Raw genomic sequence first — 57,671 nt, forward strand, 5'->3', positions numbered from 1 at the left:
AATAAATTCGGCCGCATCGACTTCATCGAAATTAACTGGAATAGCGCCGTATGTTGCCGCTGCATAATTCAATCGATAGTCATTGTGATCGACCATAAATATCTTTTCAGCACCCAGCATCTTGGCACAAGCGGCACTTAACAATCCGACTGGCCCTGCACCATAAATTGCAACGGTTGAGCCACGTTTCACTTGGGCATTGGTCACTGCTTGCCAAGCAGTAGGTAAAATATCAGTCAAGAAAAGTACTTTTTCATCTGACAGTGAAGTTGGCACTTTAAAAGGGCCTTTATTGGCTTTTGGCACACGCACATATTCCGCTTGCCCGCCCGGTACACCGCCGTAAAGATGACTATAACCAAACAAAGCCGCACCTGGTGGAATCTGCTTTTTATTAATAATTGCGCCGCGCCCTGTATTAGTTGTTTCGCAGGCAGCGGTCAGGTCTAGTTGGCAAAAGAAACATTCGCCACAGGCAATCACAAAAGGAACAATTACTCGATCACCCTTTTTCACTGCGGTGACAGCTGGACCGACCTCTTCAACCACGCCCATAAATTCGTGCCCAAAGATATCGCCTTGTTCGGTTCTAGGGATTTTGCCTCGATATAAATGTAAATCAGAGCCACATATCGCTGTGGCAGTCACTCGTAAAATAATGTCATCCGGTTCTTGAATAATAGGGTCTGCTACTGTTTCTACTCGAACATCTTCTGCACCGTGGTAAGTAAGAGCGCGCATTTTATATTCCTCTATTTTCTATGATGTCCTTTGATTATGAGGAGGCTTTCTTTACGGTTTGCAACGATTCTTACTCTTCACGTAAGGCATATAGTTCAAATGAAACGCGATAGGAATTTCAGTAACATTTAATGAATATAGGATTGTTTCAGCTAGGCATGTTTTTGTTATTTGACCCATTAAAAAGCCAATCATCCCTGCAAGAAAATGACTGGCTTTGTCTTAAAAATTTGACTTAGTCTAATTTGAGTTGCTGTCTGAGCTTTAAGATATCGACCAGACCTTTATCTCTGGTTTCATATAAATCGATATCCTTATATTGGGTTAAAAGCTGATTGGTTTCTGCTTCCAACAACTCTGTTGTCTCATCTGAATGCTGAAATGCGTGCATATCGTTCCACCATTCTGTCATTGGTGGGCCTAAATGATGAATTGCCTCTTTAAAACCCTTTTGGTTGGCAAGCTGCATATTAATGTAAGGACCAAAGAGCGCCCATCTTAAACCTGGGCCACTAGTAATCGCGACATCAACATCTTCGGCAGAGCACACGCCTTGTTCAACCAATGAAAAAGCTTCTCGCCATAGCGCAGCCTGCAAACGGTTTGCGACATGCCCTTTTACTTCTTTATTTAAAACAATTGGATTTTTGCCCAACTGTTTGTAGAACTCAGAAGCCTGTTTTAAAATTTGGGGATCTGTCAAATTACCGCCAACGATCTCGACTAAAGGTAAAAGATGTGGCGGATTAAAAGGATGACCTAATAAAATACGATCAGGATGTTGCGCCTCTTTTTGAAAATCAGACACTTTTAAGCCCGATGAACTTGAAGCAATAAGAGTATGTTGAGGGCAATATGCTGTGATTTCTTGATATAGCTGTTGTTTGACATCGAGACGTTCGGGGGCATTTTCTTGAATAAAATCTACGTCTGAAACTGCATCTTTTAAATTATTAAAAATTTCCAGATGAAGCAGCACATCTGGTTGAGCATGGGTGTGTTCAGCCTTCTGATCTAAAGCCAATAAATCATTTAAATTTGCAGATATTCTATTTTTAAAGACCACTTCATCTATAGGATACGGGTCGTAAACCTTAACTTTAAATCCTTTATATAAAAATAAGGTCGTCCAACTCGCACCTATTACACCAGCTCCAACAACACCAACTGTTTTAATGACTTCCATATTTTCCTCGTAAGAATGTTGTTTTATTCGAAATTTCTTTACTCAATTGAATGCTAAATGAACATAGCAGATTCAACCAATCAATAAATTTAATTGTTTATATTTTATATAATTTGTCCTATATTCCTTAGCTTGAAAATTGAATCCTTTCATTAGTACAACTTAATCTTTTACCATTTTTTAACCGTTATTTACTGAATTTTATGTCAAAAAATCTAGCAACATTGATTGGTTTAAGCGCCATTCTCATGTGGGCATCTCTGGTCGGTCTGATGAAGCAAGTCAGCGCCGCCCTTGGACCTGAGCTAGGTGTTACGCTTATTTATTCTTTAAGTGCGCTACTGTTGCTTGCCATTTTCAAAGGCCCAGACTTTAAACAGATCTCTAAAAAATACTTAATATTTGGCACAATTCTATTTGTCGCTTATGAGCTATGTTTTTCATTTGCAATTGCTTACTCTCAGACGGCAAGACAAGCCATTGAAATTAGTATTGTTAACTATTTGTGGCCGAGTTTAACGGTTTTGGCTTTCGTGATTTTTAAGGAATTAAAGTTTAATTTTCTTATTATTCTCGGCTTACTTATTTCAATTTCTGGCATTATTTTTATTCAAACTGGAAGCGGTGATTTTAGTCTAAATAGTATTGTCGATAATTTTCATAGCAACCCACTGAGCTATATTTTGGCATTTACAGGTGCCATCATCTGGGCTTTTTACTGTGTAATCACCAAAAAAATGAGTAATGGGCAAAATCCAATTTCCATTTTCTTTGTTGGTGTCGCGCTCACTCTCTGGCTCAAGCTGCTTGTCTCGGGGCAATTCGCTATTCCATCAATGGATATTCCAACTTTAATCACTCTTTTAGTTGCATCCGCCGCCATTGGTTTTGGTTATGCTGCATGGAACATTGGCATCATTCATGGAAACATTACCATGCTTGTGGTGGCCTCTTATTTCACCCCTATTATTTCATCTATTTTGGCAATGTTTGTTTTACAAACTCAATTATCCTTGAGCTTTTGGCAAGGAACAGCAATGGTTACAGCTGGTTCATTTATTTGCTGGATTTCAACAAACTGGTCTGTTATTCAGCCTTTCTTTAAAAAAATAATAAAACGGCAGGAAATCTCATAAAGTTACCGCAATGAATTTTTTCGGGCTTCCGAGAACTCCGACGAACTAGAATTCCCCCATTGCCAAAAGCGTGCTAACATCCAAATTCTGACAATCATCCATGTCAAAATTATTTCTAGAGGGAATAAGATGTTAAAAACTCAAAAAATCAACATCGTACAAGAATTTGATGCACCCATAGACAAGGTCTTTGCAATCTTGAGCGAACATGAAAACCTAAGCAAGCTTTTCGCTCCAGCTAAAGTAACTCGGATTAGCAACGGAAAAGACGCTCGAAATGGTGTTGGCTCTGCGCGCAAGATGTCTATTCCATTTACCCCTTCATTTGTAGAAACAAATTTAGTCTACAAAGAAAATGAACTCATCGAATATGCAATTACCAGCGGCATTAGCCCAATTAAGGCTCACCGTGGTGTAATGAAATTTAGCGACTTGGGAAACAACCGTACTCGCTTGGATTACACCATTAGCTTTAAAGGTCGCGTTCCTTTTATTGGCCCGATCATTAAAGCAGCCTTACAAAATGGTGTAAGCCGAGGGCTTAAAAAACTTAAGTTTTAATTGAGATATATCAAATAAAAGCCCTTTATCGGGCTTTTATTTTTAAGTAGATTTATTGAAGAGTTGGTATATCAATTTCTAAAAATAGTAAATTCGAAAACTTAATGACAAAAACAAAAGCCGACTCGTTAAAGTCAGCTTAATTCTACAGTTTGAGAGAATTGCTTAAATAATTCTTGTTCGTGGCAATCTTCTATCTATTTTCTTTTTCTAAAATTAATTTACACTTTAGTTATGACTGTTTGATTAAAAGAAAACAGAAAGATGAGATAAAAAGCAAATTAACTCACGCTTAACAAAAATAATGCATAGCAATTAACATTTTCTAGAGATGATGTATATCAATTAAATCTTTAGAAATTTTCTAAAGTTCAGTATGCTGAAATGACCTACTATTAGAAAATAATCCATACAATGGAACATCAGTGCTTGTTAAAGGAATTAAATTCACTTATTGAATATTATTCCAAAAGAACAGATTGTCCACCGACCAGAATTCGTATAGGTTACAGAGCCTATGCAAAACTCATGCAGAATCCAAAATTTGCTGATGAAGTCTCAAACTCTGCCTTAGATCCAAATAAACGTAAATATAAAAAGATGAAAATCAAAGTTACCAAAGATGATGATCAACTAGAACTAGATTGATTAAAATAAAAGCCCAGCCACGGGCTTTTATTTTTAAGAAGTGTTTGGGTTTATCGTTAAGACAACATTATTAAAAAATAATCTAGTAACTTGTCTCGTTCATCTACACTGTTTTTACTTAAAAGCTGAACCATTGCCCCATCAATCACAAACAAAAACATGTAAGCATCTTTCATTGAAGCGGTGGTTTTGATGGTTAAAAGCAGTTTATAAATTTCGTTGATTAGCCAAGTTCTATATTCAATCACCACGCTATAGACTTTTGGGTAGAGCTTTTCAATTTCCAAAATTGCTTTAAACGGTAAATGATAAAAGCCATTTAAATCGGCATGTAGAAGGTAAATTTGTTTGAGTTTATCAAGCACCATTTGTTCACGGTAAGAATTAAGAATTGAAAATACTTTTACTTTGAGCGCATCTTTTTGAAAAGTGAGACACATCTCGATCAGTCGTGCTTTTGAGTGAAAGTCGTTATAGAAAGTCGCTTTGGGAATTTTAGCTTCCGCAATAATTCGGTCAACACCAACCTTATGAAAGCCATCTTGATTAAATAAATCTTTTGCTGCATGAAGCACGCGCAGCGCTCTAAATGAAGATTCTAAATTTTTCATGTATACCGCTTAAAATAATTTTTTGTTGTATCTAAAAGAGATAGAAATGCCGTCACTCTTAAAATGAGTGCTAAAAAACAGGCATACGAAAGCTGCACAAAAATGGTGTGCTGACCTATCTCGGGTTTATTGTTGCTATGATTTTTGAGTCGTAACGATTCTTAAGGTGTAGAAAACCTAGAGTCGGTTAAACCGTTTTAAAGACCAGTTAGGCGGTATGGATAGAGAGAGTTTGGCAAAGGCCAATAAATGGGAAGAATTAGTACGCATAGCGGACTCCTTTGGCTATAAAAGAAGTTTCACCGCATTACTGCTAAATAATGGTGGTGAAACGAAAGAGGGTTAGCAGACTGGAGCCAAAGAATCCAGCACACCCGAGGGTGTCCCCCTTCCGTTCCACCGTAAAGGGGGCACACAGGGATTTCCACAAAAAAGTTAGACTTTTTCGTGTACTTTGGCTGATGGTCTGCTAAAACCAACTGGCAATGTAGGCCAGCACGCAAAGGATAGTATTCGCACTTGTTGGCGTCAAGCGTGTGAAATGACAATCGTATCAAAGTAGAGCGGTTGGGGAAATAAAAAAGCCATTACGGTTTAGTAATGACTTAGTATTGGATAAATTGATTTTAAAAGTTTAATTACATGTCGTATCTTCTGGACTTACTACTTTAGCAATTAAAATATAAGAATTTTTCAAGTTTCATTAACTATATTTAGATTAAATCTGAAAATTTTATAATTTTCTGAGAATTTTAATGCTATTTGATAGTTAAATACTAAGTCGCCAACAAGGTCATCTTGATTCTTTTGTTCAAAAATCACATCAAAAAATTGTGAATTTTCATATTGATATAGGCTCAAAGATTCAAAAATACTTTTACTGGTTAAAAGAATATAATCTATATCGTCAAAGAAAAGATCATATACCTCAGATTTATCAATATGACAAATATATCCATCATTGCTGATATTTTTAAAATGTATAGGCACAGTTTCATTTCTATCCCAATTATAGCGACGAAGTAAATTCTTTAACTTTTGATTACCAACTAAAAGAACAGGTTCTTCAATTTCAGTAAGTTGCATAGTAATTATTTGAAGAAGATCTTCTAGAGATGTACTTGAATAGGTGTAAGAAATCGGAAGCTTTAATATTCTAGATATAATAGAATTTCTTAAATGCCTTGAAATACCTCCCTCAATCCACTTATTATCATCGATTACAACTTCACTAGAAACTATATCAGCAATATATTTTTTCCCATAGTTTTCAAAAGTAAAACTTCCTCTTTGAAAATTATTAGATTTATTTTCAACAAAATTAAATAAACTAAAAGGATAAGATGTTTTTTTATCTTGAATTATACTCGATGCAATTTTAGATAATGCAACGATTTTCTCTGGATCAACAGGAGCATCAATAATAATTTTATTATTTTGATTTCTCAATTTTTCAACAATATTTCTGATTGATTTTATAAAATTTTCTTTAAGACTAGGAAATTCATCAACTCCAAATAATATATATTCATAATTTCTTTCTTGCCATGTATTTAAAATAAAAATCCATGATTCCAAATCTGAAATAATACAATTAATATCAGCTATGGTATAAAAGCTAGATGAAAGGGCCTGATACCACTTCAAAGGTAAATTCCATTGATTTTGAGAAAGTGATAGTGCAATTTCTATGTAATTATCATTCAGACTATTTATGTCTTCAAATGAGCCCATATATGTTCGCCCAGTTATAAGCTGACCTTTAAATAAATTACTATAACTTTCTAGAACTTGGCTAAGCAGTGATTGATATGAATTATCTTTATCTTGAGAATAGTTCTTGTGCCTGATGTAAGTTCCTACTAATTTTCCAGCATTTGAAATCGATTTAGAGTTTTCAGATATAGAAGTTGGATGTATTCTCTGCCCCTTTAATAATGCACCTATCATTTGCTTTACAACATCTAAAGATAAGTTATTATTCTTTTTTAATAGATAACAAGCTGTTATAACTCTTAAGTCAAGATGATAATTTTGAAAAGCAAGTTCATAAGCTGTTTCTCTAGAATATTTTTCTGAATTATTAATTAAAGTCCAAATATGATCAGTCTCTGGTATATTAAGCATAAAAATATTTAATATAGTAGAATTCCACATATAAGTGTCATGGGAAGTGGATCCATTGGTAAACTTCTCCAACCAATGATTTAGCATATCAATACTCCAACCAACTGCTCTGGAATTTTTGAAAGATAATGCTGCTACTACAGTCTTTGCTGTAAATTGAAGATGGATTTTAAAAGCTAATAAATTCTGCTCATTCCTATAATCTCTTTTCGAATGTGGTTCAATATAATATTGAATCCAACTTTCCCAAGATCCTACAAATTTATTTAGAATTTTTTCATAATTTTTATCAGTTCTAGGATTGCTATTAATCTCAAATGAATACCATTCTAGAAGTATTTCCCATAAGTTATAATTTTGTTCAATGTAAGTTTTTACTTCCTCATCTGTGAGGTTAGAGCTACATCTATATAATTGTTTATAAAAATATAAAATCTCATTATAAAATTCTGTATTATCAGCTATTTTAAATACTGATGCTTTTGATATAAAAAAATATTCAGTTAAAAGATGATTAAAATAGCTTCTACCAAAAATTGTACCATCTGTTAATAACAACCAATTATCATTTATTTTATTATCATTTATAAAGGCTAACGCAGAAGAAACATTCACATGATAGTTGATCAAATTCCCTATAGCTTCCTTAAATGCACGAATATCATTATCCCTTAAAGAAAGATGGATAGGATCTATAAAGTTTTTAAAAAGTTTAAGTAATTCTTCATCATTTTCAATAGCTATCTTCTTATTAAAGGAAAATGAATATTTATAGAGAAATTTAAGACATGGAAAGAAACTAAATCCTACAGTTTTTCCTACTAAATAATCTTTATCACTAATTTTTCCAATATCTAATATGAGTTTTGAATCTTGTTTTTTTCTATACTTAAGATAATTTGTCTGTAAATAAATAACCCAATTGATTAGATAAAACCTAATATCACTTAATTCATATTCCATCCTGATTCTTATTTTTATAGGAGAAATTTTTGAATCATCCCAAGAAAAATTCGTAATCTTTAAATTATTTTCATCAACTTCCTTTATCAACCCATAATTACATGAATTTTTAATAAAATTATTTTTCAGCCTATTACTTATATCGATTCGACAAGCTTCCTGAATTGAAAATCGAAGAATGATTTCTTCTCTAGAATGATCATTCATTATTAGAAAAGTTTTACTAAAAAACCATGCAGTTAGAAAAATATTAAATATTAGCCATATTGCGGATGTAATACAAAATACTAAATATATAGAATCAACTAAAAAAGAGCGAATGAAAAAACTTAAAAGAATAAAGATTGATAAAGCTAAGCCACTTAGGCCTGCAAACATAAAACCTGAATATTTTTTATAAATTGGAAATATAACGCTATTCGAAGTTTTTTGATTAGAAAAAATACTGATAAAACTGATGACTAATGGATACACTACACAAACAATTGTCAACTGAGCACCCAAAAATGTACCTTGCCATTGGATCAACTCTTCCCAAGAAGAAAAAAAATCTGAATAATTTTTTGTTAGTTCAAGCTTGATTAACAAATATATAAGCCAACTAATCAGAACAAAGTAGATACTGATAAGAATTGTATATTTCTTATAATTGGTAGACCAAAGAATGATATTTCTCTCTAAAATGTTCCACCTTGTCTTTTGGTAAATTCTATTTTTATAAAGTGATTCTTTTAGCTCTTTTTTAATTATCTTCTTAAGTGTTTGCATGAGGTCTTATGTAATACTTTGTCTTTTTAAATTATAAACTTAAATTAATATATTGGCAAAAATAGACTACACCCAAGATTAAAAAATTCAATTTCTTCCATAAGAATGATGTCCATTTATTGAAAATCTACAGCCCTAAATAATGACAGGCTAAAATAAGCCTATTTTTTAATTACTTAACAGTAATTTAAATCTTTTGCAGTAGCTTTTTTCCTCTGTATCCTAATTTTCTAATATTCAATGTAATATTTAGACAAAGCTTCTTTAGTTTTACTTCAAAAAGATTCAGGAGCCTTTTAGTTAAAGATTTTCTTAATAAGCAAAATTTATCAATCCATCAACTTCTTACGTCGATACAACCCACAATCCCCAGAAAATAACGCTGCCAATAAACAAGTAATGATGGCATAAGTCGCAATATTCATTCCAAATAGCTCAATGGCTAAAATAATAGACGTTAACGGCGCTTTACTCGCTCCTGAAAATAGACTCACCAAGCCTAAGCCTGCAAGCAATGAAATTGGCAAGTTTAAAACGGCCCCTAAAGCATTACCTAATGTCGCCCCCACATAAAACAGTGGTGTAATTTCACCACCTTTAAAACCTGAGCCTAAAGTAATCGCGGTAAAAACAGTCTTGTTAAAAAAGTCGTAAAACTCAATGGGCACATAAAAAGATGAAATGATTTTATCTGTACCTAAACCATTGTATTGCTGATGTGCGGTGAACAAAGTAAGTAGCATAATGACAATACCACCCACCATCGTTCTTAAAGGCAAATAACGAATGTATTTATAAAAGATATCACTGGCAAAATGAATGGACGCAATAAAGAAACGTGCAACCAGACCAAAGATCAGACCTGCCACAATTAAGTTCATGAGCGTACCAAAATGAATGGCAGGAAACTCACTAATCACATAAAAAATATGCGGGTGGACAATATCGAATAGCTCAGGGATGGTCGAAGCAATTAAGGCCGACACAAAACATGGGAAAATGGCTGAATATCTTAAATTACCTAAAGCTGTGATTTCTAAACCATAGATTGCACCCGCCAGAGGCAAGCCAAATACCCCTGCAAAGCCCGCACCAATACTGGCGATTAAACAAATTTTTCGGTTATCTTCCGAGACTTTTAATATATGGCTCAAGTGGTCAATTAAGGCACCTGAAAGCTGAACAGCTGGCGCCTCACGCCCTGCCGAACCACCAAATAACTGCGTTAAAATTGAAGTGATAAAAATGATAGGACTCATTCGTTTCGGAATGAACGATTTGGGTTGATGAATTTCATCAATCAGTAAATGTGTTCCCCTTTCAATAGGTGATCCATATTTTTTAATGAGATAACCAATCCCAAACCCTATAAAGGGTAAGAAATAAATGAGCCAGTGATGCAGGCTTCTTACTTTATTAGAGATATCAAAAGCCACAAAAATTAAAGTCGAGGCCAGCCCCGCTACGACTCCGATCACAATCGAGATGACGAGCCAATAGACACTGTATTTTAGAATTTGATCATATTCAGATGAAGGTAGAATTTTCATTCGCGTTCTTCAATTAGCCTTTAAAATGGATGATAAATTCTCAATTTTTTTTATGCAGCCAGCTCATTAAGTGAGAAATGCTTAAACTGGGCTAAAAATTAAAGCTCGCATAGGCGAGCTTTCAATACAGTGATTAATTTTGATATCACCAAACTGTGCGAAATATCTCATAACGCTTTCTGGCTTTCAAGTTGAAAATGGTTAACGAGACTGTGAAAATAGCGGACTGAGTTAATAAATAAGCATTTGATTTGACCCGATCAAACTAAAACCAAAATCAGGCCAAATCATTTATTCAAAACTTAGTTAATACTACCAATCACAGTTTCTGCATGGCAGGTCGCTCCTTTCTCTGCACTAATCTGAATAACACCACTGCGGTGCGCCAGTACCTGCACTTCCATTTTCATGGCTTCCATAATGGCAACCACTTGGCCTTCGGTGACTTGCTTACCATTTTCGACTTTCCAAGCGCTAACCACACCATTAATTGGGGCAAGTAAATGCTCGGCACTTACTTCTGGCTCGGCTGTTTGTGCTTGAACTGCGGTTGCTGGACCTTGCGCAAACATCCCCGCAGGTAAACCTAAACGGTGTAACTTGCCATCAATTTCAATGTAGCTCAGTAACATCGGTTGTTGATGGTTTGGAATGCCGCGTTTAGTCGGTTTCAACTCTTGTTTAAAGTCGTTTTCGATCCAACGCGTGTGTACATTAAAGTCATCTGTAAAGTCAGGTTCATTGAGTACCGCGCGGTGAAAATCTAGAACTGAAGCCACGCCTTCAATTTTAAATTGCTTCAAAGCACGTTTAGCGCGGGCAATTGCAACTTCACGGGTTGGACCAGTCACAATTAGTTTTGCCATGAGTGAGTCGAAATGACTAGATACCAATGATCCAGTCCGAACACCTGTGTCGACCCGTACACCGTTACCAAACGGGGCTTCAAATAAACTCAACACACCAAAGGCTGGAATAAAACCACGTGCTGGATCTTCGGCATTAATACGAAACTCAATGGCATGACCTTGTGCCTTTGGTGTTTCTTTAATAGAAAGCACTTCACCTTGAGCCACGCGAATTTGCTCAACCACCAAATCGACTTTTGAGGTTTCTTCGGTCACTGGGTGCTCGACTTGCAAACGCGTGTTTACTTCTAAAAAGGAAAGCTTGCCGTCACGGCTCAGTAAATATTCAACGGTTCCCGCACCTACATAGTTTGCAGCCTGACAAATATTTTTTGCCGAGGTTAAAATTTGCTGGTAAATCTCATCGCTAATAAATGGCGCTGGTGCTTCTTCGACTAACTTTTGATTACGACGTTGCAATGAACAATCACGTGTACCAAGTACCACAATATTGCCATGTTGGTCTGCAATGACTTGCGCTTCTACATGGCGCGGTTTATCGAGATATTGCTCGACAAAACATTCACCACGGCCAAAGGCAGCTTTTGCCTCTCGTACTGCCGACTCATAAAGCTCTTGAACCTCTTCAAGTTTCCACGCAACTTTTAAGCCGCGGCCACCGCCACCAAACGCAGCTTTAATGGCAATCGGTAAACCAAATTGCTTAGCAAATTCTAAAGCTTCATCTGCATTGTTAAGTGTGTCTTGCGTACCCTGAACCAACGGCGCACCGACTGAAGCAGAAATTTTACGCGCTTCGATCTTATCACCTAGCTTTTCAATGGCACTTGGAGATGGCCCGACCCATTTTAAACCTGCATCAATCACAGCTTGAGCAAATTCGGCGCGCTCAGATAAAAAGCCATAACCCGGATGAACCATAGTCGCTTTCGATTTCTTTGCAACTTCGATAATGGCAGGAATATTTAAATAGGTTTCACTCGCCTTCGCACCAGCTAAGCCCCACGCTTCATCTGCAAGTTCGACATGCATGCTGCCAATATCGTCATCCGCATATAACGCGACCGAAGAAATTCCCATGTCACGGCAAGCATGGATAATACGAACGGCAATTTCACCACGGTTAGCAATCAATAATTTTTCTGTATTCATCATTCATTCTCAAAATCTGTAAATTCGGCAATTTTTTTAAATTTGATGCGGCACCCTGCTGGAATCTGTGCCACCAAATCCCAATGGTGTTTAGCAACAGAGCCAATGACCGGATATCCGCCCGTTAAAGGATGATCATTCATAAACAAAACGGGCTGACCACTCGGTGGAATCTGCAAAGCACCAATGCATGTGCCTTCACTTTCCAGTTCATGGGTAATTTTGCGAGTCAAAGACTCTGCACCTGAGAGTCGTAGCCCGACGCGGTTGCTTTCATTGGTTACCAGCCATTCTTGTTGATAGAGCAGTTCAATACTGTCTTGTTCAAACCAGTCAGTGCGCGGCCCCATCACAATATCTAGCTCAACGACTTCACCAGCTTGTGGCAAATCGCTTTTGCCCACTTCATTTAGGCTAATGTTGGCAGCCTTCACCTGTCCTTGATAAATGGTATCTCCAAGCTTTAAAGGCTCTGGGCCTAACACTGCCAAGCTGTCAAACGAAGTACTATTGAGTACTGGCTCAACGTCTATACCACCGCGAACTGCCAAATAGTTTCTTAAGCCTGCTGTGGGTGGCTGAATTTGAAACTCATCGCCTTCATCTAAATCAATCGGCTGATAACTTACAAAGTCAGCGGTTTGACCATCAGCAAATTTCACACGAATGTTTGAAATGGCACCTGCTACTGCAATAACACCTGCATGCTGCATTTTGGCTTTTAAGCCACCATTTAAAACCTCAATGACGGGTGTATCGGTTGGGTTACCGACAATACGGTTAGCGCTATGCATGGCAGACAAATCCATTGCACCTGCAATACCAACCCCAATATTGGTCTGGTTTAAGCGCCCTTCGTCTTGAATGAGCATCTGTAAACTTGGTGCAGTGATCGTAAACAGGGGTACAGATTTTTGAGGCTCAACCTTACGGGTGATTTGCTCTGGTACAGCCACAATAGTTGGACGATGCGTGACATCTTCAAAATGTACAGTCATGCCCGGTAACAGCAATGCAGGATTTTTACGCTCTAAATCCCACATTTTTTCTGATGTTGTACCAATCAGTTGCCAGCCACCCGGACTGTCTTTTGGGTAAATACCAGAGTATTTTCCAGCCAAGCCCAACGAGCCTGACGGTATTTTTTTACGCGGAACCGTTAAACGTGGAATATCAGTAAAAGGTTTATCGGGGCTGCTCATATAAGCAAAGCCCGGCGCAAAACCAATAAAAGCCACATTCCACACACTTTCGTGATGTTTTCTAATCACATCGGCAACAGACAACCCTTGTAACTCGGCAACTTGAGCAAGGTCTTCGCCATCGTAACGAATCGGCACAATCACTTCTTGGTTGCTACGCTCAAATCCAGAATCAACTTTAAGGCTCTGAATTGAAGCGACCAGCGTTTTAAAGTTGGTTTCGATCTCGTTAAAAAAAACCAAAATTGTTTTTGCAGCAGGGACTAAGTCTTTAATTCCATTCAATTGCGTATTTTGCAATTTATTGTACAACGCCAAAGTTTCTTCTAGGCTCGCAAGCTCAATCAGAAAACAATCGGCGTTTACCGATAAAAAACGCATTTGCTTATCCTTTTAATTCTTCTTTAGTGCAATTAGCCAATCCAAGCGCGGTCAGGAATGTCGGTAATAAACATATGACCTGGTGCATGACTAATCGCAAAAGGAATTTTCGAGTTCATAACAGCTGCTTGCGGTGTTACCCCACATGCCCAAAACACTGGAATTTCGCCTGCTTCAATACGAGAAGCATCACCAAAGTCAGGCTTATTTACATCCAAAATTCCTAAGCTTTCAGGATGACCAATATGTACAGGTGCGCCATGCACACTTGGCATACGCGATGTAATTTTTACTGCTTCACTAATTTGATGCGATGGAATTGGCCGCATAGAAACCACCATGTTTCCTGAAATACGCCCTGCTGGTTGGCACTGAATATTGCTCAGATACATCGGCACATTGGTATCGTCATGAATATGGCGAACTTCAATACCCGCTTCTTGCAAAGCGGTTTCAAACGAAAAACTACAACCAATCAAGAAAGTCACCAAATCAGGATGGGCATTATAAATATCACTCGCATCGGTCACTTCTTCAACCATTTCGCCATCTTTCCAAATGCGATAACGCGGAAAGTCAGTTCGAATGTCAGAATCTGCCGCAAGCTTAGTTGCATAGATGCCTTCTTCGAGCACATCAACTACTGGGCAACTTTGCGGATTACGATGCGCATAGAGTAAAAAGTCATATGCCCACTCTTTTGGCACCGAAATCATGTTGACCTGCGTCATGCCCGCGGCCATGCCTGCCGTCGGTTTATCAAAACCTGTACGGATTTTTAAACGCGCATCTAAAGCGGCTTCAAGCTGAGCTGGGTCGACTTTAATATCCTTATACATTGTGCTCATCCTTATGCTTTGTTTACAAATGGGCGGATTTCAATATTGTTTTTTACAAGCTCGGCTTTAATAGCTGCCGACATCTCAAGTGCACCATCAGTGTCGCCATGTAAGCAAATGGTGTCGGCTTGAATTGGGGTAAATACACCGTCAATTGACTCTACTCCACCATTTTTAAGCATTGAAACCACACGGCTCGCAACAAATGCCGAGTCGTGTAAAACCGCACCTTCTAGACGACGAGAAACCAGTGAACCATCACTGTTATAAGCTCGGTCTGCAAATGCTTCAGACACAACTTTTAAGCCAGCCGCACGTGCCTGCTCGACTAAGTTCGACCCAGCCAAAGCCACCAAAACCAGTTCAGGGTTATACATTTTAATGGCGTCAATCACTGCGGCTGCTTGAGCTTGGTCATGGGCAATGGTGTTATAAAGCGCGCCATGCGGTTTAACGTATTGCACTTTTGAACCTGCCACTTTAGCCAAGCCATCGAGTGCAGAAATTTGGTAAAGCACATCTGCAATAAGCTCGTCACGCGACAAATCCATATTACGGCGGCCAAAACCAACAAGGTCTGGATAAGACACGTGAGCACCAACAGTCACACCAAGTTCAACTGCTTTACGAACCGTTTTTAAAATACCGAGCGGGTCGCCAGCATGGAAGCCACAAGCAATATTTGCACTGGTCACAACAGGTAAAATCTGATCATCATTACCCATTTTCCATGAGCCAAAGCTTTCACCTAAATCACTATTTAAATCTACAAACATGGCATTATTCCTTTATCACTTAACAAAGTCTGGCTTAAAGCTTGGTCAAATAGTTAAACACTGTCGTAAACGACATATAGCCCATCCACCACGTCAACAGACATGTTAATCCACCCAAAATAAGCAACCATTTTGGATAGTTGTAATTACCCATTAAATCTTTACGGCATGCAGCCACATACACAAAAATTGTAAGACCAATTGGCAACACCAATCCGTTAAAACCACCTACAAAAATGAGTAGACCTGCTGGAGTTGCACCCAATAACACATAGAGTAATAAAGCCAATGCAATAAAGGTAATGGTGGTATAGTTGTTTTGCTTTGGTGTTAAGTTCTTTTTAAACACGTTAAAGAACGACACTGAAGTATATGCTGCACCAATCGTGCTACTAATGCCGGCTGCCCAGAAAATTAAACCGAATAATTTAAAACCAAATGTGCCCGCTGCATATTGAAATGCTTGACCTGCTGGATTGGCGTCATGGCTGGCTAAATCAATATTTGCACCGCTTACCACCACACCTAAAAACGCTAAAAACAAAACGTAGCGCATGATGCCGACAACAATAATGCCCTTGGTTGCAGCTTTAGCAACTTCATCAATATTTTCAGGGCCAACAGCGCCTTTATCGAGTAAACGATGCGCACCTGCATAGCAGATATAACCACCAACAGTACCGCCGACAATGGTCGTAATAATGGCAAAGTCAATCTGATCTGGAGCAAAAGTTTGATGTACAGCTTGCCCAACAGGAGGCATTACAATGACGGCAACAATAATAATCAGGAGGATTTTAAGCAATCCCAACACGATCATGCTTTTATCCATGGCAAGCGTTGCTTTTCTTGATGCAAAAATCAAAATGGCTAACGCACCACTTAAAATACCGCCCCACTTTGTATCTAAGCCAAAAAGTGCATTTAGACCTAAAGCTGCACCTGCAATGTTACCAATACTAAAGAAAAAACCACCTAGAATGACCAGAAAAGCCAGTAAGTAACCACTGCCGGGAATTGCTTTATTGGCAATATCCGATGCACGCATTTGAGTGAGTGTGACCACTCGCCAGATATTTTGTTGAACCACATAATCAATCAGAATAGAAACTAAAATTGCAAAGCCAAATGCTGCACCTAACTTGACTGTAAATACAGCAGTTTGGGTTAAAAATCCTGGCCCCATTGCAGAGGTCGCCATCATAAAGATTGAGGCAACAATGGCCCATTGGCGATCTGATAAAAAAGAAGATTTCAGTAAAGACATATTAATGCGTTCCTCATCCATTTGAGCTTAACAACGCTATTTGCAAGTTGAACCAAGAACACCATTTCTTTCCTAAACGATATTCTTTAATCCTTTAAAATGACAAAGATTCCCTGTTCCCCAATTAATACAATCGGCGATCAAATCTTGTATCTACGATAAAAACATAGCTAATCCCTACGGACAATAAGACTTTTTACAGAAAATTAAAAATACAAATATTTGATTTTAAATGATTTAATATTTATTGAAAAATCAGGATAAGTTTTACTTATCAAACTTCATAAGCTGCTTTTATGGATTTCCAGTGAAGCAGCCTATATAAAATAAGAATAAATATTTTATAAGAAATAAAAATAGAGCTTATTTTTGGATTTTTTCATTAAGGCTTTTCATGGCAATCGCCGATACTTTAACAGCCACCTCAGTCAGTTTTTCTTTCAAGGCAACATCATTTCCTTGAATGTAAATCGAGGTGAAATGAAACGTCTTTAATTGAATGGGCGTATTTAATATTTCTAGTCGACCATCAGTAATTTCTTTTAAAGCGGTTAAGGTCGGCACGACAGCAATGCCTAAGCCCTGTTCGGCTAAACGCAATAACGTTGCCAATGAATAACTGGTAATTGAAAGGGGTTCATCAATACCGTGTTCTTTCATTCTGGCTTTCAATTCTTTATAGGGATAGGTAATTTTGGGGTAAGTTAAAATGGTATGAGACATGAGAGTTTTAAAAGACATTTGAGCTACACACCCTTTGAATGACGGCGAAGCCAGAAAGCTCAGCTCAAAATCACACAATGCCTGCTCAATACATTCAAAAGCCAACGTTGGCCCAAGCAAAAAAGCCATATCTAAGTCGCCTGTTCGAACGCCCTCTTGTAGGTTAGGTGTCAGATCTACCACAATTTCTACTGAAACTTTTGGGAACTCTTGTTGAACCTTTTCGATATATTCGACTAACCATGTATAGACAATAGTTTCTGAAACTCCCAAACGAATGGTGCCCGTTAGGTGCTGATTTTCAGTTAGTTCTGCGACTAAATCTGTTTCTAGACGCATAAACTTTTCAGCATATTTAAATAACGTCATGCCTTTGTGCGTCAGTTTAAATTTTCGCAAACTTCGGTCTAAAACTTTAAAACCTAATTCATTTTCAAGAGATGTGATTTTTTGAGATACCGCAGGCTGGGTTGTTTGCAATTTAGTTGCAGCTTTATTGAAGCTATTTAAAGTCACAACCCAATAAAAAGCTTCCAGATTCTTTAAATTCACGTTTCATCCCACATTAGAAATCCCTCTACTTTTATAGTATGGAATTTCTTAGCGTGATTAGGCTAGCCATTTATTCATTTTTATTTGAGTGTGGCTTATTTCACTCTCACAAAAATAATGTCTAAGTCTCGTTTTGGTACAAACTTGGTTTTGGTCATTTGAAATTGAGTTGGGCTAATCTTTTTGACTTGCCCATCCCAACAAAATGAAACTAGCTCACCTTTATCACGTTCAATGGTTAACTTAAAATTTTCAATTGGTTTTGCCCAATTTGCACCCGTCGTCAAAATATAGCCCAAAGCACTAAACGGCGAATTTTCCGCCTTGGCTTTTTTTAAGCCCTGCTTAAATTGGTTATCCATACAAAATTGCTGGCTATCTTCATCTGGATAGAGAGCAACAGAGCCACCCACCAAAGGTTTATATTCATGCTGAATTTTAGTCAAACTATTGGCTTTAAAGGTTTGCTTCCAACTGTAGATCACTTGAGATGACCACGGAATTACATCATCTTTTTTAAAGTTAGCTAAAATTTTCTGTATTTGTGGCTTATTACACTTCTTTAACTTATCTACATAATACTCATAATCATAGTTATTACGTAGCCACGGATTAAGCATGTCTTTTTCACTAAAACCGCACTGCTTAAACTCATCCGTTGCATCAATCAGAGGTGATTTCTCATCTTTTTGAATAAACGTTCTGACGTGCATTTCTGGTTTAATATTTTTACCATCTACCACAATCTTAAAACTTTTTAAAAGCTCTTCGGTGTGAGCAAAGTCAGACTCAAAGAAATTATCAATGCGGGGTAACGGAAATAAAATCGTTTCAGTGACATCTTTAATGCTTAGGTTTTTATAGAGATAGTCGACTTTAATTCGTTTTTTACTAATAAATAGATCTTCGCTTTGCATGGCGATCTGCGAATTTTTGAGATATTGAATCCCACCTGTACCAACGTAACCCGTAGAATCATTGGCTAAGCCATAGGTCGATAGTTGAAGCAAAACAGCAAAGGTTATTGCAAGCTTTTTCATTTTAAAGTGCTCTATGTCATTTTCTAATTATGAAATGTCGATCTGGAATAAAGTATAAGCCAGACCCAATCTAAATCTTTTTTAAATTAAGCGCCTTTAGAAGCCACTCCAGACATCATAAGTTCAATCGCTGCTTTACTGTATTGTTTAAGAAATTTTGAGTCTTGATTCGCCAATAAAAATTGTAATGCACCCGCAATAATCATTCCTACAACTGCGTGTCCTGTCATTTGTGTATCTAAGTCAGATTTTAAATAACCTCGATCTATTCCATTTTGTAGATAGTTGGCAGTAAACAGTCCCCCTACTTGTAGAAGGTTACTAATTTGAGCATTCATCTCTTTATCGATAGAAGTAGCTTCCAACAAAATTAAACGGAGTGTATTCGGATTGTCTAGCGCAAACTCTTGAAACTTTGAAGAAATCCTTTCGCATTGAGCAATATAGTCATCAAGTGTAGATACTGCATTAGGTGCATTTTCATCAGCTAATAAAGCAGTAATTTTTAACATGGTATCGCTAATTACATTATCAAGAATATCTCTTTTATTCTCAAAATGACGATAAAAAGTCCCATGCCCTATCCCTAACCTTTTTGCAATGTCAGAAATCGCAGTTTGATGATAACCGCGTTCAGAAAATTCAAGAAAGGCAGCTTCAATAATTTCTGCTTGTAATTGAAGGCGTTGGCGTTCAGCACGCGAGAGAGTTGTTTGATTATTCATATCAAAAATTTTATCAGAACTTTATAAAAAAAACGATAGAACATTAAAATCAAAAATTGACACTAAATTCCGTTAGTGACATTATGTTCCGAACTGGTGTTTTTTTGACTAAGAAAAGGAACAAAAATGAGCAAGAAACCAGATTTTTCGAACAAGGTTGTTTTGATTACAGGTGGCGGACGTGGCATAGGATTAGCCACAGCATTCGCTTTTAGGAAATTGGGTGCAAAGGTTGCTATAGGAGATATTGATTTAGAGCTGGCAACACAAGCAGCTTTTAAAGTTCAAGGTTATGGAGGTTACCTTGATGTACGCTTACAAAAATCGTTTCATGAATTTGTAGAGCAAGTAGAAAAAGAATTAGGTCCTATAGATATTCTTATCAATAATGCCGGCATCATGCCTATGGGTTCAATGATTGAAGAAACTCAAGCCATTACAGATGCACAAATCGATATTAATTTACGTGGTGTAATTCATGGCATGAAAGCAGTTTTACCTAAAATGCTTGAGCGTCAAACTGGTCATATTGTGAATGTTGCATCTTTAGCTGGTAAATACCCTATTCCCGGAGCAAGCATTTATTGTGCGACCAAATTTGCTGTAGTGGGTTTAACCTCGGCGATGCAACAAGAATTAAGAGATACACCTATTGGTGTTTCCGCAGTTTTACCTTCAAAAGTAACAACAGAATTATCATCGGGCACAGGAGATGGATTACCCATTCCTACGGTTGAACCGCAAGAAGTGGCTGATGCAATTATTAAAGCGGTTGAACATAAAATTTCTGAAATTGCTGTCCCTAATTACCTGACTCACACACCTAAAGCATATGGCCTCATTCCATTTTGGCTTAATACTGGTTTCCGCAAATTAATTGGTGATGACCGTATTTTGAAAGGATTAGACCAAAACAACAGAAAATCTTATATCCAACGCCTAAATCAGCTGGCTCAATCAAAATAAGGATAAATATGATGACTAACACAGAAAAATTCCAAGTCGTTATTATTGGGGCTGGTTTTGCAGGACTTGGGGCTGCTATCAAATTACAAGAAGCTGGCTTTACTGATTTTGTCGTATTAGAAAAAGCACATGAAATTGGCGGTGTATGGAGAGCAAACACCTATCCTGGCTGCGCATGTGATGTGCCTTCCGCGTTATATTCCTATTCATTTGTACCTAATCCTAAATGGAGCCGTGTATTTGCACCTCAACAAGAAATTAAAGAATACATTCAAGATGTAGCTAAAAAATTTGATGTCGAAAAATATGTCCGCTTCGGTTATGAAATGCTTGAAAGTGCTTGGGACTCTCAAGCTAAACATTGGGTTATAAATACAAATAACGGTCCTATTCACGCTCAATTTGTGATTATGGCTGGTGGTCCAATGCATGAGCCAGTACTTCCAAAAATTGAGGGTATTAAAACGTTTGAGGGCGTGAGCTTTCACTCTGCTGAATGGAACCATAATTTTGATTTAACTGGAAAAAAGGTAGCAGTGATTGGTGCAGGTGCTTCAGCAATTCAATTTGTGCCAGAAATACAATCTAAAGTTGAAAAGCTAGTTTTGTTTCAACGTACACCTCAATGGGTTCTTCCAAAGATGGACCAGACCTTACCCAAATTTGCGCATACACTATTTAAATTTATTCCAATTACCCAAAAGCTTACACGCTATGGAGTGTACGGAATTTTTGAATCGCTAAATTCGAGTATGCATCATCCTAAACTTGTTGAGCAAATTGAAAGATTAGCAAAATTGAATATTAAATTAGGAGTTAAAGATCCTGTATTACGGGAGAAACTACTCCCCGATTTTACAATTGGCTGTAAGCGAATTTTACAGTCAAATCGTTGGTATCCGGCATTATCTCAACCGAATGTAAATGTCTTGCGTAGTGGAGTTAAAGAAGTACAAGGCAATATTTTAATCGCTAGTGATGGAACAAAACATGAAGTAGACGCCATTATCTTTGGTACAGGATTTGAAGTCAGTAATCCTCCAATTGCAAAACAAATCCGAAATAAAGACGGCAAAAGAATGGATGAAGTATGGCAAGGAAGTGCTAAAGGCTATTTGGGAACGGTTGTTGAAGGTTGTCCAAATGCTTTTGTCATGTTTGGACCCAATATTGCCGTTAGCTCATCTGCTCTCATTATCATTGAGGCTCAGCTGGCCTATATCATCGACACACTTAAAAAAGTCCGTAAAGACGAGATTGCTACCATCGAAATTCGTAAAGAAGTTTTAGATAAATATAACGATGAAGTACAAGCTGCATTGAAAAATACGGTTTGGAATACGGGTGGGTGTAGCAGTTATTTTATTGATCAAAATGGGTGCAATAGTACTTTGTGGCCATGGACCACATTTGAAATGAGAGCGCGTTTGGCTAAATGTAATCTTGGGGATTATACAATCTCATTCAAAAGAAATTCTCAATTTACTAAAGCTCAAAAAGCAAGTTAAAGCTGGAAAAGGAAATTTCCATGAAACAAAATATAGTTGATCAAATATCCGAATCTGTTGTAAAAGCTGGTTTACGCTTAAGCTTCAAACTAGCAAGCGGCTTACCTTTACCGTTCCCTATTTTACGTGGAGCAATGGAGTTTGGTTCATCCATTTTCAAACCTAGAACAGATGTAAAAATTAATAAAATCGAAATTAAAGCCCCCCTCAGCTTTAATAAAATTAAGGCTGAAACTGCATTGCCCAACGCACAAGTTCAAGGTGTTTTATTGCATTGCCATGGAGGTGCTTTTTTTGCTGGCTCGTCAAGAACACATCGAGCTTTGTCTTCTGAGTTTGCAGCAAGGGCCAACGTAAAAGTTTATATGCTTGATTATCGACGTGCCCCTGAACATCCCTATCCTGCCGCGTTAAATGATGTGAAATCTTTCTATCAATATTTAATAAAAGAAGGCTGGGAACCTAAACAAATTTTTCTAGGAGGAGACTCTGGTGGATGTGCTTTAGCATTAGCTTTGGCCATTGAGCTGAGAGATACTCAACAGGAATTACCCGCAGGAATAATCATGATATCTCCTTATGTAGATATTACTTTGAGGTCACCTTCGGTACGCAACAATATCAAACGAGACCCAATGATAAAAAGCTATGCTTTAAAACGCGGAGGTGACGGTTATCGGGGTGAATTTAGAGCGGATGACCCACTGATCTCCCCACTTTTTGCTAATCTTAAAAATCTTCCACCTTTATTAATTCAAGCTGGTAGTGAAGAAATTTTAGTTGATGATGCAATTAAGCTGGCTAAGCGTGCGCAAGATTTCGATGTCACCACAGAACTCTCTATCTATGAAAATATGTGGCACAACTTCCAAATGTTTAATCGCTTTATTAAAAAATCAGATCTAGCTTTAGATGAGATCGCTCATTTTATGGGTAAAGTATTAGCTCAAACCAAAAATCATTAAGATAAACTTTTTAAATTTTAAAACGGTTCATACATTTAAAAAGAAGCATAAGAAAATCAAAATCTAAATTATGTATATTTAATCTCATCAAAAATAATTTTTAAATATGAGTTATTTCATGCTTCTAAAATCTTGCTTTTATACCCGCCGTATCCACAACAATAGAAATTGAATTTATTTTAAGACTAAATTAGTGATAACTCAGTTTTTGCCTCATCATCTTTTTAGGCACACTAATTTTTCCAATAAAGTTAGTTAACCATAAAATACACTCATCGCGGTGTTCAAAGTGAGGAATCAAACTCAGATCAATTTTTATATCTCTATCTGCCAAAGGTAGGCTCAAACAATATTCAAAGTCGATCGATTTATATTTCAACCTCAGGTCTTTTTCTTCGGCCTGCTTTTTAATTTCCGCCATAATCCGGTTAAGGTTAACAATCAAATCATTTGAAACTTGGTTATTTTCATAGACATGTTCATAGACATTCTCGGCAACGTCTATATATTTTATAAGCTCGGCATTTTCATTCATATCATTCATCTCTCTTTTTTTAAAGATTATGAACAGCTAAATGTTTAATTGCGTTACTAGACACGTTGTTTATGTGAAAAACGTATATTTTTCTTTATTAAAGAATACAGCTAAAATATTGTTATATATAAAAATTAGTTAATCCCGAGTATATTTATATACATTTAATATTCTCGTAAATACGCCTTTGCACAAAAATAAAAGTTAACTCAGTCTCTATTTTTAATTAAAAAAAACCGCCCCAGAAGGCGGTCGCTGAACTTTAAAACCAGCAGTATATAGAAGCAAGGTGGACGTTCACTTCTATATTCTTTTATGAAGGAGTTTTATTAGTTTTAATAAAATCCTCAGATTTGAAATAATTGATAATCATGTCTGCATGCTCTTCTTTTACAGGAGCAACAGTCACAGGAAACGCATCTTTCGACATCTTAAAACCTGGTGGTAAAAAGTGCGAAATTGGCGGTAATTTAGGTTTTCCCCCTTCAGTGATTCGCTCGATAAAACCAGCTAACCAAAGAAGATACTCACCTTCATTTGCGAACTTCGGCATAACACTCAAATCAATCTGGACCTTGCACTCACTTAACGGTTTAGTTAAGTTTTCTTCAAAGTCTATATAATTGTATTTGAGCTTAAACTCTGTTCCTTTGATGGCTTTTCGAATCTGACTAATTAAACAGTTAAGGTTCTGAGTAATGTCATCAGTGAATAAGCTATCTTTTTTAATATTTTTATAAACCTTTTCGGCTACAGCTAGATACTTTGGCATTAACCTCTCTCTCCGTACTATTGTTATAAAGTGCTGATCTATGAATGTTTTCTGCCTTTGATTATGCTTAAAGTAGTGTAATTAAAGGTATCCTTATTAGAGTTGTTTGTAAGTAGTTGGCTACTTGTGTAATTTACACCAAATAAACACCGAAAAAAATTATGGTTTTGATAACTCATCCGCAAAATGAATGGTTGAATAGAGATAATTAGAAATATTTACTTTCATATTATTTTTTATCATTTGGTAAAATTAATATGTTTTCATTTGCTTATCTCGTCGAACTAAACCAAGAACAGCTCGGCGCACTCGTATCTCTTCTTCAGAAAAAGGTAACTGTTCGATGAGTTCCTGAATTGAAAGAAAGTTATTTTCGATCAAGAAGCAGTCTTGCTCTGTGGTCCAAGTGGAAGTGGTTAATTGAGTTGGTTTTAAATAACGTTTCATATTTCCTAGCAGATTTGCTTGCACATATAAAAAGCCTGCCTTTAGAGCAAGCTTATAGATTAGATTTTTTGGTGATCATTATTATAGCAGTCTGTAGACAATATGTTCAGTTGATCTTTTCGCTTATCTTCATGGCTTCATAAAAAAGCCCACAGATTGTGGGCTTCCTATAGGTTATTTTGCGGCATTTACCCCAACAATAAACTGACTACAATTAGAACCTTCAGATGCGTTACCTAACTGCTTTTCAGAGAACTTGAATTTAGATGCAACTGACTCATAATCTTTTTTAAGGCTTTGGCCTGTTAACTCACCTAGCTCTTTTACCTGTTCAGGTTTCAAGATGCCATGTTCAACGGCTTGGTTTACCATGACACAGGCTGTAGTCATCGCGTCATAACGTGCAGCAGTTTTAGAGTAACCTAGAGCGCCTATTACACCGCCAACAATTAAGCCAATAATTACCGCTAAAGTTACGTGCATTTTATTCATTTTTTAAATACCTAAAAATCTAACTAAAAGAGGAACACTTTAAGATGTTGTGTTCAAGCCCAATCAAGATAGCGGTATTTACACAATATAAAAAGTTAGATTCTGTCACATTTTTTGATAGATTAAGTGAAATTTGCTGCATTCATTAAAAGAGAAATATCATATCTTTCTACTTCGCTTTTGTTTTTTGTTTGGCACTTTTATTGGAATAGCGACCTTACCCGTACCGAACCCGCGAAAAAAATAATTAATGATATATAGAAATAAAAGACCAAAATAAAAAATAGGAAATATACTAAATGCAGTTATGATGATTTCCCATATCATCACTCCCGCTCTGTAATTATACCCAAGTACTATAAGCCCACCTCTACGTCTGGGCCTTTGCTGAGTAATATCATCCTCAATAAAGTGAAAAATTCCGATAATAAAACATAGGGCAAATAAACTTGAGACTAATGTCTTTTTGATCAAAGGTTTCTCTAACCAAGGGTATTTTTTTGAAGATTCAAATTCAGCTTTAAAAAATATTTTATAAATTTCCTCTTGATAATATTTATTAACCCCATATTTTTTAACAAAAAAATAGCAGATAACACAACCAACAAAGAACATGACTAGGGTTATGTAAAGGCTATAAAGAATCGTAAAAAACGGTAATGGGCCTTTCGTACCAACAGTCACATGCATAGTTTGTGTGATGTATTGATATAGCTCGTACTGCCATTCATTTTTAGGATAAGTAGGAAATACAAATAAAGGAATAATAAAAAGAATAGAACATATAGCTATATTTCCTTTGTTCTCCTTACTTTTCCGTGCAAGCATAGAAAGAAAATTTTTAGAAGCCATATCTATATTTTACAATTTGGAATCATGTTTTTAGCTTTATAAAAGTCGTCAAAAGCTTTCATGTCACCTAACCATGGAGATATAATTTCCAGATAACGTTGATTGATATTTTTTAAAGCCAACAGCCTTGGTGAAGAATAATTTTTCTGCTTAATTTTTTGATTATATTGTTGTACAAACATAAGCTTTAAACATAATCCTCGAATAGCATCTTTATCAAAAGATGGGTAGTCTGAATATTTATTCAGTATATATTTCATTTCTGTATGCCTATTATTCCAACTATAAAATAAATTCAAAACCTTTAAATCTTTAATATATATCTCATCATTAAGGGGGTTTAATTCTAGTCCTTGTTTTAAAATAAGACTATGAATTTCACTATCCTCAGCTAGATCTAACCAAAAGAAGGACGATAAGATTTCTTCGCCAACTTGAATTCTATTTCTTTCTGTATGCTTAGGATATACAATAAAAAAATAGTACAATCCCAGAAAAATTATAAAGAATAATATAATAGAAAGTAATCTCCAGAAATTAGTACCTTTTATAATATTCATAATAATCTATGCATTTTATTTAATATCTTGTGAGGCACACTTTACTTCTTGTTTTAGATTAAATCAAAAAATTGTAATTCAGCCTCCTTCCCTTCACCCAAACCCCAACAAAAAATACTCAAGCAACCGCTTTCTTTCATCTGGTTTATTGGGGTCTAAAAGCTGAACCATTGCTCCATCAATCACAAACAAAAACATGTGTGCATCTTGTTTTGAAGCATTTTCATTCGTTGTTAAAAGCAGTTTATAGATTTCATTAATAAACCAATTTCGATAGTCAACTACGGTCTGATAGGCCTTTGGATGTGTTTTCGCAATTTCAAAAATAGCTTTAAAAGGTAAATGGTAAAGTCCCTCTAAATCGGCGTGTAAAAAGTAAAGCTTGCGTAGTTTTTCAACTAAGGTTAATTCTTTTTGAACATTAATAATCGACATGACCTCATGTTTAAGTCCATCTGTTTGAAAGGTTAAGCTCATTTGAATTAGCCTTTCTTTTGAGTGAAAGTAGTTATAAAAAGTCGCTTTTGGGATTTTTGCTGACTCAACAATTCGGTCTACCCCGACATTGTGAAAGCCGTGTTTATTAAAAAGATAGCGGGAAGTGTGCAGTACGCTTAAAGCACGAAATGAAAGATCTATATGTGGCATAGTTTTACCGTTATAAAAAATTATTGTTGTATATAAATGAGATATAAAAACCGATGCCGTTTTGGGAGAAAAAAAGGCATAGCAAAGCCTATAAAGACTGTGCTTGGCACATCTCAAGTTTTATTGTTGATTAAGTTTTTAGGCGCAGTGAATTAAAGTCTGAAAAGCCGAATAGCCATCAAACTGCTCTAAAATTTTAAGTTGTGTCGTTATAGCTTTTGGCAAAAGCTGCCAAGAAATAATGAATGTGCAAAGCCAACTCCTTTTTATTGGGAGTTCTGCCAGACATTAAAATTATGGTGGCAGAACGAAAGGGGGTTCGCGGACTGGCCTTAAGACTCCAGCACACCCAAAGGTGTCCCCCTCCCGTTCCACCGCAGAGGGGGCACGAGTAACTAAACACTAAAAGTATAAACCTTTAATGCTCCTAAGGGACGGTCCGCGACGACCGACTGGCAATGTAGGCCAGCAGACAAATGGTAATCTTCAATATTTGAGGTGTCAATGTGAAATTGTCTAGAAAATATTTAAATAATTATTGTTTTTCATTAAATTACATATTTAAGTAAAAGCTTAATTAAATATAGTTAATAAAAATTAAATGACCCGTTACCCTCTGGATTTTATAGTGAAATATATCGTTTTAGCGGAACCCATATTGCTTTGCCCGCCAAACGACAATAAATGTAAAAGCTAACAATATTAAAATAACGAAAGGAAAAGTATGCACTCCAAAATTACTCAGTAAAAAGCCACCGATAATTCCCCCGCCAGCAATCGCGATATTCCAAACCGTGACTAACATGGATTGAGCAATATCAGCCATCTCATTTGTCGTTTTCGCCAAGGCCGTTTGAAACAATGTTGCAGCACCACCAAACGCGACGCCCCAAATTGAAATTGCCACATAAACAGGAACCGCTTGATTACCCAAAACTGCTAGTAAAAGGGCCGAAACGCCAAATAATATAATGCTATAGAGCGTTAAGAGGCGTGAATATTTGTCAATCAACACACCTGTAATAAAGATGCTGAATAATGATAAACAGCCGAATATCAGTAAAATAATGTCCGTATTTTTAGCTAAATCAGCAAGTGTTAAAAACGGAGCGATGTAGGTATATAGAAGATTATGAGCAAGCACAAAGCTTAAAACCGTAAATAATATGGGTCTGACACCGGGTAAGATGAATACCTGTTTTAAAGAGATGTGTTTATCTTTAGCCTGCCCCTCAAAGTCAGGTAGTGTGAGGCTCCCCCACACTACTAAAATAATCGCAAAAATACTCATAACACCAAAAGCCATTCGCCAACCGAACAATTGACCAAGGTAAGTCCCTGCTGGCACACCGAGCGATAAAGCCAATGGTGTTCCTAACATTGCTATCGCGATCGCACGCCCTTTTAAGTGTGCTGGCGCCATTCGCGTTGCATATCCAGCGAGCAAAGCCCAAAGTAATCCTGCTGAAACACCTGCCAAAAATCGAGCAACCATTGTTAAAAGATAACTGGTTGATAGCGTTGTAATTAGATTTGTAAGAGCAAAACCCGCTAGAGCAATGAGTAATAAGGGTTTACGTCGAACAGTTTGGGTAGCATTCGTTAATGGAATGGCTGTTAATAAAGACCCAATTGCATATATGGTGATGGTTTGTCCCGCTAAGGATTCAGAGATATTTAAACCCAAAGCTAATTGAGGTAATAACCCCGCAGGTAAAGCTTCTGTCAAGATCGTAACAAACGCTCCCATAGCGAGGATGAGTAAGGGAACGATTGGCAACCGATCATTTGAATGTGAGCTGCTCATTCGACAACTCCTATCACTTTATAAACTGCATCACGCAGATCTGTGACAAATTTTCCAGACATGCCTTCATAAAGTGTGTTTGTAAATGCAATCACAGTCAGATTATGTTTTTTATCGACAAACCATGAATGACCGTAGGCTCCTCCCCAACGCCATGTTCCCTCTGACTCTGGTGATAGTGCTTGCTGAGCGTTTCTGAGTACTGAAAAACCGAGACCAAAACCAAAGCCCGGTGCATTTGGTAACTCATAACCACCCGTTTGATCTCTTGTCATTTCATCAATTAATTCAGGAGGTAAAAATAATGAGTCTTCCTGACGAAGAGCTTCTAATAAGCTAAAAAAATCCTCAACGGTTCCAGCCATGCCCGCACCACCAGAGAAAAATGATTGAGAATTAAAAATACGGCGAGGACTAAAATTAATTCCGACACATCCTTCAAATGGTGAAACTACCTCTCCTTCTAATAAAACATGAGGTTCAGGACGATCACTCACATAAGCAGTTGCTACATGTTGGTTGTCTGGTACAGCGAAACTAGTCTTGTTCATTTTCAATCGATCAGTGACTAATTCTTTAACTGCTTGATCTAAAGGCTTGCCATACGCTTTTTCAATTAATGCACCTAATACATCGGTTGCCAAAGAATATCTCCATCCTTTCCCTGGTTCATAGAGTAAAGGTACGGTAGCGATTCGACGTACGTTTTCTTCTAAACTAATATTGGATGAATCCATGCCATCAGATACATTTGCCTGTGAATATGCGGCATCGCTATCTGGTTCAAGAAACCGATAGCCCAAGCCTGCCGTATGACTAAGAAGATGGCGTAGAGTAATTGGAACAAACTTTCCATTTTCTAATTTAGGCTGAAAATATGGCAATTGGTGGTGAATGGATTCATCTAAACTCAGTTTGTTTTGAGCAACTAAAACTAAAGCAGCCGTTGAAACAATAACCTTGCTCACTGACGCTAAGCGAAAGACAGTGTCCATGGTCATGGATATTAATTGTTCTCGGTCAGATAGTCCTAATGCTTCACTGTGTATAACCTTTCCATGTTGAGCCACAATAACCGCAGCCCCTACTAACTGGTTATTGTCTATAGCTTTTTGAACAACATTTTGAACTAGGCTTAAAGAGGTCGATGGAACTGTAGTACTTGATTCAAATGCTTTGGAATTCATATTAAAAACTTCTTTTCATATTCGAGATTTATATACTAGGAAGACTCCTATTAAAGAAAAAGTCGGTTATAGTTCCTTGTTATACGGAAGTTTTGTTCCGTAATAAGGAGAAAAGAATGGATAGCCTGAATGGATTTACCGTATTCGTTAAAATCGCTGAGACTGGAAGCATTGTGGCAGCGGGACGCTCATTAGGAATCTCAGCTTCTGCTGTTGGTAAAAGCTTGATTCGCCTTGAAGAAAAGATTGGTGTACGACTTTTTCATCGTAATACACGTAGTATTAATCTAACTGCTGAAGGAATATTATTTTTAGAACGTAGTCGACGCATACTGGCTGAAATTGAAGCAGCGGAAATGGAATTATCGCAAGCGATCAAGTCTCCTAAAGGACGGTTACGTGTAAGTTTGCCCTTGGTTAGCTCACTGGTATTACCTGTACTGGGTGACTTTATGCAGGAATATCCAGAAATAGAATTAGATCTTGATTTTACAGACCGCTTGGTCGATGTGATTGAAGAAGGATTTGATGCTGTTGTTCGGACAGGCATTCCAACAGATTCACGCTTAAAAGCTTTGAAACTGGGGACTTTTAGACAATTACTGGTTGCCTCTCCAGCCTATTTAACTCAATGCGGAACTCCAATAGTACCTGCTGATTTATTAGAACACTCTTGTTTACATTATCGATTTTCTCATAGCGGCAAGCTTGAGAAATGGCCCTTAAAAACCACTGAAAACGAACCTGACTTGCAACTTCCGATATCGATGATCTGTAATAATATTGAGACACGCCTTTGTTTTGCGCTGAAAGGTCGAGGAATTGCTTGCCTGCCTGACTTTTCTATCAAGGAATTGTTGAGTACCAATCAATTAGTTCAAGTATTACCCGAGTTTATCGATAGAACTGGCGTATTTAATGTACTCTGGCCTGCAAGTAAACATCCCTCTCCGAAAGTTCGGGCATTTGTTAATTTCTTGTCTGAACGTATGTTTGAAAAATAAAGAATGTGATGTGCTAGAAAGATTGTTCTAGACACAATCTTCGTTTTAATTTCAAAAATAATAAACTTTATGTTTTAAGCATTATATGACGATTTCATTAATTAAAAAATCCGAATCAATTAAATGCTTACAACATATTGATCTAGATTTTTTAATGCAAAATGAATCACCTGAGAAAGCTCTTCTTGCGAATATCCATCTCTTGCTTGAACAGATAATCCATGAAGAACGAGCGCGTAATATTGCCCTAAAGTTTTAGGGTCTGCATCTGCGACCAATTGACCGTCCGATTTTGCTTGAACAAATCGTTCGACCAGACTTTGGCCCCGAGCAATACGCTGTGCTTTCATCCATTCCAAAACAGCTTGGTTTTCTTCACCTAGTACACTCGCTGCTGACACCACCATGCACCCATAAGAATGGTTGGTTTGCGTGTAAAGCGATAGTGCATCTTGAAATAATTGATTTATTGCATCCTTAATATTTTTTTGCTTTAAAGCATTTAGCGCGAAATTCCCTTCATTTTTTTCATAGTGATTTACAGCCTCTCTAAACAAGGCCTCTTTTGAGCCAAACGCTTTATAAATTCGAGCTGAGGCAATCCCCAAAACTTCAACTAAATCTGACATTGATGTGCCTTCATAGCCGTGAAGCCAGAAGAAATCTCGCGCTTTTACGAGGGCTTCTTCTCGATCAAACTCTCTTGGTCTGCCAGCCATAATGACCCTTTATCCAATTTAGTACCTCTTTTTATTATTATTCGAAAAAAATATTTTCACAAATAAATCAATGAGATTTATTCAAAATACTTTCGTTTTGTTTTGATTTTCAAATAAAAAGTTGTTTTTATCCAAAATTAAGCCTATTGTTTGTCGATCGACAACTAATTAGGTTTTATTATGAAAACCATCAAAGGTCCAAGTATTCATCTTGCTCAATTTAGTGATGATGTTTTCCCTTTTAACCGTATAGAAGATATTGCTGCTTGGGTAGCAAACCAAGGCTTTGAAGCAGTACAACTTCCTGCTTGGGATAAGCGTTTATTTGATGTCAATTTAGCAGCAGAAAGCCAAGGTTATTGCGATGAAATCTTAGGTACTTTAAACAATCATGGCTTAAAAATTAGTGAGTTAACGACTCATATTTTTGGGCAATTAATGGCTGTGCACCCTGCTTATGACTCGATGTGCGATAACTTTGCCCCATCTCATTTACATGGTAATTCAGCAGCTAGAACCGAGTGGGCCAAACAACAAATGCTCGCTTCAATTCAAGCATCTGCCCGCCTAGGGCTTAAAGATATGGGAACATTTTCAGGCTCGCTGGCATGGCCTTATGTATTTCCATTTCCTCAAAGACCGTCAGGACTCATCGAAACGGCGTTTGATGAATTAGCGCGTCGCTGGCTTCCGATTTTGAATGCTTGTGATGAACAAGACGTCAACCTTTGCTACGAAATTCACCCCGGTGAAGATTTGCATGACGGCATTACATTTGAAATGTTTTTAGAGCGGACTCACAACCACCCACGTTGCCATATTCTTTTTGACCCGAGCCATTTTGTTTTGCAGCAACTGAACTATGTGGAATATCTCGATATCTATAAAGATTTCATTCGCATGTTTCATGTTAAAGACGCCGAATTTAATCCAACAGGCCGTCAAGGAATGTATAGCGGCTATCAAAACTGGGGAAATCGAGCGGGTCGATTCCGTTCTACGGGTGATGGTCAAGTTGACTTTAAAGCGATTTTTTCAAAGTTAGCGCATTACGACTACGAAGGCTGGGCCACATTAGAGTGGGAATGTTGCCTCAAAAATAAGGACGATGGCGCACGCGAAGGTGCCGAGTTCATTAAGCAAAATATTATTCATGTCACCGATAAAGTGTTTGATGACTTTGCGGCTGCCCCTGTGAATCAGACTCAAATTAATCAGTTATTAGGGATTTAAGGAACCGCAAGAGAACTCAACATGAAAACTCAGCTATTCAATGAAAACTCACATAACGAATTCCAACATCATTACATTCACATCGAGAGCAAAAAATTACACTACGTCACCTTAGGGGAAGGTCCAGCAGTATTACTGATTCCGGGTTGGCCACAAACATGGTACGCGTGGCACAAAGTCATGATTGAACTGGCAAACCAAGGTTATCAAGCCATCGCTATTGATTTACCTGGAACCGGAAATTCAGCTCCACTGGATGGAAGTTACGATACGGGGCGCATTGCTAAAATTTTATCAATGCTCATGACTCAACTTGAATATCCAACTTATTCGGTTATTGGTCACGACATTGGCATGTGGGTTGCCTATGCACTTGCATCAGACTTTCCTAAGTCAGTGACTCGTCTTGCAGTAACAGAAGCAGTGATTCCCGGTTTAGCCCCCGCACCACCTATTTTTGTTGAACCGAGTGAAAATATTTTTCTTTGGCATTTCATGTTTAACCAAACCCGAGACTTACCCGAAGCCTTAATCGCGGGCCGCGAAGATACTTATTTAAATTATATGTTTGATAAATGGTCATGGCACAAAGATAAAGTGGCGACTGAAACTTATATTGAAGCCTATAAAATTCCGGGTCGTTTAACAGCAGGTTTTAATTATTACCGCTCTATTCCAGAGACCATCCGTCAAAATAAAATCAGAGAAACTAAAAGTTTAGACATGCCAGTTTTAGCCATAGGCGCTGAACATGCCACGGATAATGCGCCTTATGAAACCATGAAAAAAGTTTCACCGCATTTAACCAGTGCAATTGTAAAAGACTGCGGACATTTCATTATGGAAGAACAGTCAGAAATATTCAGTTCGCTCATTTTAGATTTTTTGCAGCGGGAAAAAAGCGATGCCTCTACTTGCTGAAATTGAAAGCTGGCTTAAATCCAGACCTACCACGCAGGCTGTAAACTCGTTACAAGAACTTAGGGAGCAAGTAAACAAAGACATTATTGATCAGCAAGGCATTCAGCATGATGCAAGCTATCAACAAAGTTTTTATGTTGCTGTGTCAGATGATGCCGAAATTGAAGTTCGTGTTTATGTTCCCTGTTCTCTAGAAAACGCTGAGCAACGGCCTGCTTTAGTTTTTGCACATGGTGGAGGTTGGTGTCTGGGAAGTTTAGACGCATGGGACCGCTCGTGTCGGTTGTTAGCAGAAACCATTCAACAAGTTGTATTTTCTGTGGACTATCGATTGGCTCCAGAGTTTAAGTTCCCAACACCTTTAAATGATTTTTTTACGGCATTTCGCTATATCTATGAGAATGCTTCACTATTTGGAATTGATCAAAACCGCGTGGCTGTAGGTGGAGATAGTGCGGGTGCAAATATAGCTGCCGCCGCATGTCTAATGATAAAACTACACCCAGAAATTAAGGTAAGCCATCAACTTCTTTTCTACCCTGCCTTAGATGCCACGATGAGTAGCAATTCTTATAACCAATACGCCGAAGGTTATGGTTTGGAATCACCCACAATGGTTTATTGCTGGGATCAATATGTGCAAGATGAAAGTGAAAAACAGAATGAACTTATCAGCCCGTTACTCGCGCAGTCTTTAGATGGACTGCCAGATGCGACTATTTTTGTGTGTGAATATGACCCTGTTCGGGATGATGGTGAAAGATATGCTCAAAAATTGAGAGATGCAGGTATTCAAGTAAACTTTCATTTGTTAGAAGGAATGATTCACGGCGCAATTCACATGCTGGCAATTAGCCCCGAAAAGGTAAAATCGATCTATGGTAAAGTTCAGATATAGATAGATTTATTTCCATCATTTAAACATTTGGGTTAGTCGGGCCACTCTTCAAAATTATTTAATTAAACATTTGGAGTGGCCTAGCTTACTTTTAAGTATGGATATTGGTTATCCAAGTTCCGCTTATGACACCGTAAACTTAACGCTATTATTTTGATAGATTGGCGTAATATCCTTGCCATTGAGTGTCACTTTTTTATAGGTACCTTGAACTTTTTTAGCCGACAACACCGTATAAGTTCCTGCCGCTAAATTGTCTTTTGAAACGAGCTGCAATGTTCCATTTAAGGTAAGTGTATTTGCCACCTGAGCTGCTGGAAGTGCATTCGATTTGAAAGTGATGTTGAATATTGTTCCTGCAAGCTGAGTTAGATTACCCACAATGGTAACTGTTTTAGCTGAGTTGGTTGTTAATAGGCTATTTTCATGCATATAAATATCGCCTTGACCTGCACCATGCTCAGACAATATTTCTAAACCACCTTGTTTTAAATCAATACCGCCAGCAAACGAGTTATTTCCTGTCAGTGCTAAAGTTCCTGTACCTAATTTAGTCAGTTTACCCGCACCAGTAATATCATTACTCCATTGGTCATATTGGTTAAAGCCACCTAAACTCGCATCCATGGTCAGATTAACATCACCATCGAAACTGCCATAACCTGCGCCAGCTTTAAACAAGTTTAAGCGACCATAACCTTCAACGTCATCCATGACTGGATAACCCGAAGCAAGTGCAGTTGATTTCAAAACCACACGGCGCTGATCAGCAGTTAAATAAGGAAGTCGAGTTTCCAATAAAACCTCTGCGCCTTTTGGCACTGTTGCTATTTTTGTTTTATCGCCAATTTGGTTAAAACCATAGGTCATCCAGTGATTAACCTGCTGTTTTAATTTTTCAAGATCGGCAAAACGGTCATTAGCATCATAAGGTGTTTTCGCCAAACTATAAAATGATTCAAACGTTGAGCTATTGGTCTCTTTCATGAGCTGTGTTTGAGCTTGTAAATAAGCTTCTTTTCGTTGCTCTACAGTCATGGCATTTAAGTTTGCAACATCTGCGGCAATCGACTGAAGTCGTCCGCCAATCACGTCCATTGCTGAATGCATGCCCGCAATAATACGTGAATCACCAAGGTCCATACCGCGAGCAATAATTTCCTGATAACGCTGAGGCACTAAATACGCCATCGCAATGGCATTTCGACCAGCTTCGGCGGTGTGCCCACTTGGAAAACCACCGTCAGTTGCTGGTGTACTACTTTTTGCAGATTCTAAACTAGGCACAACAATGACTTCAGAACTCCAGCGCCACGGACGAGCATATTTATAAAAACGCTTTGCTGATTCCGTCGAGGAGTTATTCCCCATTACTTGAACAAATTCAACGACTTTTCCAAAGTTAGCATTTCCATCGGCTGTGGTTAGTCCACTATTATTGCCTTTGTCATCGTATTTTACTTGTGCAGCATCGGCTGGCACCGAGTTGATTGTGGTGGTCTGCCCAGTGAGCTTTCTCCACGGATCGGTTAATGCTCCCATCCCTGTCGTTACGCTATAACTTTTTCCACGTCTGTCATCTAAATAGGCACGTATAGCTTCTTCGTCTGTACGTTTATGCGTGGTTTGAATTGAATAGTTAATGTTGTAGTTCAATACATCTGCATTCTTTTTTGTACCGTCTGTACTGTCGCCCGGTAAACCTGTCCAGTTTGATGCGACTACCGCTGAAAAACCATCTCTTGCCTCAGCAGATTGGCCTGCATCTACAAATAAACTTGAAGGCGTCCATACATCTAAAAAGCCGCTCAGCACACGTACGCCAGCATTTGTTTCAACCGTGGCATATCGTGCATCACCACGTTGATTGGTCGTCCACGAATCTACAATGGTGGTGATATTCGATGGAACTGGAGCAGTATCTTCAAAGCCTACACCCTTGGGCGCTGTGGGTATTTCTTGGTTTGCTGCCGAATTATCATCTGAACTATTGCTGTCATTACACCCCGTAAAAAAGACCGAACAAGAGATAAGAGAAAGTAAAAGTGTATTTATTTTAAAGCTTGACATGATGTGACCCGTTTAATAAATATCCGTATCTTTCATCATTAATGTTTAGTTGTTATTACATATCACCAGTTAATCTAAATTTATTCTAAATAATATATTTGCAGTTTTATAGGTCGGAACTGCTCATAAGCAAACAAATAAGGAAGTTCTTTAAAGACAAGGATATTAGGTGCAGAGGATGCAATTGTGAAACATTCTAGGTGATACTATACTCATACTCAGGAACACCATGTTTGGTATGGGCTGATTCGGCTATCGATATAGAATTATAAGAGTACAACCACTCTAATTAGAACTATCAAAAACTATTAAAGGTGCTCTCTATCACACTATCAACAATATACATATAAGGTGTATTTCACATGAATAACTTACAATATTTTGAGCTAAAAAGTGCCAGATCAATTTTATTATTACTTGCACGTGTACTGCTAGTTGCTCTTTTTCTCATCTCAGGTATACCAAAATTGATTGGGTTTGAGGGAACGGTGGGTTACATGCAATCATTACATACCCCTCTCCCTGTTCTTGCAGCCGCTATTGCTGTAGCAATGGAAGTAGGTGGTTCTCTTCTTATTGTGCTTGGCTTCTTTACCCGTCCAGTTGCTTTAATTTTTGCTTTATACACACTAGGAACTGCAATCATCGGCCATGCTTATTGGAATATGACAGGTGATGCCGTTCATCCTAATATGATTAATTTTTACAAAAATATAAGCATTATTGGGGGATTCATTTTATTAGCGTTCACTGGTCCTGGAACTATCTCTTTGGATAAAAAGTAATATCCTTGAGTTTCCAGTTAATTTAAAAAGCCTTGGGCTATACGCAATAAACAAACATAACGAAGTTAATAAAAAAGAGAGCTTTAGCTCTCTTTTTTACTTTAAAAACTCATAAAAAATAAGAAAAACATCCAATGAAATCAGAAACTAATCCGAACTATTCAGATGTGGTACTTGTTTAAGAAAATCTTCGGGCAAAGGTATAGCCCTATCAAGATTAAAAGAGCTGCCACTAAAAAATATAAAGCACCCAATCGACAATAGAATTAAAACGATTTGTAAAAAGCTTGGATTTCTACGGTAATTTAAATACCCCAATATCGCCCCAGCATGTAAAAAAAATTGAGCTACCTGCGGACGGTCATTTGTAGCAACATCAAAAAATAAGCAAAAAATAATGCAAATAAAGATATTTGCTTTAGCAGCAATTGTAAGTTGTTGGCCCTTTATGGCACGGTAGTTTTTCTGACGTTTTTTAAAGTAAGACTAAGCAATCATAAAATCAACCGTAAAATATTTCTTCATAGCCCCCCATCTTGATCATTGGTACCCCACTTCAATATTCACCAATAAAACTTCATGTTTTATTCCCTTGTTATTTATACGACTCATCTTGAGACTGTTGTTGTTTTATCGTGATGGTATAGTTTGGTTATTTAATTGAACGATGTTGCTTATCAGACACCTTATAATTTTAAAGGATCCTCCCCTAACAATACATGTGTCTGCGACTAAGGTACAGGCCCTAAATAGCGAAAAATTAGAGCATCAAATTTTTTAAATATATAGTTTTTCAATATTGATATTAATAATAATTATCATTACTATTTAAGAATAATTTAAATCTGTGTTTAATTGAGCTACTCATTGCCAATTTTGTGGACTCCGCTGCTATGAACTTAAATGTAGATAAACAAGTATGGTTTAGCCAAATCTACCGTTCTCAGCAAACTACACTTTTATCGTGGTTTAAGCACAAACTTCAGCACCATCATCAATCTGAAGACCTGAGTCAGGAAGTGTTTTATCGTGCTTTAAAAAGTGAATATTGTTTTCAAAAAATTAAGGAACCACAGGCATGGCTTATGGGAATCGCCAAGCATGTAATGATTGACTATTGGCGCCGTCAGCATATTGAAAACCTATATCTAGACGCCCTACAGAACCTTCCAGAAGAATATTATCCCTCTGCTGAACATGAAGTTTATATTCAAGAAACCTTATATCAGGTTCATTTAATATTAGAAAAACTACCTACCCGCACGGCTCAGGTCTTTTTGATGTCTCAACTAGACGGCATGACTTATCGAGAAATTAGTGAAAAAATGAATATTTCTGAAGCCACTGTGAAAAGAGATGTGAAACACACTTTTTTGGCTTGTATAGACCTCTATAATTAATCCCTTTCAACGCGCTCAAATTTCTACTGTATGTCAGCTATTAATAAAATTCCTCCTCATGTTTTAGATGCAGCCGCAGACTGGTTGGTACTCCTACATTCGGGTGAAATGACAGCATTAGAGCAACAACAATTTGATCAGTGGAAAGCCGAAAAAAAAGAACACCAGCTGGCACTCCAGCAAATGGAAAAATTTAGCCATGGTTTATCAAACCTTGCAGGTAACTTTCCTTCCGAAGCTTTAGTTCAGTCTAATCAAAAATTTAATCTTGCTGCAAAACGCAATATGCTGTTAAGCCTTTCAGGTTTAATGATCGTTGGCTTGTCTGCCTATTTCGTACCTTTGGAAAAATGGCAGTCGGACTACCACACCAAAGTGGGTGAAATTAAAAAAGTATCGTTAAAGGATGGTTCTCAACTGATTATGGCAAGTGATTGCTATGTCGATGTAAATTTCACGCAAGAGAAACGTCAGATAAAGCTGATTGATGGAGAAATTTATATTGAAACGGCAAAGGATGCTCAACATCGGCCATTTATTGTCGAAACCAAGAATGGTTCAGTAGAGGCCTTAGGTACTCAATTTACCGTTCGCCAAGAAAATAGCGAACAAACCAAAGTTAAAGTCTATAAACATGCGGTAGCCATTGAGCCAGAGAACGCTGCTAAACGCCAAATCTTAAGACAAGGTCAGCGTGCTTTTTTTGATGAAAAATATATATCAAAAGCTCTTCTTCTCGATAACGATCAACCGTTTTGGACCCAACAACTTTTGGTTGTAGATCAATGGCCACTTCAAAAAGTGCTTGATGAACTATTTCGTTATAAAAAAGGAACCTACCATCTTGCCCCTGAATTAAAAAATATAAAAATTTCTGGCGTATTTTCTCTAAAGAACCCTGAGCAAAGCTTAGAAACTTTAGCCTATAGCCATCAACTTGAACTGAACTATTACAGTCCCTATTTGTTAAATATTAAAAAAAGATAAAAAAATATGACCCTTTTTTTGATCTGGTTCGACTTATAGAGAAATACACTCCCTGTCGAGAAGACCACATGAAGGATTATCAAGCAAAAAGTAAATTGGCTTTGGCTATACGTGCAGTGCTATGGAGTGCGCCATTGGTGGTCACGGCGCTTACCTCAACGTCTATTTACGCTGCGCAAACTTATAGTATTTCAATTCGCCAGAGCACGCTTGATCAGGCCATTAAACAACTGGCAATTCAAACAGGCACAATCATTAGCTACGATAATGCCAGTCTTTCAAAAACAAAAAGCAAAGCACTTCAAGGCAATTACGCTGTTGAAGATGCTTTAGGTCTATTATTACAAAGTCATCCATTTGAAGCCGTTAAAGTAAACAATGGTGGTTACAGCATCCGAGTGAAGGCTCCACCCGCTGCTCCAATTGAACCCAAAGTTTTCCAGTTAGAAGCCATTAAAACAAAAGCAAATAACAATAACGAATTTGATACGGCAGACACTGAAACAGGTACGGCTCATTTAGCCACAATTCATATTAATGCTGATCATGGTGAAAATCTAACAACCGAAGGTTCTGGTTTATATACGGCGAAAGCGACCACCGCCTCTACTGGCTTAGCGTTAAGTTTGAAAGAAACACCTCAGTTGGTCAGTGTCATCACCAATCAACAAATGAAAGATCAGAACCTCACCCAATTAACCGATGTTGTCAGTCAAGCAGCAGGTCTTTCTATTAAACAAGGCGGCAATATTGGTAGTGATAACTCACCGATTTACGCTCGCGGCAAAGAAGTTGATAGCTATTTACTCGATGGCGTGAAGCTCATGAGTTCATATGCAAGTATTTTCCAGAGTCAGGACATGGCTTTATTTGATCGTGTCGAAGTCGTGCGAGGTGCAAATGGGTTAATGACAGGTGCTGGCAGTGCAAGCGCAAGTATTAATCTGGTCCGAAAAAAACCATTACAGGACTTTAAGGCTTCGGTGAGTGCGGATATTGGTTCATGGAATTCTTACCGTACCGATATTGATGTTTCTACGCCTCTTAATGAGTCAGGAAGTATTCGTGGTCGTACTCTTTTTGCCTACCAAAAGTCAGACTCTTATATTGACCGCTACAACGAAGAACGTAAAGTGGCATATGCCGTAGTAGAAGCTGATTTAACGGAACAAACCAAAGCAAGTTTAGGTGCAAGTTACCAACAAATCGATTTGACTGGTATCGCTAGAGGTGGTTTACCAAGCTTTTATACAGATGGCACACCGATTAACTGGTCACGCTCAGATTCAGCGGCAGCGAGTTGGACGGGTTCAGACCGCTCAACGACATCTTACTTTGCCGATATTGAGCACCAATTTAATGGCCGCTGGAAATTAAAAGGTGTGGTGTCTAGAACCATTACAGATTCAGATGAAATTGTAGGCTATACCTACTCAAGTGAAGGGATCGATAAAGCTACTGGTAGTGGAGCGATGTTGTATGCAACCCGTTGGGATTATCGCCCTACTCAAGACTTGTTCAATTTAACCTTAAACGGTTCATTTGATTTGTTTAATCAAACTCATGACGTAGTGTTAGGCACGACTTACACAAAAAGTAAAAATAAACGTCCTACCTATTCGGGCTGGAATAACACAGTTGACGATAAAATGACATGGGATGGAACTCTAAAAAATATTTTTGCTTGGGATGGCAGTACACCTAACCGCCCCGAAACAAAAATAGACGGTTGGTACAGTGGAGATGATCGTAGCCAATCTATTTTTGGTGCTGTTCGTCTTAAAGCAACCGACAATCTTGCAGTCATTTTAGGCACTCGAATTGAAGACTGGGAACGCGTAACAGGCAACCATTCAAATGCTGATAATAAGACCACCTACACAACACAAGAAGAAAGTGGCAAGGTGATTCCATATGTAGGTATTACCTATGATTTCACTGACAACTGGACTGCTTACGCAAGCTACACCAATATTTTTTCACCACAAGATAAGAAAGCTGTTACAGGCGAATACATAGACCCATTAATAGGTAATAGTACCGAGCTGGGTATTAAGGGTGAGTTTTTTGATAATCAATTAAATGTTGGCGCTGCTATTTATGAAACTAAAGAGGACAATACAGCGATTGCATTAGCAGATGTATTTGCCCCAGATGGTTCGCAAGCATATCGAACAGAATCTGGCACCAAAAGCCGCGGCTTTGAAATTGAGGCGACAGGTAAGTTGGCTGATTTATGGCAAGTTTCCACAAGCTTTAGCCGTAACTTATCAAAAGATAGCCAAGACAACCGATTAAATACCGGTGTGCCAAATAATACAGCCAAACTGTTTACTACCTACACCCTGCCTTATCTTGATGAAGCTCTTACCATTGGTGGCGGTATTCGTTGGCAAAGCGAAATTTATGAAAAAAATGCGGTCTCTGCAACAGGTCGGTTTACTCAAGAAAGTTACGCGTTGGTCGACTTAATGGCACGCTATAAGGTCAACAATAATCTAATGCTCAACTTTAATGTTAATAACTTATTTAATGAGAAATACCATTTAGGCACCACAAATAGCTATTACGGCGCTCCGACCAATTTCCGAGTGGGTGTTAAATATGAGTGGTAAATAAATTACTCGACTTTTAAAGACCTTACTTCAGAGGCAAATAATATTCTTCTGAAGTAAGACTAAACTGGCTTAATAAATTGGAATGGAATATTTTTGGCTAAGCTCAGGCTATAATATTAGACATGCTCTATTATTTTATTTAATTCTCCTATGAAGAATGCGTTTTCTGACAGCAAACAAATTAGACCAGTGTCTAGTTTCTCTGAACTTGTAAATACAAGGTTCCAAGGAGAGACAAATGCGATTTGCTGGCACAGAAATTTGGTTGGCGACTTTAAAGAGATTGTGAATACGCTTCAGTTAAAAGAGAATATTACAGAAGTTTCTGTTGAAGACCTTTTAGCACTACAACTTTCTGAAAAAGGTAATCTGGCAAGGAAAACTATTTTAGAAGATATCGAACAGTTAACTGATTTCGGCGCATCGCCAGTACTTAATTTGCTTAAGCATTATGAGCGTGATGAAGAGCTAGACTTCATTTCAACCGATGTATATTCATTTCATGTTGATCGCTCTCCAATTGAAACCGATACATTCTTATGTACCTATCACGGCGCTGCCAGTGATATTGTGCCCAATGATCAGGTTGAACAAAAAGTTTTAATTCCAGAAATTAGAGAAAAGCTCAAAGAATTACATGACGGCCCAGATGCTGAATTTGAAGCTTTCTTGGCAGAGTATTTTTTTGATTTGCATTATCAGCCCAAACCCAATGCTCAACCTGTAAATTTAGGCATGGGCCATATTTGGCGTTTAGCTGTAGATCATCCAACTCAAAAGGTTTTGCCTTGCGTTCATCGAGCGCCTGTTGAAAAAGATGGAGAGTATCGGTTGCTTTTGATTTGTTAAATATTTTAGGGCTTAAGATTGGATTATTAAATTTAATCTCATCCATTTAAAAAGAGTACGAAATAATGAAAACATCAGTAGATGAGAAAAGAAAAAATTTCCGTGATCTCCATAAAGATGGATGTTTTATTTTACCTAATCCTTGGGATGCAGGCAGCGCAAAGGTACTCGAACAACTCGGCTATAAAGCACTTGCAACAACAAGCTCAGGCTATGCATGGTCTTGCGGAAAAGCAGATGGTCAACTCGACAGAGATGAAACATTGGCACATTTACGTTACATGGTTCAGTCGACCAACCTCCCTATTAATGCTGATTTTGAAAGTGGGTTTTCAGATACTACACAAGGTGTTATTGAAAATGTTCTTATGGCACTAGATACAGGGATAGCTGGTATTTCTATTGAGGATTCGACTGGAAATATGGAGGAGCCACTACGAGATATCTCCGATGCAATTGAAAGAATCCGAGCAGCTCGTATAGCGATTGATCAAAGCGGAACGAATACGATGCTTATAGGCCGTGCAGAAAACTTCTTCGTTGGTGTGCCCGATTTAGAAGATACTATTCTTAGGTTAAAAGCATATTCAGAGGCTGGTGCTGACTGCCTATATGCACCCGGCATTAAAACACGTGAACAAATTATTGCTATCGTTAATGCTGTTGCACCAAAACCAGTAAACGTTTTAATTGGCTGGGATAGTGATTTAACAGCAGCAGAGCTTGCAGATTTGGGTGTAAGACGTATTAGCTTGGGTGGAGCATTAGCTCGTACAGCGTGGGATGGTTTTATTAAAGCAGCGAGTGCTATTGCCGAATCAGGTCACTTCCATTCACTCAATACGTTAGTTTCAAGTAGTGATCTAAATAGTCGATTTAAATAAGATTTAGATAAATCTCTTTATGTTGGTAACTTTCAGACAGGACCTCTGTTATGACCCCAAACATCATACTTTCAAGTGATCGTATTCGGTTATGCCTTTTAAAGCTTGAAGATTCAAGAGATTTAGTCGCCGCTGCTTCAGACGGAGAGCTATGGAACCTCCCTTTCACTGTCGTACCTTCAGCAGAGACAATAGACGACTATATTCACCATGCACTAGAAGGTTACCAAGCGGGCGTGGTTCTTCCTTTTACCGTTGAAGATATCGCTACAGGAAAAATCATTGGGTCTACAAGATTTTGGAAAATAGACAGAAAAAATTTAAAGTTAGAAATTGGAAGTACTTGGTACTCAAAATCTTGGCAGCGAACATACGCAAATACAGAGGCAAAATATTTGCTTCTTAAATATGCCTTTGAGGAATTAAATTGCGTCAGGGTTCAGCTTACAACAGATGTACTCAATGAAAAATCACAGAATGCGATTTTAAGACTCGGTGCCCAGAAGGAAGGTGTTGTAAGAAATGAGAGAATTATGCCAGATGGAAGAAAAAGGAATTCTGTCAGATTTAGTATCATTGATGAAGAGTGGCCAAAAATAAAAGAGAATCTTATTAAAAAGTTAAATTATTAATAATAAACGTCTTATTGTGCAATAGTTAAAAGCAATTATAGACGTGCAAACTCCCCCATTAAACTTAGGTTTACTGGTAGTCGACTTAAGAGTTTCAATTTGCCATTCCCAGTCCATAAAACTGAGTTGCCCAACAACATTTTCTTTTATTAATACACAACGTTCACACGTACCCAATCTTCATATTTGGTGGCTTGAACATTGGTACTCGATGTAATTGCCCCATGAATAGGAATATTTTCTTTCATTCCTGTCGCAATTCCTGAATGTATTTTACTTCCTGACCCTCCCCAAATTTGAGTATGGCCAGCATCTTGATACAGTACATATGCAACAGATGCGGTACTTGCAGCAGATTTAAGTTCAAAGTTATTGTCTGAAGTTACCGCCAATTGATACGGGGTATTTTGACTACATTGCACAGATACATCCGTTCTTGCAGCAGCAACAGGCTGAGAACGAACCACTGAACCAAAATCTAAATTCCCTTGTGTAGAAACTTCACACGTTTCAATAATTGTTAAACTGACCCTTAATGATGTAGATGCATTTCCAGCATCTGCGCTATTTATTATCAGCATACTCATAAGAGAAAATAATGTGGATTTAAGGACTTTCATTTCTTCTCCTTAACTTTTTGTTCTAATGTCTATTCATCTTTATATTGTGTTTTTTCTGTTCTGGTTAAAGAAACAGCTTCAGGATCTTTTAGTTATAAAACTTAATATTGCACACTGTCAATAAATACTAAACGCATGATTTGAATGTTATTTTTAAAATCTGTGACGTACTATACGTAATCTAACTATTTTTAAAATTAGTTGATATTTTTTATTTCTGTTAATTACATTTATTAGACTAATTGATTATGAATTAAAGCTATTGGAAACCTTAACTTAATAGATATCTAGAAAATATAAATTATTTATTAGTGCAGCTTAACAAGATTTAATTTATCAGACCTTATCAAGCTGCATTTTTAAAAGTAAAAATGCCTTAAATCGATGGTTTAACCTACTACCAAATAGATAAGTAAATTACTAATATCCTAGTTACAATTAGAAGAGAAAGTTTTTATTTCTAATAATAGAAGATAATTTTTTTACTTCAATTTCGACTAAATCAAATTCAACGAATGGATCACTCTTAAGAACATCTTCAAGATGATCTTTATTAACGAGCGTACTTAGAATAAATCCGGCATTTTCATTTTCGATGGGGCCAGCAAAGATAAAATGCCCCAAATCAATGTTTTCCTTCAACCATGTTTTATGGCTTTCCAGATGCTTACGAATGATCTCATCTGAAACTTTATAAGTTAACGTAATACATGAAAGCATAATTAATCTTCTCTTTTACTTAAGTTGCTAATTACTTCATCAATACTCGACAAAGCTTTTTGAATTTCAATATCTTTAATGGCTGGGCCTTTTGATGTTCCCTCTGCTCTCACAAAATGAATATCTTTAATACCTAAAAAATTGAAAAAAGCTGTGATGTATTTTTCTTGAAAGTCCATATGAGAGAGAGGCTCTTTTGAATAGAATCCTCCTCTTGCAGATAAAATTACTACTTGACGCCCCTCTGATAAGCCTACGGGGCCATTTTCTGTATATTTAAATGTCTTACCAACCTGTGCAATTCGGTCAAACCATGCTTTTAACTGAGTAGGAATAGAAAAGTTATACATAGGGGCAGATATTATAATGAGTTCACTATTTAGGAACTCGACAACCAACTCATCGGAAAGCTGATGTTCCTTAACCACATTTTGATCAGAAATATCTATATTTAAGTTTCTAAAACCTGCCGCGATTTCTCCTGTTAAATGGCTTATAGGATCTTTGACAATATCTCTATAAGTAATTTCATTTTGATGATCTGCTTTATTCAACCGCTCTATAAATGTAGCCGCAAGTTTCCGAGATATAGATTGTTCGCCAAGAATACTCGAATCAATATGTAAAATTTTCATAAATATCGCCTAATGAGTAGTTACTATTTAAAGCTTTTAGCAGCTTTATCAATAAGTTTAGAGACTTGCTCTGGATGAGAAATCAGAGATAAATGACTAGAGTTGATCCGCATTACATTTGAGTGAGTTTGTTTAGTAATCAATTCCTGTGTTCGCGGACACAATGCATTATCATGAGTTGTAATGACATACCATGTAGGTTTTACACGCCACGCAGCTTCAGAAATTTTTTGGGTGAATGCTTTAGCAGAGATAGGCTGTTGAACAGATGCAAGTAATTTAGCTTGCTTTTCCGACATATCATTGGCCATTACCTGTTGAAAATTTTTAAAACCATCTAACCAAATTAGGCCATTTTTATCTGGTTCCATTCCTTCCATTGGGGATTTTAATCTGGTGAGTAAATCAGATGCCGATTCATTACTATCTGGTACGAGCGCTGATAAATAAACAATACCTTTCACATTTGCTGCATTACCTGCTTCTGTTACAACCACACCACCCCAAGAATGACCAACAAGAAGGACATTACCTTTTTGTCTTTCTAAAACTCGTCTTGTAGCCTCAACATCAGCATCTAAAGAAGTTAATGGGTTTTGAACGGAAGTAACATGGTATCCAAGCGATTGCAATCGACTAGAAACTGCATTCCAACTAGATCCATCAGCAAAAGCTCCATGTACTAAAACAATATTTTTAACTGCTGCATGAGCACTTTGAATTACAAATGGAGATAGCGTTAACGCAGATAGCATTAAAGAGGAAGTTAAACTTTTAACTTTATTATTTTTCATGATCATTCATTCCAATAACTATTCAACTTTTTAAAAGTATAGTAGGTTTGAAATTATGGGATAGATGTCTTATAAGACAACATTCATGCAAAATCAGCCAAACTATGTAAGCTCAACTTATGAAAATCTTAATTTATGTGCCTCAGTTTTGTATTTATTCAGCCATAGCTGGAATTAATGATATTTTCTGGATTGCAAACAATATTATAAAAATCAAAAACTTATTAAATTTAAAAAACTTAAGTGAAATTAATGAGTTTAAAGTTAACCTTGTAAGCATTGATGGTAAGCCTGTCCCAAATGCACAAAATAAAATGATAGATGTAAATCTCTCTATAGAACAAGCAATAAATAGTGATTTAATTATTGTGCCAGGAATGATGCTTAGCGATGAGCAAACTCCTATTATTCCTTCAGAATATAAAGCCGTATTAGAATGGCTTCAAAATGAAAATCTCAAAAAAACAATCATATGTGGTGTTTGTGCGGGAACCTTTGTACTTGGAGATGCAGGCTTATTAAATAGGAAAAGCTATGCCACCACATGGTGGTTGTATCATACCTTTCAAAAAAGATTTCCAAATGGAAAATTAAGTTGGGGCAAAACCTTAGAAAAAGATAAAAATATTATTACGACTGGCGGTCCGCTATCTTGGATTGAACTCGTACTTTATATTATTAATCAATTTGCAGGTCCAGAAGTCACCAAAGCAACCTCAGATTTAGCAGTTGCAGGAGCGCAGCCCGTATCTCAGCAAATCTATGTGCCTGAAGGTTTTACGAGTTCAATTGATCCTTTGCTAATGAGAATTGAAGAGTCTGTTAAATATACTAATCCTAATATTTCACTTGAAGAATTAGCAGAAAAATTAAATATAAGCGAAAGAACGCTTTATAGAAAAGTTAAGAAATTAACGAATGAAAGTCCTAAAGATTTAATGACTCGTTTTAGAATTGAGAAAGCATGTTATTTATTAGAGAACAATAGTTTATCTATTAAAACAATAGCGCAGAAATGTGGTTACAGTGAGGACACCGCCTTTAGAAAAGCTTTTACAAAGATCTTAAATATGAACCCATTAGAATATAGAAAATATATCAAAAAATAGAGTTTAAAAAATTGATTAACGAACAGAAATATCATTTTAAACTGTATTTTTCATGAATAAGAAAAAGCCTGTCTAAGCTACGTTGCTACCTCACAATAAATATTCCCTCAACAGCAATTTTTAAAAATTGAATCATTCTGTCCATTCTCGCAATTGCATAAATAAATTGATCAAAATAATATCAATACAAATAGATTATAACTTTACATATTGTTTAGCTTATAGATTCAATACTAAGAAAACTGTGAAGTTAAATTTAAAATGAATAATTCAGACCTTTAAAACCATCCATTTTTAATTTGAGAAATGATTAATATGAAAAAATATTTACTCTTACTTTTACTTAGCTTTTATTCGATTCATTCATTTGCTTCGGACAAACTACATGGCAGTGTTTGGAAAACAATTGATGATGCAACCAATCAACCAAGAGCACTGGTAAGATTTAGCGAAGATAAAAATGGCAATCTGTCTGCGAACATCGAAAAAATACTTGTTCCAAAGGAAGCCAACAAATGTACGATGTGTGAAGGTACCTACAAAAACAAATCTTTAATTGGTTTAACCATTGTCAAAAATTTAAAAAGTGTGGGTCAAAATAAATATGACAAAGGATCTATCCTCGACCCACAGTCAGATAAGACTTATAAATTTAGTGTAACCGTATCACCAGATGGTGAAAAACTTATTGCTCGCGGATACATTGGTATCTCTGCAATTGGCCGAAACCAAACGTGGTATCGAATTAAATAAATTTTCAGATTTTTAACCCAATATCTTTATTTCTTAGAGTTAGTTCACACTCATGCCACAGCCAACCAGACGACTTTGGCATGAGTGAAATACTTAGCCTTTCTCTTTTAATCGTTTTGGCGTTGCCCATATCAATAGTGCAATACACACAACACATAAGCTTGCAATAATATAGAGTGCGGGTGTTGTGCTACCTGTTATGTCTTTAATATGGCCAACCATAATAGGACTAACAATTCCCCCCATTTGCCCTAATGTATTAATGAGTGCTGTGCCACCCGCAGCCCCTGCTCCTGCCCCGACCAAAACTTTGGGTGGTAAATTCCAAAAAGAAGGAATTGCAGCAACAATACCAGCCCCTAATAACGCAAGCGAAATGACGACTACAACTGGATTCGCATCAAAGAAACCTGCGGTAAAGAAACCAATAGCACCTAAAGAGAGTAAACCGGCAGTAAATTTTAAACGTTCCCCAGATTTATCTGCTAATCGCCCAACAATTACCATCGTAATTGCTCCCATAAGATATGGAATTGCACTAAGAAAACCAATCACTTGAGTATCATCAATTCCTGAGCTTTTTATTAACTGTGGTCCCCAGAAATTTAGACCATAAGATGCAATCTGAATCAGAAAATAGATAACGCCTAAAATTAATAATCCTGGTGTTTTAATGGCAGCCCATAATGAATGAGAAGCAGTTTCTGGTTGTTTTGGCTCAACCAAGCTTTTCAAATGAACTTTTTCTGAGGATGATAGCCATTGCGCATCATCAATACGATCTTTTAAATAAGTAAGAACACAAAGACCCAGTAAAACGCAAGGTAGGCCACCGAGTAAAAATAACCAATGCCATCCGCGCATGTTCATCACACCATCAAGTGATGACAACAACACGCCTGAAATTGGCCCTCCGAAGATGCCTGAAAAAGCAGAAGCAAGGAAGAATAATGAAATAATTCGACCACGATAAGTTTGGGGAAACCAAAGGGTCATGTAATACAGCACACCCGGAGCAAAGCCAGCCTCCATTGCACCAATCAAGAAACGTAATACGTAAAATTGCCATTCGGTAGTCACAAAAACCATTAAGGCAGTTGCAACACCCCAAGAAACCATGATGCGCGCAATCCATTTTCTCGCACCAAATTTATGTAGCAATAAATTACTGGGTACTTCAAATATTACATAACCAATTACAAACAAACTGGCACCGAGGCCATAAGCTGTATTACTTAGGGATAGATCAGCTTGTAACTGAAACTTGGCAAAACTAATATTGATACGATCAAAAAAGGCAAATAAGTAACACACCATTATTAATGGCATGATTTTCCATGCTACTTTTTTTATTAATTGCTTTTCGGCAATTGCTTCAGCCGATAATTCCATGCTTTGCTTTAAACTCATTTATTTTCTCCTGAAAATGAGCCTCAAGACACGTCCTCTCAAGATTTTAAAGACGAGTTGACCGAAGACGATACGAATATCGTCTTATTTCCAACTATCTTGAATGACGTATCTTAATTAAGTGATTTGATGTAATCCGGTATCGGATGCAAGTCAGTATTTCGCCCCGCCTTTGCAAGTTGGCTTGGCGTGTCATGCCCTAAAAGTGCTGGTAGCGTTCTCGAAAGTTGAATGAGAGCATCTAAATCAATAGTGGTCGGTATTCCAACTTCTTCACACATATTGACCAAATCTTCAGTACAAATATTTCCAGAAGCCCCTGGTGCAAACGGACATCCACCTAAACCTCCCAATGCAGCATCAAACCGTCTTGCTCCTGCCTCATAAGCTGCAAGAACATTAGTTAGCCCCAATCCACGTGTATTATGAAAGTGTAAGGTCAGTTGCTCAGGCGAAATTAACGATAAAACGTGAGAGACAATTCTTTTCACTTGCACTGGGTTCGCCATGCCAGTGGTATCCGCCAGTGTAATATTATCAATACCCAGTTTTAGATAGTGCTCAACTAAGCTAAACACTTCTTTTTCACTGATCTTTCCCTCAAATGGACAGCCAAAAGTTGTTGCAACAGTTCCGTTAAACTGTGTTTTACCCTGTAGCTGTTCCACAATTTCGGTAAATCCTGCAAACGATTGAGTCTTTGTCATACGCATATTGGCAAGGTTGTGGGTTTGGCTAGCAGAGAGGACAAGATTCAACTCATTTGCATTGGCTTCAACTGCCCGAAGCGCGCCTTTTAAATTTGGAATTAGTCCAACATAAATAATATCTTTATGGCGTGTAATTCCAGTAAAAACCTCCTCCCCATCTCGCAGGTTCGGAATCGCTTTTGGAGAGACAAAAGACCCTGCTTCAATTCGAGAGAAACCCATTGTCGACAACTGATTAATTAAATCAATTTTCTTTGTCGTGGGCACCCAAGTCGGCTCAATTTGCAAACCATCTCGTGGAGAGACTTCTTGTACGACAAGTAAGTCGGCAAATGCTGTCATTGCACTACTCCTGATACACGCAGACTTTCAATATCTTCAGCTTGATAACCATATTGTTTTAAAACAGATTCGGTATGCTCGCCCAACTCAGGACCACGCCATTTGACCTGCCCCGGTGTTTCAGAAAGCTTCGGAACAATACCCGGCATTTTTACCACCTGACCATCAGGTAATTCGGTTGAAAGCAACATATCACGTGCATTAAAGTGCGGATCATTGACCATATCTGCTACAGAATAAATTCGCCCTGATGGAACCTCAGCCTGTTCAAGCTGTTGCAAGACTTCATCAATTGAATGCTGTCGACTCCATGATTCAATTGCAGCATCTAGCAAATCACTTTGTTGCGCCCGCCCATCGTTGTGTTCAAACTCAGGTCGATTTGCCAAATCTTCACGACCAATCACATGCATCAAGCGTTTAAAAATTGGATCACTGTTTCCAGCAATTACCACAAAAGCATTGTCCTTCGTTCGATAGGTATTTGAAGGTGCAATACCCGGTAACGAACCTCCAGAACGCTCCCGAATAAAGCCATGCAAGTCGTATTCTGGGACAACACTTTCCATAATATTGAAGACACTCTCTGCAAGTGAGACGTCAACAATCTGTCCGTTACCGTTATTCGTTTTAATATTTACAATCGACATTAAAGCGCCAATCACCGCATGTAATGAGGCAAGTGAGTCACCCAAACTCACCCCAACTCGTGCAGGCGCAGAATCTTGGGAACCCGTGGTATAACGGATTCCGCCCATTGCCTCACCAATTGCACCAAAGCCCGGTTTGTCTTTATAAGGGCCAGATTGTCCATAACCAGAAATGCGAACGAAAGTCAGTTTAGGGTTAATTGATTTTAAGGTTTCCCAATCTAGACCTAATTTTTCAAGCGCACCGGGACGCATGTTTTCGACCAGAATGTCGGTGTCGACAATCATCTTTTTGATTAATGCAATTGCTTCTGGTGACTTAAGATTAAGCGCTAAAGATTTCTTATTACGTGACTGTAAATACCACCACAAAGATGTTCCGTGATGTAACTTACGCCATTTACGAAGTGGATCACCTTTGCCAATAGGTTCAATTTTTATAACTTCAGCACCGAACTCAGCAAGAATTCGTGTTGCAAAAGGTGCTGCAATTAGCGTTCCTATTTCTAGGACTTTTATTTTTTCAAGGGCTAGACTCATAACAATCCATATTATATCTACTTCCGATAGGATTAAATTTATGGCGCAATGAGTAGTAATACAATTCTTAAAAGATCAACAAGCCTTCGTGGTTTGCGAAACCTATAAAAGTCATTCAGATATAATTTCTTTATGCGGATGCATAAAATATTGTTTTAAAAGTAAAGTTACTGGATTTAAAAACTCATCATGCTTGGACACAAGATATAAGTCTCTTTTTGCCCAATCATCGGTTAACTCTACACTTGCCAGCCCCAAGGGTTTACCAAAGATTTCAAAAACCTTATGAGGCAAAATTCCTATACCCATACCAGCTTGTACCATACGGCAAACAGCATCAAAACTTGTCACCAATATCCTGAGTTTGAGTTGCTTTCCTAAAGCTTCAGACTTTTGCTGTAAAATCCGGTTAATCGCACTTTGAGTATGCAAACCAATAAAGTCATAATCTAATGCATCTTCAAAGGAAATGATTTTCTGTGCACTTAAATATTGCTGGTTCTGTATGACTACGACTAATCGATCGCTGCGATAATGATAATAATCCAGATCTTCGGACAAATTCTCAGCAACGCAGATGCCTAAATCGGCAATTTTATTACTTACATTTTGAATAATTTCAATACTTGGGCGCTCTTCAAGTTCAATCTTAATTTGAGGATTTTCAATAATAAAAGGATGCAGACTTTCGGGTAAAAACTGAATGATAGTTGATAAATTTGCCTGTAATCGTACAAAACCTTTAATACCTATTTTGTATTCTTCTAACTCAACCGAAGCTTTATAAACCGAGTCTAAAATGGTTCTGCAATGATAAAGCAGGCTTTCACCAGCAGGTGTAATTTGCATGCCTTTACCATCACGAATAAACAGTTTGGTTCCAATCAAATGCTCCAAATCAGTCAATCGTTTACTTGCAGCAGAAAGTGCAATCATATTTTTTTCAGCGGCCTTGCTCAAAGATTTCTCATCACAGACAGTCTGAAATATCTTTAAAGTCACTAAATCTAGTTTTCGAATAATATTTTCAATATGCATTACACATTACCAATCTTATAACTTGAAGCTTATGAGGCTAATCATGTAATAACATCATAAAACTATCACAATTCAGTTCATATATTTTATTGCCACACAACTCCTGAATAATACTTTTATCTTGCTCTACAGTACTCATAATTGTGTGGTTGAACACTGCATCAAAATAAGCAATTAGAAATCATATTCCAGTGGCTTTCCCTATCATCTGCCTGACCCGAACTTAAATGCTGAATAATTGCGCCCTCAATCATGTATAAAAATAGCTTGGCATCCTGAAAAGTCGCATCGTTTTTTAGTTTTATAAGCTGGCTATAAATTTCATTGATTAGCCAAGTTCTATATTTAATTGCGACTTGATAGGCTTTTGAATAGGTCAGTTTCGTTTCAAAAATTGCTTTAAATAATAGATAGTACAGCCCTTCTAAATCTGTATGGAAGAAATAGAGTTTCTTAAGCTTATCAACCACATTGGTGTTACAGTCATACTCAGCAATTGAAACCACTTTTTCTTTCAAACGTTCTTTTTGCACAATCAAACAGATTTCAACAAACCTTTCCTTAGAGTGAAAGTAGTTATAAAAAGTCGCTTTGGGAATTTCACACTCTTTCACAATTCGGTCGATTCCAACAACATGAAATCCGCGATGATGAAATAAATCAATCGCCGTATTAATAACTTGAATAGCACGTGTTGGAAGAACTAACTTTGGCATAATTTTACCGTTATAAAAATTCTTGTTGTTTCTAAATGAGATACTTTTTTGGGAGAAAAAAAGGCATAGCAAAGCCGTAAAGACTGTGCGTGGCACATCTCAAGTTTTATTGTTGATGCAAGTTTTTTTGAGCCGTAATGACTTAAAGCCTGAAAACCCTAAAGGTCGTCAAGCTTCTTTATTTTTTAAGCTGTGTCGTTATAGCTTTTGGCAAAGGTTGCCAAGAAATAATGGATGTGCAAAGCCAACTCCTTTTTATTGGGAGTTCTGCCAGACATTTTAAATTATGGTGGCAGAACGAAAGAGGGGTTGACGGACTGGTCTCAGAGGCCAGCACACCCAAAGGGTGTCCCCCCTCCCGTTCCACCTTAGAGGGGGGCACGAGGGGGCTAAACACTAAAAGAAAGCTCTTTTAATGCTCTGAGAAACGGTCCGTCAAAACCGACTGGCAATGTAGGCCAGCAGACAGAGGATAGTGCCCAACCCTCTTGCAGTCAAGCTCAAGAAATGACATTTGTTTTAAATTAGATCATTAAAAAGTAAGGATAAATAATGAGTGAGTTATTGTTAAATTGGGGTTTATAAAGGGGCATAAATCGAAAACAGTCTAGTGCAGATAAGTCTTGAGCTGAATATACACAGATGTTGTGTATATTGCCGATTTGAACCAAGAAAAGAATTTACTCTTAAATTTATTTTTTCATAGGTAGTAGTAAAACAGGATCTTCAACATCATAACCAGTTTCTTCTGGAACCCCCAGATATTTAACGACAACTAACCTCTTATTTTGTTTAGGCAATCTATAATTTTGGGAAATTTTTATTGCTTTGGTGTAATGAACCGCAATATGGGTCTTACTTCGTAAAGACGGCGATTTTACAACATATTCAGTTTTATATTGTGTCATCTTTTCTGAAGGATCAGACCAAGCTGATATTTGATTCTGATGACTTTTTAATCTTTGAATTTTTACAGTCTTACTATTACTTACGATCAAAGGGGTTAAATTCTTTTTAATTTTTTTTATAGCCTTATTAAATTCACTACTATCTTGATCATAATCAATCTTATGGGTTTTTGGATTGATATATAGAGATCGAACTTCAATAAGTTTATCGGGTGATTTACTATTTAACAGATAATAATATAATTGTGGTAAACGTCCTCGACCATCTTCATAATGTCTTAACACATAAAGTTTCTTCTCTTTTTCCTGATAACCCAATACTTCAATTTTTTGTCCACCACCCACTGTCGCATAAGTATGTGCGGATAACGTAAAAATAGCACTAAAACTTAGAATTTTTAGGAACTTCATTAGCTGATATCCTTGTGATTTTTTAGCTATGTTATATAAATATTAACCAGATTAAAATTACACTTCAGTAAGTGATGCTTGCTGTTTTTTCTATTCTTTTGTACAAAAGCACCCTCACTAATGACTACTTATTGGTCTTATATTCCGATGCTGTACTACTCTTTTTTTCAATAACTCAAAACTTCCAGCGATTGCTATTAACGGATGCAAATAAAGCGATCCGATTATTCAATCATCTGTTATCACAGCTTCATAATGTGCGAATTTTTACAACGGAGGTCGGGAATTAGTTTGGTCGAAAAATAGAAAATTAAGGTTTAATAAATAACTTATTATTAGGGAAATCAATTAGAATTTTATGATTCCGAATAAAATTATTACCGATTACTCCATCGACATTCATATGCTTAAAATCACCATCGACTAGCATAGTATTAATTATTAATTTATTTTCAGCCCCATTGACTAACACTTTCATTGCATTGCAATTATTTTGATCTAGATTACTCATGACCTCTTCACAAGAAATCGCATCGTAATCCGTTTTTATTCTTTCCTTCCAAAATAAAGATAGTGTTGCTCCCGTATCCAAATTCATCTTGTACTTTTCATTGCCATTTTTTATCTCAATAGTTACACCTTCTTCATTAACAACAAGAGGTAATGATATCCATTGACTTAAATCTGTTTTTAATTGACTTATATTTTCAACAACTGATAATTTTTTCTTTTCATAATCAATGAGAATAACTTTATCCT

Annotated in this window: 54 protein-coding genes and 1 pseudogene (2 of these 55 only partly in view); 19 read left to right on the top strand and 36 right to left on the bottom strand. The window is 37.2% G+C overall.

The genetic code is table 11. The features are described from left to right. Both F935_RS08845 and F935_RS08850 read right to left on the bottom strand, forming a co-directional pair. Window positions 1–741, bottom strand: the 5' portion of a protein-coding gene (locus F935_RS08845) for a zinc-dependent alcohol dehydrogenase (RefSeq protein ID WP_016138612.1). The gene continues 423 nt to the left of window position 1, outside the view; only the first 741 of its 1,164 coding nucleotides appear in the window; its start codon is at window positions 739–741; its stop codon lies beyond the left edge, outside the window. Between the two features lie 235 nt (window positions 742–976). Then, window positions 977–1,927 (bottom strand): 3-hydroxyacyl-CoA dehydrogenase NAD-binding domain-containing protein, encoded by a 951-nt coding sequence (locus F935_RS08850; RefSeq protein ID WP_016138613.1) that lies wholly within the window; start codon window positions 1,925–1,927, stop codon window positions 977–979. Between the two features lie 203 nt (window positions 1,928–2,130). On the opposite strand from F935_RS08850, the gene yddG reads away from it, so the two are divergent. From yddG to F935_RS18890, 3 genes are all read left to right on the top strand, one after another. Next, entirely contained in the window at window positions 2,131–3,063 is a 933-nt protein-coding gene (gene yddG, locus F935_RS08855) for an aromatic amino acid DMT transporter YddG (RefSeq protein ID WP_016138614.1), read from the top strand. Between the two features lie 129 nt (window positions 3,064–3,192). After that, on the top strand, window positions 3,193–3,624 hold the full coding sequence (locus F935_RS08860) for an SRPBCC family protein (RefSeq protein ID WP_016138615.1): 432 nt from the start codon (window positions 3,193–3,195) through the stop codon (window positions 3,622–3,624). Between the two features lie 414 nt (window positions 3,625–4,038). After that, window positions 4,039–4,272, top strand: a complete 234-nt coding sequence (locus F935_RS18890; RefSeq protein WP_016138616.1) for a hypothetical protein — start codon at window positions 4,039–4,041, stop codon at window positions 4,270–4,272. A gap of 56 nt (window positions 4,273–4,328) precedes the next feature. On the opposite strand, the gene F935_RS08870 is transcribed toward F935_RS18890, so the two are convergent. The 11 genes from F935_RS08870 to F935_RS08920 form a co-directional block, all read right to left on the bottom strand. Next, window positions 4,329–4,883 (bottom strand): TetR/AcrR family transcriptional regulator, encoded by a 555-nt coding sequence (locus F935_RS08870; protein WP_016138617.1) that lies wholly within the window; start codon window positions 4,881–4,883, stop codon window positions 4,329–4,331. 693 nt (window positions 4,884–5,576) lie between these two features. Then, window positions 5,577–8,741 (bottom strand): hypothetical protein, encoded by a 3,165-nt coding sequence (locus tag F935_RS08875; RefSeq protein WP_016138618.1) that lies wholly within the window; start codon window positions 8,739–8,741, stop codon window positions 5,577–5,579. A 329-nt stretch (window positions 8,742–9,070) separates the two neighbouring features. Beyond that, the gene (locus tag F935_RS08880) at window positions 9,071–10,291 is read right to left on the bottom strand and encodes a chloride channel protein (protein WP_016138619.1); all 1,221 of its coding nucleotides are present in this window, start codon (window positions 10,289–10,291) and stop codon (window positions 9,071–9,073) included. 302 nt (window positions 10,292–10,593) lie between these two features. Beyond that, complete coding sequence (locus tag F935_RS08885; protein WP_035366500.1) at window positions 10,594–12,312, bottom strand: acetyl/propionyl/methylcrotonyl-CoA carboxylase subunit alpha; 1,719 nt, start codon at window positions 12,310–12,312, stop codon at window positions 10,594–10,596. Then, window positions 12,312–13,895: a 5-oxoprolinase subunit B/C family protein gene (locus F935_RS08890; RefSeq protein WP_016138621.1), complete on the bottom strand. Its 1,584-nt coding sequence runs from the start codon at window positions 13,893–13,895 to the stop codon at window positions 12,312–12,314. The genes F935_RS08885 and F935_RS08890 overlap by 1 nt, the downstream gene beginning before the upstream one ends. Before the next feature lie 32 nt (window positions 13,896–13,927). Further along, on the bottom strand, window positions 13,928–14,743 hold the full coding sequence (locus tag F935_RS08895) for a putative hydro-lyase (RefSeq protein WP_080645574.1): 816 nt from the start codon (window positions 14,741–14,743) through the stop codon (window positions 13,928–13,930). 2 nt (window positions 14,744–14,745) lie between these two features. Then, on the bottom strand, window positions 14,746–15,510 hold the full coding sequence (locus tag F935_RS08900) for a LamB/YcsF family protein (RefSeq protein WP_004793259.1): 765 nt from the start codon (window positions 15,508–15,510) through the stop codon (window positions 14,746–14,748). A 34-nt stretch (window positions 15,511–15,544) separates the two neighbouring features. Continuing rightward, entirely contained in the window at window positions 15,545–16,798 is a 1,254-nt protein-coding gene (locus F935_RS08905; protein WP_080645575.1) for an NRAMP family divalent metal transporter, read from the bottom strand. A gap of 342 nt (window positions 16,799–17,140) precedes the next feature. Next, a complete protein-coding gene (mumR, locus tag F935_RS08910; protein ID WP_016138624.1) occupies window positions 17,141–18,052 on the bottom strand; it encodes a LysR family transcriptional regulator MumR in 912 nt (303 codons plus the stop codon). A 95-nt stretch (window positions 18,053–18,147) separates the two neighbouring features. After that, window positions 18,148–19,092, bottom strand: coding sequence for a DUF4424 family protein (locus F935_RS08915; protein WP_016138625.1), 945 nt, complete (start codon window positions 19,090–19,092; stop codon window positions 18,148–18,150). An 86-nt stretch (window positions 19,093–19,178) separates the two neighbouring features. Further along, a complete protein-coding gene (locus tag F935_RS08920; protein WP_016138626.1) occupies window positions 19,179–19,817 on the bottom strand; it encodes a TetR/AcrR family transcriptional regulator in 639 nt (212 codons plus the stop codon). A 126-nt stretch (window positions 19,818–19,943) separates the two neighbouring features. Between F935_RS08920 and F935_RS08925 the strand changes: the two genes are divergently transcribed. Genes F935_RS08925 through F935_RS08935 form a run of 3 tightly spaced genes read left to right on the top strand, consistent with a single transcriptional unit; the run spans window position 19,944 to window position 23,256 of the window. After that, complete coding sequence (locus F935_RS08925) at window positions 19,944–20,783, top strand: SDR family oxidoreductase (protein ID WP_016138627.1); 840 nt, start codon at window positions 19,944–19,946, stop codon at window positions 20,781–20,783. 11 nt (window positions 20,784–20,794) lie between these two features. Then, window positions 20,795–22,291, top strand: a complete 1,497-nt coding sequence (locus F935_RS08930; protein ID WP_035366188.1) for a flavin-containing monooxygenase — start codon at window positions 20,795–20,797, stop codon at window positions 22,289–22,291. Window positions 22,292–22,311: 20 nt separating this feature from the next. Continuing rightward, a complete protein-coding gene (locus F935_RS08935) occupies window positions 22,312–23,256 on the top strand; it encodes an alpha/beta hydrolase (protein ID WP_016138629.1) in 945 nt (314 codons plus the stop codon). Between the two features lie 190 nt (window positions 23,257–23,446). On the opposite strand, the gene F935_RS08940 is transcribed toward F935_RS08935, so the two are convergent. From F935_RS08940 to F935_RS08980, 9 genes are all read right to left on the bottom strand, one after another. Then, window positions 23,447–23,791: a hypothetical protein gene (locus tag F935_RS08940; RefSeq protein ID WP_016138630.1), complete on the bottom strand. Its 345-nt coding sequence runs from the start codon at window positions 23,789–23,791 to the stop codon at window positions 23,447–23,449. 313 nt (window positions 23,792–24,104) lie between these two features. Then, entirely contained in the window at window positions 24,105–24,563 is a 459-nt protein-coding gene (locus F935_RS08945; protein ID WP_016138631.1) for a hypothetical protein, read from the bottom strand. 252 nt (window positions 24,564–24,815) lie between these two features. Then, the gene (locus F935_RS08950; protein WP_035366190.1) at window positions 24,816–25,010 is read right to left on the bottom strand and encodes a hypothetical protein; all 195 of its coding nucleotides are present in this window, start codon (window positions 25,008–25,010) and stop codon (window positions 24,816–24,818) included. Between the two features lie 174 nt (window positions 25,011–25,184). After that, the gene (locus tag F935_RS08955; RefSeq protein WP_005041709.1) at window positions 25,185–25,502 is read right to left on the bottom strand and encodes a hypothetical protein; all 318 of its coding nucleotides are present in this window, start codon (window positions 25,500–25,502) and stop codon (window positions 25,185–25,187) included. 159 nt (window positions 25,503–25,661) lie between these two features. Further along, on the bottom strand, window positions 25,662–26,354 hold the full coding sequence (locus tag F935_RS08960; protein ID WP_016138633.1) for a hypothetical protein: 693 nt from the start codon (window positions 26,352–26,354) through the stop codon (window positions 25,662–25,664). Between the two features lie 2 nt (window positions 26,355–26,356). After that, window positions 26,357–26,914, bottom strand: a complete 558-nt coding sequence (locus F935_RS08965) for a hypothetical protein (RefSeq protein ID WP_016138634.1) — start codon at window positions 26,912–26,914, stop codon at window positions 26,357–26,359. 93 nt (window positions 26,915–27,007) lie between these two features. Then, a complete protein-coding gene (locus F935_RS08970; RefSeq protein ID WP_016138635.1) occupies window positions 27,008–27,562 on the bottom strand; it encodes a TetR/AcrR family transcriptional regulator in 555 nt (184 codons plus the stop codon). A 643-nt stretch (window positions 27,563–28,205) separates the two neighbouring features. Further along, window positions 28,206–29,369 carry an MFS transporter gene (locus F935_RS08975; RefSeq protein ID WP_016138636.1) on the bottom strand — a complete coding sequence of 388 codons (1,164 nt, stop codon included), beginning with the start codon at window positions 29,367–29,369 and terminating at the stop codon, window positions 28,206–28,208. Further along, a complete protein-coding gene (locus F935_RS08980; protein WP_016138637.1) occupies window positions 29,366–30,556 on the bottom strand; it encodes a serine hydrolase domain-containing protein in 1,191 nt (396 codons plus the stop codon). The genes F935_RS08975 and F935_RS08980 overlap by 4 nt, the downstream gene beginning before the upstream one ends. Before the next feature lie 116 nt (window positions 30,557–30,672). On the opposite strand from F935_RS08980, the gene F935_RS08985 reads away from it, so the two are divergent. Further along, window positions 30,673–31,560 (top strand): LysR family transcriptional regulator, encoded by an 888-nt coding sequence (locus F935_RS08985; RefSeq protein ID WP_016138638.1) that lies wholly within the window; start codon window positions 30,673–30,675, stop codon window positions 31,558–31,560. 119 nt (window positions 31,561–31,679) lie between these two features. Here F935_RS08985 and F935_RS08990 read toward each other — a convergent pair whose 3' ends face one another. Then, a complete protein-coding gene (locus F935_RS08990) occupies window positions 31,680–32,279 on the bottom strand; it encodes a TetR/AcrR family transcriptional regulator (protein ID WP_016138639.1) in 600 nt (199 codons plus the stop codon). 180 nt (window positions 32,280–32,459) lie between these two features. Between F935_RS08990 and F935_RS08995 the strand changes: the two genes are divergently transcribed. Genes F935_RS08995 through F935_RS09005 form a run of 3 tightly spaced genes read left to right on the top strand, consistent with a single transcriptional unit; the run spans window position 32,460 to window position 35,331 of the window. Beyond that, the gene (locus tag F935_RS08995) at window positions 32,460–33,512 is read left to right on the top strand and encodes a sugar phosphate isomerase/epimerase family protein (RefSeq protein ID WP_016138640.1); all 1,053 of its coding nucleotides are present in this window, start codon (window positions 32,460–32,462) and stop codon (window positions 33,510–33,512) included. 21 nt (window positions 33,513–33,533) lie between these two features. Continuing rightward, a complete protein-coding gene (locus F935_RS09000; RefSeq protein ID WP_016138641.1) occupies window positions 33,534–34,433 on the top strand; it encodes an alpha/beta fold hydrolase in 900 nt (299 codons plus the stop codon). Then, complete coding sequence (locus F935_RS09005) at window positions 34,417–35,331, top strand: alpha/beta hydrolase (protein WP_016138642.1); 915 nt, start codon at window positions 34,417–34,419, stop codon at window positions 35,329–35,331. The genes F935_RS09000 and F935_RS09005 overlap by 17 nt, the downstream gene beginning before the upstream one ends. A gap of 123 nt (window positions 35,332–35,454) precedes the next feature. On the opposite strand, the gene F935_RS09010 is transcribed toward F935_RS09005, so the two are convergent. Then, entirely contained in the window at window positions 35,455–37,401 is a 1,947-nt protein-coding gene (locus F935_RS09010; protein ID WP_016138643.1) for a phosphatase PAP2 family protein, read from the bottom strand. Between the two features lie 362 nt (window positions 37,402–37,763). Here F935_RS09010 and F935_RS09015 point away from each other — a divergent pair, with 362 nt between their 5' ends. Further along, entirely contained in the window at window positions 37,764–38,186 is a 423-nt protein-coding gene (locus F935_RS09015) for a DoxX family protein (RefSeq protein ID WP_016138644.1), read from the top strand. A gap of 186 nt (window positions 38,187–38,372) precedes the next feature. Here F935_RS09015 and F935_RS18375 read toward each other — a convergent pair. Then, window positions 38,373–38,636, bottom strand: a pseudogene (locus tag F935_RS18375) (hypothetical protein); the annotation flags it as partial. Window positions 38,637–39,079: 443 nt separating this feature from the next. Between F935_RS18375 and F935_RS09020 the strand changes: the two are divergent. The 6 genes from F935_RS09020 to F935_RS09045 all read left to right on the top strand — a co-directional run bounded on the left by F935_RS09020 (window position 39,080) and on the right by F935_RS09045 (window position 45,556). Continuing rightward, window positions 39,080–39,586 (top strand): sigma-70 family RNA polymerase sigma factor, encoded by a 507-nt coding sequence (locus F935_RS09020; protein WP_016138645.1) that lies wholly within the window; start codon window positions 39,080–39,082, stop codon window positions 39,584–39,586. A gap of 30 nt (window positions 39,587–39,616) precedes the next feature. Next, on the top strand, window positions 39,617–40,573 hold the full coding sequence (locus F935_RS09025; RefSeq protein ID WP_016138646.1) for a FecR domain-containing protein: 957 nt from the start codon (window positions 39,617–39,619) through the stop codon (window positions 40,571–40,573). 68 nt (window positions 40,574–40,641) lie between these two features. Further along, window positions 40,642–43,188 carry a TonB-dependent siderophore receptor gene (locus F935_RS19060; protein ID WP_016138647.1) on the top strand — a complete coding sequence of 849 codons (2,547 nt, stop codon included), beginning with the start codon at window positions 40,642–40,644 and terminating at the stop codon, window positions 43,186–43,188. 153 nt (window positions 43,189–43,341) lie between these two features. Further along, window positions 43,342–44,040: a DUF1826 domain-containing protein gene (locus tag F935_RS09035; RefSeq protein ID WP_016138648.1), complete on the top strand. Its 699-nt coding sequence runs from the start codon at window positions 43,342–43,344 to the stop codon at window positions 44,038–44,040. 65 nt (window positions 44,041–44,105) lie between these two features. Next, a complete protein-coding gene (locus tag F935_RS09040; RefSeq protein ID WP_016138649.1) occupies window positions 44,106–44,924 on the top strand; it encodes an isocitrate lyase/PEP mutase family protein in 819 nt (272 codons plus the stop codon). Window positions 44,925–44,974: 50 nt separating this feature from the next. Further along, entirely contained in the window at window positions 44,975–45,556 is a 582-nt protein-coding gene (locus F935_RS09045) for a GNAT family N-acetyltransferase (RefSeq protein WP_016138650.1), read from the top strand. A 149-nt stretch (window positions 45,557–45,705) separates the two neighbouring features. Here the strand turns inward: F935_RS09045 and F935_RS09050 are convergent, their stop codons facing one another. The 4 genes from F935_RS09050 to F935_RS09065 all read right to left on the bottom strand — a co-directional run bounded on the left by F935_RS09050 (window position 45,706) and on the right by F935_RS09065 (window position 48,325). Continuing rightward, window positions 45,706–46,176: a Csu type fimbrial protein gene (locus tag F935_RS09050; protein ID WP_016138651.1), complete on the bottom strand. Its 471-nt coding sequence runs from the start codon at window positions 46,174–46,176 to the stop codon at window positions 45,706–45,708. A gap of 438 nt (window positions 46,177–46,614) precedes the next feature. Beyond that, complete coding sequence (locus F935_RS09055; RefSeq protein ID WP_016138652.1) at window positions 46,615–46,896, bottom strand: YciI family protein; 282 nt, start codon at window positions 46,894–46,896, stop codon at window positions 46,615–46,617. A gap of 2 nt (window positions 46,897–46,898) precedes the next feature. Beyond that, window positions 46,899–47,531: an FMN-dependent NADH-azoreductase gene (locus F935_RS09060; RefSeq protein ID WP_016138653.1), complete on the bottom strand. Its 633-nt coding sequence runs from the start codon at window positions 47,529–47,531 to the stop codon at window positions 46,899–46,901. A gap of 23 nt (window positions 47,532–47,554) precedes the next feature. Beyond that, window positions 47,555–48,325, bottom strand: a complete 771-nt coding sequence (locus tag F935_RS09065) for an alpha/beta hydrolase (protein WP_016138654.1) — start codon at window positions 48,323–48,325, stop codon at window positions 47,555–47,557. 119 nt (window positions 48,326–48,444) lie between these two features. On the opposite strand from F935_RS09065, the gene F935_RS09070 reads away from it, so the two are divergent. Together F935_RS09070 and F935_RS09075 are read left to right on the top strand one after the other, a co-directional pair. Further along, the gene (locus F935_RS09070) at window positions 48,445–49,434 is read left to right on the top strand and encodes a GlxA family transcriptional regulator (RefSeq protein ID WP_016138655.1); all 990 of its coding nucleotides are present in this window, start codon (window positions 48,445–48,447) and stop codon (window positions 49,432–49,434) included. A gap of 315 nt (window positions 49,435–49,749) precedes the next feature. After that, window positions 49,750–50,187, top strand: a complete 438-nt coding sequence (locus F935_RS09075; protein WP_016138656.1) for a DUF2147 domain-containing protein — start codon at window positions 49,750–49,752, stop codon at window positions 50,185–50,187. A gap of 93 nt (window positions 50,188–50,280) precedes the next feature. Here the strand turns inward: F935_RS09075 and F935_RS09080 are convergent, their stop codons facing one another. The 7 genes from F935_RS09080 to F935_RS09115 form a co-directional block, all read right to left on the bottom strand. Next, entirely contained in the window at window positions 50,281–51,597 is a 1,317-nt protein-coding gene (locus F935_RS09080; RefSeq protein ID WP_016138657.1) for an MFS transporter, read from the bottom strand. 113 nt (window positions 51,598–51,710) lie between these two features. Next, window positions 51,711–52,649 carry a hydroxymethylglutaryl-CoA lyase gene (locus tag F935_RS09085; RefSeq protein ID WP_016138658.1) on the bottom strand — a complete coding sequence of 313 codons (939 nt, stop codon included), beginning with the start codon at window positions 52,647–52,649 and terminating at the stop codon, window positions 51,711–51,713. Next, the gene (locus F935_RS09090; RefSeq protein ID WP_013198374.1) at window positions 52,646–53,839 is read right to left on the bottom strand and encodes a CaiB/BaiF CoA transferase family protein; all 1,194 of its coding nucleotides are present in this window, start codon (window positions 53,837–53,839) and stop codon (window positions 52,646–52,648) included. The genes F935_RS09085 and F935_RS09090 overlap by 4 nt, the downstream gene beginning before the upstream one ends. A gap of 111 nt (window positions 53,840–53,950) precedes the next feature. After that, a complete protein-coding gene (locus F935_RS09095) occupies window positions 53,951–54,877 on the bottom strand; it encodes a LysR family transcriptional regulator (RefSeq protein ID WP_016138659.1) in 927 nt (308 codons plus the stop codon). A 161-nt stretch (window positions 54,878–55,038) separates the two neighbouring features. Next, entirely contained in the window at window positions 55,039–55,593 is a 555-nt protein-coding gene (locus tag F935_RS09100) for a TetR/AcrR family transcriptional regulator (RefSeq protein WP_016138660.1), read from the bottom strand. 692 nt (window positions 55,594–56,285) lie between these two features. Continuing rightward, the gene (locus F935_RS09110) at window positions 56,286–56,912 is read right to left on the bottom strand and encodes a hypothetical protein (RefSeq protein ID WP_016138661.1); all 627 of its coding nucleotides are present in this window, start codon (window positions 56,910–56,912) and stop codon (window positions 56,286–56,288) included. 310 nt (window positions 56,913–57,222) lie between these two features. After that, window positions 57,223–57,671: the 3' portion of a hypothetical protein gene (locus F935_RS09115; protein WP_016138662.1), read on the bottom strand. The gene runs 403 nt beyond the window's last position; the window shows 449 of its 852 coding nt (coding positions 404–852); the start codon falls outside the window, past its right edge — the gene reads right to left on this strand; its stop codon occupies window positions 57,223–57,225.

The organism is Acinetobacter calcoaceticus ANC 3811 (assembly GCF_000399665.1).
Taxonomy (GTDB): domain Bacteria; phylum Pseudomonadota; class Gammaproteobacteria; order Pseudomonadales; family Moraxellaceae; genus Acinetobacter; species Acinetobacter calcoaceticus_B.

Excerpts from the sequence above, each read along its gene's own strand:
- F935_RS08850 (WP_016138613.1), bottom strand. The coding sequence starts at position 1,927 with ATGGAAGTCATTAAAACAGTTGGTGTTGTTGGAGCTGGTGTAATAGGT.
- yddG (WP_016138614.1), top strand. The coding sequence starts at position 2,131 with ATGTCAAAAAATCTAGCAACATTGATTGGTTTAAGCGCCATTCTCATG.
- F935_RS08860 (WP_016138615.1), top strand. The coding sequence starts at position 3,193 with ATGTTAAAAACTCAAAAAATCAACATCGTACAAGAATTTGATGCACCC.
- F935_RS18890 (WP_016138616.1), top strand. The coding sequence starts at position 4,039 with ATGGAACATCAGTGCTTGTTAAAGGAATTAAATTCACTTATTGAATAT.
- F935_RS08870 (WP_016138617.1), bottom strand. The coding sequence starts at position 4,883 with ATGAAAAATTTAGAATCTTCATTTAGAGCGCTGCGCGTGCTTCATGCA.
- F935_RS08875 (WP_016138618.1), bottom strand. The coding sequence starts at position 8,741 with ATGCAAACACTTAAGAAGATAATTAAAAAAGAGCTAAAAGAATCACTT.
- F935_RS08880 (WP_016138619.1), bottom strand. The coding sequence starts at position 10,291 with ATGAAAATTCTACCTTCATCTGAATATGATCAAATTCTAAAATACAGT.
- F935_RS08885 (WP_035366500.1), bottom strand. The coding sequence starts at position 12,312 with ATGAATACAGAAAAATTATTGATTGCTAACCGTGGTGAAATTGCCGTT.
- F935_RS08890 (WP_016138621.1), bottom strand. The coding sequence starts at position 13,895 with ATGCGTTTTTTATCGGTAAACGCCGATTGTTTTCTGATTGAGCTTGCG.
- F935_RS08895 (WP_080645574.1), bottom strand. The coding sequence starts at position 14,743 with ATGAGCACAATGTATAAGGATATTAAAGTCGACCCAGCTCAGCTTGAA.
- F935_RS08900 (WP_004793259.1), bottom strand. The coding sequence starts at position 15,510 with ATGTTTGTAGATTTAAATAGTGATTTAGGTGAAAGCTTTGGCTCATGG.
- F935_RS08905 (WP_080645575.1), bottom strand. The coding sequence starts at position 16,798 with ATGGATGAGGAACGCATTAATATGTCTTTACTGAAATCTTCTTTTTTA.
- F935_RS08915 (WP_016138625.1), bottom strand. The coding sequence starts at position 19,092 with ATGAAAAAGCTTGCAATAACCTTTGCTGTTTTGCTTCAACTATCGACC.
- F935_RS08920 (WP_016138626.1), bottom strand. The coding sequence starts at position 19,817 with ATGAATAATCAAACAACTCTCTCGCGTGCTGAACGCCAACGCCTTCAA.
- F935_RS08925 (WP_016138627.1), top strand. The coding sequence starts at position 19,944 with ATGAGCAAGAAACCAGATTTTTCGAACAAGGTTGTTTTGATTACAGGT.
- F935_RS08930 (WP_035366188.1), top strand. The coding sequence starts at position 20,795 with ATGACTAACACAGAAAAATTCCAAGTCGTTATTATTGGGGCTGGTTTT.
- F935_RS08935 (WP_016138629.1), top strand. The coding sequence starts at position 22,312 with ATGAAACAAAATATAGTTGATCAAATATCCGAATCTGTTGTAAAAGCT.
- F935_RS08940 (WP_016138630.1), bottom strand. The coding sequence starts at position 23,791 with ATGAATGAAAATGCCGAGCTTATAAAATATATAGACGTTGCCGAGAAT.
- F935_RS08945 (WP_016138631.1), bottom strand. The coding sequence starts at position 24,563 with ATGCCAAAGTATCTAGCTGTAGCCGAAAAGGTTTATAAAAATATTAAA.
- F935_RS08950 (WP_035366190.1), bottom strand. The coding sequence starts at position 25,010 with ATGAAACGTTATTTAAAACCAACTCAATTAACCACTTCCACTTGGACC.
- F935_RS08955 (WP_005041709.1), bottom strand. The coding sequence starts at position 25,502 with ATGAATAAAATGCACGTAACTTTAGCGGTAATTATTGGCTTAATTGTT.
- F935_RS08960 (WP_016138633.1), bottom strand. The coding sequence starts at position 26,354 with ATGGCTTCTAAAAATTTTCTTTCTATGCTTGCACGGAAAAGTAAGGAG.
- F935_RS08965 (WP_016138634.1), bottom strand. The coding sequence starts at position 26,914 with ATGAATATTATAAAAGGTACTAATTTCTGGAGATTACTTTCTATTATA.
- F935_RS08970 (WP_016138635.1), bottom strand. The coding sequence starts at position 27,562 with ATGCCACATATAGATCTTTCATTTCGTGCTTTAAGCGTACTGCACACT.
- F935_RS08975 (WP_016138636.1), bottom strand. The coding sequence starts at position 29,369 with ATGAGCAGCTCACATTCAAATGATCGGTTGCCAATCGTTCCCTTACTC.
- F935_RS08980 (WP_016138637.1), bottom strand. The coding sequence starts at position 30,556 with ATGAATTCCAAAGCATTTGAATCAAGTACTACAGTTCCATCGACCTCT.
- F935_RS08985 (WP_016138638.1), top strand. The coding sequence starts at position 30,673 with ATGGATAGCCTGAATGGATTTACCGTATTCGTTAAAATCGCTGAGACT.
- F935_RS08990 (WP_016138639.1), bottom strand. The coding sequence starts at position 32,279 with ATGGCTGGCAGACCAAGAGAGTTTGATCGAGAAGAAGCCCTCGTAAAA.
- F935_RS08995 (WP_016138640.1), top strand. The coding sequence starts at position 32,460 with ATGAAAACCATCAAAGGTCCAAGTATTCATCTTGCTCAATTTAGTGAT.
- F935_RS09000 (WP_016138641.1), top strand. The coding sequence starts at position 33,534 with ATGAAAACTCAGCTATTCAATGAAAACTCACATAACGAATTCCAACAT.
- F935_RS09005 (WP_016138642.1), top strand. The coding sequence starts at position 34,417 with ATGCCTCTACTTGCTGAAATTGAAAGCTGGCTTAAATCCAGACCTACC.
- F935_RS09010 (WP_016138643.1), bottom strand. The coding sequence starts at position 37,401 with ATGTCAAGCTTTAAAATAAATACACTTTTACTTTCTCTTATCTCTTGT.
- F935_RS09015 (WP_016138644.1), top strand. The coding sequence starts at position 37,764 with ATGAATAACTTACAATATTTTGAGCTAAAAAGTGCCAGATCAATTTTA.
- F935_RS09020 (WP_016138645.1), top strand. The coding sequence starts at position 39,080 with ATGAACTTAAATGTAGATAAACAAGTATGGTTTAGCCAAATCTACCGT.
- F935_RS09025 (WP_016138646.1), top strand. The coding sequence starts at position 39,617 with ATGTCAGCTATTAATAAAATTCCTCCTCATGTTTTAGATGCAGCCGCA.
- F935_RS19060 (WP_016138647.1), top strand. The coding sequence starts at position 40,642 with ATGAAGGATTATCAAGCAAAAAGTAAATTGGCTTTGGCTATACGTGCA.
- F935_RS09035 (WP_016138648.1), top strand. The coding sequence starts at position 43,342 with ATGAAGAATGCGTTTTCTGACAGCAAACAAATTAGACCAGTGTCTAGT.
- F935_RS09040 (WP_016138649.1), top strand. The coding sequence starts at position 44,106 with ATGAAAACATCAGTAGATGAGAAAAGAAAAAATTTCCGTGATCTCCAT.
- F935_RS09045 (WP_016138650.1), top strand. The coding sequence starts at position 44,975 with ATGACCCCAAACATCATACTTTCAAGTGATCGTATTCGGTTATGCCTT.
- F935_RS09050 (WP_016138651.1), bottom strand. The coding sequence starts at position 46,176 with ATGAAAGTCCTTAAATCCACATTATTTTCTCTTATGAGTATGCTGATA.
- F935_RS09055 (WP_016138652.1), bottom strand. The coding sequence starts at position 46,896 with ATGCTTTCATGTATTACGTTAACTTATAAAGTTTCAGATGAGATCATT.
- F935_RS09060 (WP_016138653.1), bottom strand. The coding sequence starts at position 47,531 with ATGAAAATTTTACATATTGATTCGAGTATTCTTGGCGAACAATCTATA.
- F935_RS09065 (WP_016138654.1), bottom strand. The coding sequence starts at position 48,325 with ATGAAAAATAATAAAGTTAAAAGTTTAACTTCCTCTTTAATGCTATCT.
- F935_RS09070 (WP_016138655.1), top strand. The coding sequence starts at position 48,445 with ATGAAAATCTTAATTTATGTGCCTCAGTTTTGTATTTATTCAGCCATA.
- F935_RS09075 (WP_016138656.1), top strand. The coding sequence starts at position 49,750 with ATGAAAAAATATTTACTCTTACTTTTACTTAGCTTTTATTCGATTCAT.
- F935_RS09080 (WP_016138657.1), bottom strand. The coding sequence starts at position 51,597 with ATGAGTTTAAAGCAAAGCATGGAATTATCGGCTGAAGCAATTGCCGAA.
- F935_RS09085 (WP_016138658.1), bottom strand. The coding sequence starts at position 52,649 with ATGACAGCATTTGCCGACTTACTTGTCGTACAAGAAGTCTCTCCACGA.
- F935_RS09090 (WP_013198374.1), bottom strand. The coding sequence starts at position 53,839 with ATGAGTCTAGCCCTTGAAAAAATAAAAGTCCTAGAAATAGGAACGCTA.
- F935_RS09095 (WP_016138659.1), bottom strand. The coding sequence starts at position 54,877 with ATGCATATTGAAAATATTATTCGAAAACTAGATTTAGTGACTTTAAAG.
- F935_RS09100 (WP_016138660.1), bottom strand. The coding sequence starts at position 55,593 with ATGCCAAAGTTAGTTCTTCCAACACGTGCTATTCAAGTTATTAATACG.
- F935_RS09110 (WP_016138661.1), bottom strand. The coding sequence starts at position 56,912 with ATGAAGTTCCTAAAAATTCTAAGTTTTAGTGCTATTTTTACGTTATCC.